45 protein-coding genes, 10 tRNA genes, 3 rRNA genes and 1 other RNA gene (2 of these 59 running past the window's edge) are annotated in these 57,671 nt (G+C 48.0%); 3 read left to right on the top strand and 56 right to left on the bottom strand.

Annotated features, from left to right (window positions below):
* The 44 genes from MHB49_RS00830 to rho all read right to left on the bottom strand — a co-directional run.
* A protein-coding gene (locus MHB49_RS00830) for a tetratricopeptide repeat protein (protein WP_405154669.1) crosses the window boundary here: on the bottom strand, window positions 1-727 show its start. It extends 1,007 nt beyond the left edge of the window; 727 of the gene's 1,734 nt are visible here — the first part of the coding sequence; the start codon lies at window positions 725-727; the stop codon falls past the left edge of the window.
* 191 nt (window positions 728-918) lie between these two features.
* A complete protein-coding gene (locus tag MHB49_RS00825) occupies window positions 919-2,673 on the bottom strand; it encodes a hypothetical protein (RefSeq protein ID WP_405154668.1) in 1,755 nt (584 codons plus the stop codon).
* Between the two features lie 135 nt (window positions 2,674-2,808).
* Complete coding sequence (locus MHB49_RS00820; RefSeq protein ID WP_247900223.1) at window positions 2,809-3,681, bottom strand: carbohydrate ABC transporter permease; 873 nt, start codon at window positions 3,679-3,681, stop codon at window positions 2,809-2,811.
* A gap of 70 nt (window positions 3,682-3,751) precedes the next feature.
* On the bottom strand, window positions 3,752-4,651 hold the full coding sequence (locus tag MHB49_RS00815; protein ID WP_090904972.1) for a sugar ABC transporter permease: 900 nt from the start codon (window positions 4,649-4,651) through the stop codon (window positions 3,752-3,754).
* Between the two features lie 134 nt (window positions 4,652-4,785).
* Complete coding sequence (locus MHB49_RS00810; RefSeq protein ID WP_405154667.1) at window positions 4,786-6,375, bottom strand: extracellular solute-binding protein; 1,590 nt, start codon at window positions 6,373-6,375, stop codon at window positions 4,786-4,788.
* A 443-nt stretch (window positions 6,376-6,818) separates the two neighbouring features.
* Window positions 6,819-9,071: a helix-turn-helix domain-containing protein gene (locus MHB49_RS00805; RefSeq protein WP_405154666.1), complete on the bottom strand. Its 2,253-nt coding sequence runs from the start codon at window positions 9,069-9,071 to the stop codon at window positions 6,819-6,821.
* Between the two features lie 296 nt (window positions 9,072-9,367).
* Window positions 9,368-10,315: a ribose-phosphate pyrophosphokinase gene (locus MHB49_RS00800; protein WP_090904967.1), complete on the bottom strand. Its 948-nt coding sequence runs from the start codon at window positions 10,313-10,315 to the stop codon at window positions 9,368-9,370.
* Window positions 10,316-10,451: 136 nt separating this feature from the next.
* Entirely contained in the window at window positions 10,452-11,276 is an 825-nt protein-coding gene (gene hisJ, locus MHB49_RS00795; protein WP_247900220.1) for a histidinol-phosphatase HisJ, read from the bottom strand.
* Window positions 11,277-11,287: 11 nt separating this feature from the next.
* The gene (gene hisIE / locus MHB49_RS00790) at window positions 11,288-12,016 is read right to left on the bottom strand and encodes a bifunctional phosphoribosyl-AMP cyclohydrolase/phosphoribosyl-ATP diphosphatase HisIE (protein WP_405154665.1); all 729 of its coding nucleotides are present in this window, start codon (window positions 12,014-12,016) and stop codon (window positions 11,288-11,290) included.
* Window positions 12,009-12,770, bottom strand: a complete 762-nt coding sequence (hisF, locus tag MHB49_RS00785) for an imidazole glycerol phosphate synthase subunit HisF (protein WP_405154664.1) — start codon at window positions 12,768-12,770, stop codon at window positions 12,009-12,011. The genes hisIE and hisF overlap by 8 nt, the downstream gene beginning before the upstream one ends.
* A 270-nt stretch (window positions 12,771-13,040) precedes the next feature.
* Complete coding sequence (hisA, locus tag MHB49_RS00780; protein ID WP_405154663.1) at window positions 13,041-13,775, bottom strand: 1-(5-phosphoribosyl)-5-[(5-phosphoribosylamino)methylideneamino]imidazole-4-carboxamide isomerase; 735 nt, start codon at window positions 13,773-13,775, stop codon at window positions 13,041-13,043.
* A 345-nt stretch (window positions 13,776-14,120) separates the two neighbouring features.
* The gene (hisH, locus tag MHB49_RS00775) at window positions 14,121-14,741 is read right to left on the bottom strand and encodes an imidazole glycerol phosphate synthase subunit HisH (protein WP_405154662.1); all 621 of its coding nucleotides are present in this window, start codon (window positions 14,739-14,741) and stop codon (window positions 14,121-14,123) included.
* Between the two features lie 3 nt (window positions 14,742-14,744).
* On the bottom strand, window positions 14,745-15,374 hold the full coding sequence (gene hisB, locus MHB49_RS00770; protein ID WP_405154661.1) for an imidazoleglycerol-phosphate dehydratase HisB: 630 nt from the start codon (window positions 15,372-15,374) through the stop codon (window positions 14,745-14,747).
* Window positions 15,367-16,671, bottom strand: coding sequence for a histidinol dehydrogenase (hisD, locus tag MHB49_RS00765; protein ID WP_405154660.1), 1,305 nt, complete (start codon window positions 16,669-16,671; stop codon window positions 15,367-15,369). The genes hisB and hisD overlap by 8 nt, the downstream gene beginning before the upstream one ends.
* A gap of 140 nt (window positions 16,672-16,811) precedes the next feature.
* Window positions 16,812-17,471, bottom strand: coding sequence for an ATP phosphoribosyltransferase (gene hisG / locus MHB49_RS00760; protein WP_405154659.1), 660 nt, complete (start codon window positions 17,469-17,471; stop codon window positions 16,812-16,814).
* A 1-nt stretch (window position 17,472) separates the two neighbouring features.
* On the bottom strand, window positions 17,473-18,687 hold the full coding sequence (locus tag MHB49_RS00755) for an ATP phosphoribosyltransferase regulatory subunit (protein WP_405154658.1): 1,215 nt from the start codon (window positions 18,685-18,687) through the stop codon (window positions 17,473-17,475).
* A 551-nt stretch (window positions 18,688-19,238) separates the two neighbouring features.
* Window positions 19,239-19,781: an acyltransferase gene (locus MHB49_RS00750; RefSeq protein ID WP_405154657.1), complete on the bottom strand. Its 543-nt coding sequence runs from the start codon at window positions 19,779-19,781 to the stop codon at window positions 19,239-19,241.
* Window positions 19,778-20,428, bottom strand: a complete 651-nt coding sequence (gene ppaX, locus MHB49_RS00745; RefSeq protein WP_405154656.1) for a pyrophosphatase PpaX — start codon at window positions 20,426-20,428, stop codon at window positions 19,778-19,780. Before ppaX ends, MHB49_RS00750 begins: the two co-directional genes overlap by 4 nt.
* 6 nt (window positions 20,429-20,434) lie before the next feature.
* Window positions 20,435-21,472, bottom strand: a complete 1,038-nt coding sequence (gene lgt / locus MHB49_RS00740; RefSeq protein ID WP_405154655.1) for a prolipoprotein diacylglyceryl transferase — start codon at window positions 21,470-21,472, stop codon at window positions 20,435-20,437.
* A 136-nt stretch (window positions 21,473-21,608) separates the two neighbouring features.
* Entirely contained in the window at window positions 21,609-22,547 is a 939-nt protein-coding gene (gene hprK, locus MHB49_RS00735) for an HPr(Ser) kinase/phosphatase (RefSeq protein WP_405154654.1), read from the bottom strand.
* A 263-nt stretch (window positions 22,548-22,810) separates the two neighbouring features.
* Complete coding sequence (locus tag MHB49_RS00730; RefSeq protein ID WP_113054201.1) at window positions 22,811-23,935, bottom strand: ABC transporter ATP-binding protein; 1,125 nt, start codon at window positions 23,933-23,935, stop codon at window positions 22,811-22,813.
* Window positions 23,936-24,038: 103 nt separating this feature from the next.
* Window positions 24,039-25,106: a PucR family transcriptional regulator gene (locus tag MHB49_RS00725; protein WP_405154653.1), complete on the bottom strand. Its 1,068-nt coding sequence runs from the start codon at window positions 25,104-25,106 to the stop codon at window positions 24,039-24,041.
* Between the two features lie 289 nt (window positions 25,107-25,395).
* Window positions 25,396-25,468: transfer RNA gene (locus tag MHB49_RS00720), tRNA-Lys, on the bottom strand.
* A 7-nt stretch (window positions 25,469-25,475) separates the two neighbouring features.
* Window positions 25,476-25,561, bottom strand: a tRNA-Tyr gene (locus MHB49_RS00715).
* Between the two features lie 9 nt (window positions 25,562-25,570).
* Window positions 25,571-25,646 (bottom strand) — tRNA-Phe (locus MHB49_RS00710).
* Window positions 25,647-25,666: 20 nt separating this feature from the next.
* Window positions 25,667-25,744, bottom strand: a tRNA-Asp gene (locus tag MHB49_RS00705).
* Between the two features lie 9 nt (window positions 25,745-25,753).
* Window positions 25,754-25,829 (bottom strand) — tRNA-Thr (locus MHB49_RS00700).
* 5 nt (window positions 25,830-25,834) lie between these two features.
* Window positions 25,835-25,910 (bottom strand) — tRNA-Val (locus MHB49_RS00695).
* A gap of 9 nt (window positions 25,911-25,919) precedes the next feature.
* Window positions 25,920-25,996 (bottom strand) — tRNA-Met (locus MHB49_RS00690).
* Between the two features lie 45 nt (window positions 25,997-26,041).
* Window positions 26,042-26,133: transfer RNA gene (locus tag MHB49_RS00685), tRNA-Ser, on the bottom strand.
* A gap of 85 nt (window positions 26,134-26,218) precedes the next feature.
* Window positions 26,219-29,147: ribosomal RNA gene (locus MHB49_RS00680) — 23S ribosomal RNA — on the bottom strand.
* Window positions 29,148-29,350: 203 nt separating this feature from the next.
* Window positions 29,351-29,426 (bottom strand) — tRNA-Ala (locus tag MHB49_RS00675).
* Window positions 29,427-29,516: 90 nt separating this feature from the next.
* Window positions 29,517-29,593, bottom strand: a tRNA-Ile gene (locus MHB49_RS00670).
* Window positions 29,594-29,630: 37 nt separating this feature from the next.
* Window positions 29,631-29,747 (bottom strand): 5S ribosomal RNA (gene rrf / locus MHB49_RS00665).
* Window positions 29,748-29,853: 106 nt separating this feature from the next.
* Window positions 29,854-31,405: ribosomal RNA gene (locus tag MHB49_RS00660) — 16S ribosomal RNA — on the bottom strand.
* The 16S, 23S and 5S rRNA genes sit together here with 10 tRNA genes alongside, the layout of an rRNA operon.
* A 318-nt stretch (window positions 31,406-31,723) precedes the next feature.
* A complete protein-coding gene (locus MHB49_RS00655; RefSeq protein WP_405154652.1) occupies window positions 31,724-31,993 on the bottom strand; it encodes a pro-sigmaK processing inhibitor BofA family protein in 270 nt (89 codons plus the stop codon).
* Between the two features lie 37 nt (window positions 31,994-32,030).
* Window positions 32,031-32,258, bottom strand: a complete 228-nt coding sequence (locus MHB49_RS00650; protein ID WP_405157014.1) for a DUF2508 family protein — start codon at window positions 32,256-32,258, stop codon at window positions 32,031-32,033.
* Window positions 32,259-32,602: 344 nt separating this feature from the next.
* Complete coding sequence (recR, locus tag MHB49_RS00645; RefSeq protein WP_062329683.1) at window positions 32,603-33,202, bottom strand: recombination mediator RecR; 600 nt, start codon at window positions 33,200-33,202, stop codon at window positions 32,603-32,605.
* A gap of 34 nt (window positions 33,203-33,236) precedes the next feature.
* The gene (locus MHB49_RS00640; RefSeq protein ID WP_024628773.1) at window positions 33,237-33,548 is read right to left on the bottom strand and encodes a YbaB/EbfC family nucleoid-associated protein; all 312 of its coding nucleotides are present in this window, start codon (window positions 33,546-33,548) and stop codon (window positions 33,237-33,239) included.
* 48 nt (window positions 33,549-33,596) lie between these two features.
* Complete coding sequence (dnaX, locus tag MHB49_RS00635; RefSeq protein WP_405154651.1) at window positions 33,597-35,357, bottom strand: DNA polymerase III subunit gamma/tau; 1,761 nt, start codon at window positions 35,355-35,357, stop codon at window positions 33,597-33,599.
* 173 nt (window positions 35,358-35,530) lie between these two features.
* An RNA gene (gene ffs / locus MHB49_RS00630) (signal recognition particle sRNA large type) lies at window positions 35,531-35,798 on the bottom strand.
* A 150-nt stretch (window positions 35,799-35,948) separates the two neighbouring features.
* Complete coding sequence (gene rpmE, locus MHB49_RS00625) at window positions 35,949-36,146, bottom strand: 50S ribosomal protein L31 (protein ID WP_024628775.1); 198 nt, start codon at window positions 36,144-36,146, stop codon at window positions 35,949-35,951.
* Between the two features lie 103 nt (window positions 36,147-36,249).
* Window positions 36,250-37,524, bottom strand: a complete 1,275-nt coding sequence (locus tag MHB49_RS00620; protein ID WP_405154650.1) for a radical SAM protein — start codon at window positions 37,522-37,524, stop codon at window positions 36,250-36,252.
* Window positions 37,525-37,622: 98 nt separating this feature from the next.
* On the bottom strand, window positions 37,623-38,948 hold the full coding sequence (gene rho, locus MHB49_RS00615; RefSeq protein WP_076292185.1) for a transcription termination factor Rho: 1,326 nt from the start codon (window positions 38,946-38,948) through the stop codon (window positions 37,623-37,625).
* 63 nt (window positions 38,949-39,011) lie between these two features.
* Here rho and MHB49_RS00610 point away from each other — a divergent pair, with 63 nt between their 5' ends.
* Window positions 39,012-39,248, top strand: a complete 237-nt coding sequence (locus MHB49_RS00610; RefSeq protein WP_405154649.1) for a hypothetical protein — start codon at window positions 39,012-39,014, stop codon at window positions 39,246-39,248.
* 168 nt (window positions 39,249-39,416) lie between these two features.
* Here the strand turns inward: MHB49_RS00610 and MHB49_RS00605 are convergent, their stop codons facing one another.
* The 5 genes from MHB49_RS00605 to rpoE form a co-directional block, all read right to left on the bottom strand.
* Window positions 39,417-40,670 (bottom strand): UDP-N-acetylglucosamine 1-carboxyvinyltransferase, encoded by a 1,254-nt coding sequence (locus MHB49_RS00605; RefSeq protein WP_405154648.1) that lies wholly within the window; start codon window positions 40,668-40,670, stop codon window positions 39,417-39,419.
* A gap of 149 nt (window positions 40,671-40,819) precedes the next feature.
* Window positions 40,820-41,674 carry a class II fructose-1,6-bisphosphate aldolase gene (fba, locus tag MHB49_RS00600; protein WP_247900202.1) on the bottom strand — a complete coding sequence of 285 codons (855 nt, stop codon included), beginning with the start codon at window positions 41,672-41,674 and terminating at the stop codon, window positions 40,820-40,822.
* 260 nt (window positions 41,675-41,934) lie between these two features.
* The gene (locus MHB49_RS00595; protein WP_024628781.1) at window positions 41,935-42,321 is read right to left on the bottom strand and encodes a response regulator; all 387 of its coding nucleotides are present in this window, start codon (window positions 42,319-42,321) and stop codon (window positions 41,935-41,937) included.
* Window positions 42,322-42,540: 219 nt separating this feature from the next.
* Window positions 42,541-44,145, bottom strand: coding sequence for a CTP synthase (locus tag MHB49_RS00590; RefSeq protein WP_247900201.1), 1,605 nt, complete (start codon window positions 44,143-44,145; stop codon window positions 42,541-42,543).
* Window positions 44,146-44,636: 491 nt separating this feature from the next.
* Window positions 44,637-45,212: a DNA-directed RNA polymerase subunit delta gene (gene rpoE / locus MHB49_RS00585; RefSeq protein WP_405154647.1), complete on the bottom strand. Its 576-nt coding sequence runs from the start codon at window positions 45,210-45,212 to the stop codon at window positions 44,637-44,639.
* 463 nt (window positions 45,213-45,675) lie between these two features.
* Between rpoE and MHB49_RS00580 the strand changes: the two genes are divergently transcribed.
* A complete protein-coding gene (locus tag MHB49_RS00580; RefSeq protein WP_405154646.1) occupies window positions 45,676-46,830 on the top strand; it encodes a S8 family peptidase in 1,155 nt (384 codons plus the stop codon).
* A gap of 245 nt (window positions 46,831-47,075) precedes the next feature.
* On the opposite strand, the gene argS is transcribed toward MHB49_RS00580, so the two are convergent.
* The 7 genes from argS to speE all read right to left on the bottom strand — a co-directional run bounded on the left by argS (window position 47,076) and on the right by speE (window position 55,480).
* On the bottom strand, window positions 47,076-48,755 hold the full coding sequence (gene argS / locus MHB49_RS00575; protein WP_405154645.1) for an arginine--tRNA ligase: 1,680 nt from the start codon (window positions 48,753-48,755) through the stop codon (window positions 47,076-47,078).
* Window positions 48,755-49,177: a DUF1934 domain-containing protein gene (locus MHB49_RS00570; protein WP_247900197.1), complete on the bottom strand. Its 423-nt coding sequence runs from the start codon at window positions 49,175-49,177 to the stop codon at window positions 48,755-48,757. The genes argS and MHB49_RS00570 overlap by 1 nt, the downstream gene beginning before the upstream one ends.
* Window positions 49,178-49,442: 265 nt before the next feature.
* Entirely contained in the window at window positions 49,443-49,724 is a 282-nt protein-coding gene (locus MHB49_RS00565; protein ID WP_405154644.1) for a DUF6171 family protein, read from the bottom strand.
* Window positions 49,725-49,739: 15 nt separating this feature from the next.
* Window positions 49,740-51,221: an alpha-N-arabinofuranosidase gene (locus MHB49_RS00560; protein ID WP_405154643.1), complete on the bottom strand. Its 1,482-nt coding sequence runs from the start codon at window positions 51,219-51,221 to the stop codon at window positions 49,740-49,742.
* Between the two features lie 216 nt (window positions 51,222-51,437).
* Window positions 51,438-52,625, bottom strand: a complete 1,188-nt coding sequence (locus tag MHB49_RS00555; protein ID WP_405154642.1) for a WD40/YVTN/BNR-like repeat-containing protein — start codon at window positions 52,623-52,625, stop codon at window positions 51,438-51,440.
* A gap of 1,142 nt (window positions 52,626-53,767) precedes the next feature.
* A complete protein-coding gene (gene speB / locus MHB49_RS00550; RefSeq protein ID WP_247900193.1) occupies window positions 53,768-54,637 on the bottom strand; it encodes an agmatinase in 870 nt (289 codons plus the stop codon).
* Window positions 54,638-54,652: 15 nt separating this feature from the next.
* A complete protein-coding gene (gene speE / locus MHB49_RS00545; protein WP_247900192.1) occupies window positions 54,653-55,480 on the bottom strand; it encodes a polyamine aminopropyltransferase in 828 nt (275 codons plus the stop codon).
* Between the two features lie 418 nt (window positions 55,481-55,898).
* Between speE and MHB49_RS00540 the strand changes: the two genes are divergently transcribed.
* Window positions 55,899-57,671 carry the 5' portion of a transglycosylase domain-containing protein gene (locus MHB49_RS00540; RefSeq protein ID WP_405154641.1) on the top strand. Its footprint extends 306 nt past the window's final position, so the window shows 1,773 of its 2,079 coding nt (coding positions 1-1,773); it begins with the start codon at window positions 55,899-55,901; the stop codon falls past the right edge of the window.

Genomic DNA, 57,671 nt, shown 5'->3' with positions numbered 1-57,671 from the left:
GCACTTGGTCGACTCGATTCTCGTTCTGATGAAAGATCGCGAGATTACATAGCGCATGCAGATTACCAGGCTCCTGCTCCAGCACCTCGGCAATCGTCTCTTTTGCTTTGGGGAACAGCCCCATATAATAATAGGCAAGCGCCAAGTTGTTGCGAGCAGCCAAATAATCAGGGTAATCGGGTGACATGCCTTCCAGCAGCTCAGCCGCCTGTGCAAACTTCCCTTGTTCCAACAATTCCCGCGCCTGATCGTGCTCAACGACACCTTTACGTGATTTGATCCGGTTCAATTTGGCTGGTCGATCCAGCTCGTAATACAGAAGCTCCATCATCTCTTCGGCTTCCGTCATAAACTGACCTTGGGTATCCTCCTCCAAATACGTAACAAGCGCTTGCTCAGCTTCTTCAAACCGATCCATATTCGCATAATTGTTCGCCATGTAGAAATAACATTCCGTCATGGACGGATCTACCACGTCGAGCACATGTGCAAGAACGGCATTGGAAGCCTCGTAATCCCCCTTCTCTGATAATATACCCGCCATATTACAATGATTCACCGGATTTTCCGGTTCATATTCAACAGCTTTACGAAAATATTTTAATGCCTTGTCGACGTGATTACGGTCCAGCGAGCGGACAGCTCTCTCAAAAAAGAAAGAAGCATCCAAGTGAATCGGTATAACATTGGCAAGGTGTCCCTCAGCCCGCAGTAGCTTGCCCTTCATCTTCCAAGGCACCTCCTCTTTGCTTTCATTCATACTCTCCAGTATACCACATCTTAAGGCCCACTTCTCAAGATGTAGTTTCATGTCGTTTATGCCAAAAATGCGCAAAAAGATGACACTTCTCATCCCTTTCGAATGAAATGTCATCTTTTTGCTTCTTGTACTCTTTCGTATAAAGAGATTCATCAGAATTACAGCTTCAACGCCATGGATGGCGATAGAGTGATATGAACCGTCTTGTGGAAAGGGGTCATAAAGTTAACCAGCACAACCTTACAATTATTAGGCAGCTTTGCTTCACGTACGGTTGCTGCCAAATGCCCCACCTCGCCTCCGGTCAGCTCAATCCAGTCATCTCCACAGGAATAACGCAATGTGCCGCTCTTCCACAGATAATGGCCTTCATCCGTCTCAAGCAATTCCCCCTGGGAAAGCTCGCCCTCGCTTCCGAACACAAAAGACAGCTGCACCATAATCTGCTCTGGCTGATCTCCTGCCAGTTTTAGTGTCCAGCCATTTTCCGTTCGTAGTACTTCCGTCTGTACAAGGAATGTCTGCTCATGGGTGAGCGCTCGACTCTGATGGGGCAACAAATACCACGGACTGATGTCTGTTCTCGCCGTCTCAGGCAGTTGGCTATCCGGAATCGGACCGTAATAGCCTTTCTTCTGTTCGCCCGTCAGGCGGTAACCTGCTGGCAATCGAGACATGTGCTGCATCGGCACATATCCTGGATTAAAATAGGAAGCCAACTGAACGGCCAGCAGACGTACCGCACCATGACGAAGGGCAAAGAATGAAGGCACCTCGGTCATTACAGTCGCACTTGTATTACCGGAACGAATACGTGCTACAGGTGCGCCGAAGTCCGTATGCAACCGGCTGTGTGAGATGCGTCCATGATGTCCTGCCGAATCCATTCGCTGTAAATAGTCCTCCCGCACAAATCGTTCGTTCAGTATGATCTCGTACCGCTCAGGCAGCTGTTCGTGTGTCTTACCTGCCTGCTGCTGAAGCTCAGGCTCCAGCAGCATCCGGACGAGCGCATTGACCGAGCAGACGCCGGGATCTGTTAACATTTCTCCAGCCCAATCGGCCATGCCGGCAAAGATCGGATCACCGTCCAACCGAGCCAAAATGGCATACGGCAAGTAATACGGTGATAAATCATGTACGCTCCCCAAATCCTGGCGACCTGAGTAATCCGTAACCACCTCACCTGTTGGATGTACAAGATACACCATCATACGAAGATTGAGTCTCACCGGGTCCAGCAATTCGGGACGGTTCAACAGCCGTGCCGCATGAATCAGCATGATGTCGCTAACCGCGCTGTAGATTCCGTTGCTTCGTTCCGTCCACTCCCCATCAGGCGTAATATCCATCCCTTCAGCCAGCCATTGCTCTGCACGCTGCACAGCTTCCTCCAAGTCAAACAATTGATGCAGGAAACCGAGCGCCGCGCATAGCACCCAGCGATGATTCGGCGTATGACAGCCTCCAGTCAGCAAGACTGGAACAGTTCGTTCCAGAAACAAGCGCATATTGGCCAGTACAGGCTGCAATGGCTCCCAGTCCTGCTGCTGAAGCAGTTGATATAACTGGGAATATCCCACGACAAGAAATGCGGTATCCGGCGGAGAATGGGAATTGGTCCAACCGGGGGAGATGGAGCCATCTCCATGTTGATTGCGGAGTACGTACTCCGATGCAAGCTGCAGACGATTTAACAGATCTTCATCCCGATAAAAGATCGAATCGGGATTGGCGATTGCCGCTCCCCAGTAACACATATCCGTAGGTGTTCCGGTCGTGTGGTTAACCCAGGCAATGCCTGTAGAGGGATCAATCGTTCCTCCATAATAACGGCTTTCCGGGTCAATTTCCTGTCGGGATATCCCCCTTTGCACTGCTTTGTCATTGCTGTCCACCAGTTGCCTGTACATGTGTATTCCCTCCAAACGAATGCATTTGCCGATGTGCCAACGACCTGCGGTTGCCCTTCCTGATTCGGCCGGAATACAAGCAGATCCTGTACATGGCAGTTCATCTTGCCGACAATATAACAGGTTTCGTATACATCAACCCTTGACTGCCCCAAGCATGGCACCGCTAACAAAATATTTTTGCAGCCATGGATAGACAAGCAGAATCGGTACGGTTGCGAAGACAACAGTGGCGGCCTTGAGACTTTCCGGAGTTAAAGGTGTACGGTTCGCCCCCTCCATCTGTGTAAGCTCGCTAACCATGTTATTCTGTACCATCTGGAAGAGCTTCAGCTGTAGTGGGTACAGCTTCGGATCATTGATGTACATCAGGGAATCCTGAAATCCATTCCATCGTCCAACCGCATAGAAAAGGGCCAAAGTAGCCAGCACAGGCATGGATAAGGGCAAGATGATTTTAAAGAGCGTGTGAATATGTGAGCTACCATCAATCTCTGCCGATTCCTCCAGACTTTCCGGTATGCCCCTGAAGAACGATATCAGGATAATCAGGTTAAACGGACTTACGAGACCCGGCAGAATCAGTGCCCAAACCGAATTGAGCAAGTGCAGGTCACGAATGAGCAAGTACTCGGGAATGATCCCGCCGCTGAAGAACATCGTAATGATGATCACATACATGAAGAGCTTGCGACCTTTCAATTTTTTCTTGGTCAACGGATAAGCCGCAGCGAGCGTGAACATCATGCACAGCACTGTAGTGACGATCGTAAGAAGAGTCGTATAACCCAGTGAATAGATCATCGACTGATCAGAAAACACCTGAATATACGCATCCCAATTGAACCCTTTGGGGAATATGGTCACTTCACCTGATGTAATTGCCCGGTTTGAGCTGAGCGATATCGCAATCGTGTGCAGAAATGGAGCCAGACAGAATATAACAAACAGGGTGATAAAGGAGATATTAACGATATCAAAAATCCGGTTCGAGGTGCGTTCACTCATCTGCGCACAACTCCTTTACTGATGGTCTATACAAATAAGCCGATTGGCGTATCTTTCATTTTTTGAGCATCTACAAAATACCTTCACCGGTTGCCTTCTTCGAAATATAGTTGGAGCCGAGTACGAAGATCAGTCCCACAACAGCCTGGAACAACCCAACAACGGTTGCGAGCGTGTACTGTCCTGATTCAAGACCGACCCTGTATACAAAGGTACTAAGTACATCCGAATATTCACGAACGGCCGTGTTACCGATAATATAAGGACGATCAAAACCGATGCTGACCATATGTCCAAGATTAAGAATAAGTAAGGTGACAATGGTTGGTTTGATACTTGGCAGCGTGATATGCCAGATTCTCTTCAGCCGCGTTGCGCCATCAATCTCAGCCGCTTCAAACAGTTCCCTGTTCACGCCGGTTAATGCGGCCAGATATAAAATGGTTCCCCATCCTGCACTTTGCCAGACACCTGTGAACAGATACGTAACAAGCCAGGGATTTTTCTCTGTCAAAAATGGTATCGGATTTAAGCCTATGCTCTCCAGTACTCCGTTAACCATACCGGATTGATTGCCGAACAATTGGTATACAATCCCCCCGATGATGACCCACGAGATAAAGTGAGGAATGTACAGAATCGTCTGCGATATTTTTTTGAACCACTTAAATCGAACTTCATAGAGCATAATGGCGAGTATGATTGGAGCAGGAAACGAAACGATCAGATCAAGAAAATTCAGCATAAAGGTATTACGTAATGTGGTGTAGAAGTCTCGCATCCCAAATACCTCACGAAACGCATCGAAACCGATCCACTCACTGCCGCTGATACCCTGAAACAGGTTGAAGTCTTTAAAGGCGATCTGCACACCGTACATCGGTCCATAACGAAAAATCAAAAAGTAAATGAGAGGCAAGGAAATCAGTGCGTACAATTGCCAATACCTTTTCAAGTATGTGAAGGTCATGTCGGTTTCCTCCTATCAGCAAAGAAACGGCAGTGCCGCCAACCCGGCGGCACACGTTTCTTTCAAAGTTAAGCAGTTGTATGGGTTATCTGTCGCAAATCATGAAAGAATAAGATGGTTTACTTTGCAGTAAGTTACTTTAAGGCTTCTTCAAGCTCTTTCTTCAGCTCTGTGCCGCCCAGGGACATGAAATCATTCATTTCCCGTTCATATACCGCGTCGAATTCTTCTGGCTTCGCCATCGCTGTTTTAACAATGATGACGTTCAGCTTGTCTTTGAGCGCTGTACTGTACTTCATCTCCGCCTCAATCGGTTTGTCAAAGATGATGGGTCCCACCGTGTCTGTGTTGGCAATATCAATCGACTGTTTTAACAAATCCTGATTGTTTTTCGGAAAGCCCAGAATCCATGCTTTTTCATTCGTTGCCTGATCGCCAATATTTTTACCGTTCGAAATAATCGCTGTATCCCCTGCGTTGAACAAACGATCCTTCGCTTCCTGGGATGCATCGTCCTTCACAACCGGAATGCCATCTACCAGATCATAGTTCTCCCCTTCCACACCGCTGTAGATATCGATCAGGTTGTTGCCGGAGGCCATCCAGTCCAAATATTTAATGGCTTCTACAGAACGTTTGCTGCTCTTCGGAATCATAATATACATTCCGTTTGTTCCGTAGCGGGACTTGATGTGTTTGTTATCTGCATTCGGATTCGTGTATACATCAACCGGCAGTACCTCGCTGCCGTCCACATTTTTGCGCAAGTTATCCAGTGTACCGTCTCCGTAGAACATGGCATCGACATCTTCAGACCAATAACCTACGTTACCATTCTGTATGTCCTTACCTAACTGTGTTTTATCTTCATCCAAACTGAAGTCTTTGCTGATCAGTCCTTCATTGTAGAGCTTGTTCAGAAATTTCATCGAGTCTTTGAAGCCTTCATGCAAAGGCAATTCATAACGTTGGCCATAAGTCAGATCTCCACTTACCGGCTTAATAAACGAATAGATCAGTGTCTCGAACTGAGCCGGTGCAAGCGCCATACCCATTGGGATGTTTTTGCTGCCAAGCCCGCCAGGATCCTTCTCTTTAAACGCTTTCAAAGTGGTATAAAGTTCATCTGTGGTTTTCGGCACCGGCAATCCCAGCTTATCAAGCCAATCCTGACGAATATAAGAGCTATATCTGCCTGTGATTGCACGTTTACCCGGGACGGCGAACTGTTGCCCTTCCACTTGCCCGAATTTCAATGTATCTTCACCCAGGAACTTCTTCAGATTTGGTCCATACTGATCAATCAGTTCACCAACATCCGTCAGTCCGCCCTGCTGGGCATAGCGGTAAAACACGCTGGAGTCATAGACAAAGACAATATCGGGGACATCTGTATTGCTCGCCATCAGGACATTCAGCTTGGTGACTTCCTCTGAACGCTGAACGGGTACAAACTGCACATCAATGTTGTTGGGGTCGCCGAACTTCTCTTGAATCATTTTAGATAGATAGTTGTTCGTAATGGTGTAAGGCGAAGGGCTGTTACCACGATCGAAAATCTCCACCTTTAAGGTAACGCGCTCACCACTGCCTGATGCGCCACCTTCTGCTGATTCTTGATCTGATGCAGACGAGCACCCCGCAAGTAGTGAAACGCCCATTACCATCGTAAGCGCCAAACCCATCCATTTCTTGAGACTCCCCTTGGTTGCTTTTCTTGTCATTTTGTCATCCCCTTTGGCTATGCGTGAATGTTTAAAGCTTGCCCAGAGTATTCCACATCTTTGCGCATCCTTGCAATAAACTCGTTTCGTAAACGCTTACATAAGGATAATAGTTTATCTTCTGTGACGATTTTCGCAGACTGACTATATTCTTCGCTGCTCTGTTAATGCCCGCGGTGCCTGCTGTCGTCGTTACTCAATCGTTCCCCTCTCCGGTTCAACTGTAATCAGATACAATAAACCATTTTCATACACTGCCTATATTCGTAAAAGGGGCAAAAACAGGCATAAATCAGGGGGTTCTTGCATAAGCACAGTCCTCAAGCGGAATTAATGGTTTATACCCACAGCAAAAAGGTGGACTTCTACACGTCTTCTCCTGAGAGAAGTACGCATGAATTCCACCCGATTGCTTGCCATAATGTAACCTCTTAAGTCTGTGTTTACGACTCGTTGTCGCGATGTTCACGTTTCATACGGCGATAGTCTCCAGGTGTAATACCCGCAACCCGTTTGAATACACGTCCCAAGGTAATTCCATTGGCATACCCCACCTTCAGGGCAATGTCCTGCAATGAAAGATCTGTCTTCTGTAGTAGACGTTCCGTTTCCTTCATCCGCAATTCTGTAAGGAAGTCTACAAACTTCATATTGAATTCTGTCTTGAACAAATAGCTCGCATGTTTGCCGGTAATCTGGAATCGATCGCTCAGATGCTTCAGTGAAAGATCAGGATTGGCAAACTGTTCTTCGATATAGTTTTTCATTTCATTGACCATCGCTTTATAGCTCTTGGTTTCCGTTACTGACACATAAGTTCTGAACAGGTCCGTCAGGTCATCAAAAAGAATGTCTTTGACACCTTTAAGTGTCTCCGCTTCTTTTATCAGCATCAACCACTTGTTAATGTTTTCCTCCGATAATTTCTCCTGCAGTTGTTCGGACATGACCGCTACTTCCCGGCTGAGCATCTGCAGCATCGCTTGAATCAAGGAGTGAATCTCATCATCTGGCAGCTTATCACGTTCGAAAGCCGCGAAAATCTCCTCCAGCTGATCACGCCACTGACTGCTCGACATCCGAAACCTTTTAACAAAATCAGCTATCATCTGCAAATAGGTATAGGTATCAAGCAGCTGCTGCTGGTTTTCTCCGTATCCGGCCAGAGCAACATCCCCATCCCTCAGCAATCTGCGGTGCATCACAGTCTCAGCCGCCGCGTATGATTCCCGAATGGCCTTGATGCCCTCTGCGATCGGTCCGATACCGAAACTCAATGATATACGCAGATTCTGCTCAACCCAGGATCGGCATTCCTCTGCAACCAGGCGAATCTGCTCCGTCATATCTGGGCTACTATCTGTGGACAAGAAAAGAATCGCAATCTGATCCGAGCTGACCCATTCCGTCCAGCATTGCATACCCGCATTGCGTGAGAGCTCTTGCAGAACGTTCATTAGCGCAAATTTAAGCGTGTTCTGCTCACCTCTTGTAAACTGTTCCTGGAACCCCTTTTCATAACGGTTGATTTCGCCCACCACAACAGCGAAGCATGACGAAGTATCCATACCAGTTAACGGGGAGAGGTCCTTTAATCGTTCTACCGCATGATCCAGATTTTCTCCATTCAGCAGATCGTTAAACAGTTTGCTGCGCTGCAGCAGCACGTTTTCTCTGCTTTTCTTATCCGAATCCATCATGTGGTTGATCAGATTTTCCAACACACCATCGATTAGTTTCATCTCATCGGTACGAGAGCCTGACTGTTCCAGTGCCCGAATCTGGTGTGCCTCTATCCGGTTCATAATGATTTGAATGGGTTTATAGTTGCGGCGGGTGATATAGATGATATAGACAATCGCAATGATAACTGTCACAATCGCAATGATCACCCACACATAGGAGACCACGGAAACCCAACCATAAAGGTTGCCCTCCTTGATCCCACTGGAGATTGTCCAACCCAATCTTTCCAGCGAAAGGGTGTTCAGCTCTTGTCCTTCTGCCGCACCTTCGCGATCTGAATGCGCATCGTATACAACCTGACCGTCACGGTCAAGAATACGCATGAATGAAAGCTGTCCATTGACCATACTATCAATACTCTGCTCGATGCTGCTCATCTTGATATTAATGACAAGCGCCCCATCAGAGCCGAATGGCAGGGGCATATCCTTATCCACCGTCAATACCCGAATAGGCGTGCGCTGATTAACGCCTGCATCGTATTCCCTGACAGGCTGCCAGCCTGGAGTAAGCGAACCGGACTTGATCCGGTCGATCCATGCCTTGTCTGAAAAGCTGTCTACATCCTTGGAACCGCTCGATGTTAAAACGCTTTCATTTTTCTTGTCATACAAATAAATCGATTGAATCCAAGGGTTGGAATTCGTTAGCTCACGCAAGCTTTGTGCAATGCTATATATGGTCTCTTTGCCCATCTGATGCTGGTTATTAAAATAATACTTATAGGCTTGTTCACTCTGCACTGCTTCCGTCACTGAAAGCTCAATATCCCGGATCGTCCGGTCCAGACTATCCACCAAATAGCTGGAGGAGATGCGGTCTGCTTTCCTTGTTTCTTCCCTGGAGACGTCATTAATGAAAACAAAAGCGATAAAAATGAGTACGGTCATGGTAAGAAAGAAAATAGGAAAATAAGAAAACAGTAAACGATAATACCAAGTCCGGGACAATAGACCCCACTCCTCACTCCACGACACCGTTGTATAATAGCCGTGGTTCTACTGTTCATCACATCAGTTACATCTCTGAAATTGGATTCTCCCATACACGCAGCCATAAAATCAAGTTTAAGTTATTATAGCACATGCCTCCAGGCAGTAAGGCAGGAATCAATTGTCTCCTTCTCCTTAGCTCATCCCGCTCTCTACCCTCATTCATTATCATAAAAACAAAAAACCGTGCTGAGCAGCAAACTACTCAAACACGGCACAGTTAACCCGGATTCGCACAAGTCTGTGCTTCATGATTAAATCCCTGAATCTTTGAAAAGTGTAGCCATAGACCCGCCATCCACAATAATGCGAATAGCACGTGCAAGCATTGGAGCTACCGGCAACACTTTGAAGCATTCAGGATGATCGTCAGGTAGCGCGATGGAGTCTGTGACCACCACCTCGGCTATAGACGGATGATTGAGCTTACTTAACGCTCCATCCGAGAACAGACCATGTGTTGCGCATACATATACGTTTTTGGAGCCTCGCTCCTTCAACCCTTCAACAACATTGAGAATTGTCGTCCCGGTATCAATCAGGTCCTCAATAATGATCGGGGTTCGACCCTCAACATCCCCAATGACGTGCGTAATGATCGATTCGTTGTGACTTGGCCGTTTCTTGATCATAATGGCAAAAGGGGAATCCAGACGATTCGCCAGTTTCTCCGCCATCGATGCTCGTCCCGCATCAGGGGAGACAACCACTGGATTTTCAATCCCTTTACTCAGCAAATAATCACTAATAAGGTCCAATGATGTCATATGGTCCACTGGAATATTGAAGAATCCCTGAATTGCTGCTGCATGCAGATCAATGGTTACTACCCGGTTTGCTCCGGCGGTAGTTAACACATCCGCAACCATCTTGGCTGAAATCGGCTCACGAGGAGCAGACTTGCGTTCTTGACGGGCATATCCGTAGTAGGGGACAATAATATTTACCGTACGGGCAGAAGCCCTTTTGGCAGCATCGATCATGACGAGCAGTTCAACAAACAACTCATTGATCGGATGAGATAATGATTGTACCAGAAACACATCACAGTTGCGGATCGTCTCTTCGTAGTGAACGTATATTTCTCCGCTCTTGAACCGGGACAGTTTGATCTTGCCTAGTTGTACACCCAGCTTGTCGCATACCTGTTCTGCCAGCTTAGGGTTCGATGAACCGGAAAAAATACGTAACGAATGCTGCATAATGCCCTCCCGAGGGTTGAAGTCCCTATATAATCCCTTATTAGTCTAAAAGTGAATGTTCAAAAAAACCGATTTTCAGTACCTTTTGAACTACCTCTAAAAAGGTTATTTCCTACCCTCATTATACTCCACTGCCTTATACATTTAAAGAAAGGAACGAGCGCTGTCGGCCTTCAAAAACAGCTACCTCCGTACAGCCCAGCTCACGCAAGAGCGCCTCGGCTTCTGGCAGGTAATCGCCCAGCTTCAGTGGATCATGTGCATCGGAACCAAGCGTCAGTGGAATCCCCAATTGAATGGCCTCCGTTAACATCCGACGACCAGGGAACATCTCTGCGCAGGGCTTCGATAATCCTGATGCATTAAGCTCCATGGCACAGCCGCTTTTTGCGATAGATTGTAACGCTGCATTTTCCAGGGCTATACGCTCTTCCGTCTGCTCTGGTGCCGGAGTGAAGCCAAAGCGTTTGATGACATCCGTATGACCCATAATATCGTACATTCCCGTCGCTGCTGCTTTGCTCACAGCATCGTAGTACTGACGATAGACTCCCAGTACGTCTTTGCCTTCCCAATGATGGGTCTGGCGAAAATCCGTAATGTCCCATTCACCGAGAAAATGAACCGACCCAATCACATAGTCCCAGGGGTACCTCTCAATAATGGCCCGAATTTCGGTCTCCCAGCCTTCAATATAGTCGCCTTCCAGACCGACACGTACATCGATCTGACCACGATACCGCTCTTTCAGAGAAAAACACTCTTCCACATAACGCGGCAGCTCGTCCATGGGCATTGCCATCTCAGGATAATAGTGAGCAGGGTCTACGTGCAGCAAAGGCATGTGATCCGACAGCCCAATCTGTGACAGCCCAATCTCTACCCCGCGCTGCACATAAGCCTCCAGCTTGCCAACCGCATGACCACACCGCTCATGGTGTGTATGATAGTCTATAAGCACAGGCTCGCCTCCTAATCGCGGCGAGGCCGCTCGTGGCGACGGCTCAGCTCTGACATGATGTCATCCAGCGGCAGCTTGCGTTCTTGCAGCAGAACGAGCAGGTGGTACATCAGGTCACTGACCTCCAGACGAAGCTCGTCATTGTCTTTATTTTTGGCAGCAATGATCGTCTCGGACGCTTCTTCACCGATTTTTTTCAGAATCTTATCCACGCCTTTATCAAACAGATACGTCGTATATGCGCCTTCCGGACGCTCGCGTTCACGCTCTGCAATAACCGATTCCAGTTCAGCCAGTACTTCAAAACGACTATCGGAGCTAGCACTTTCAGCAGTTGCACTAGAACCACCTGAAGTCAGGTCTGCGGAGTGCTCTGGCAAGCCCACGATTTCATTATGGAAACATGTCACCGCTCCGGTATGGCAAGCAGGTCCGTTCGGCTTCACTTCAACCAGCAAGGTGTCACCATCACAATCGTATTTCAAGGAAGTGATTGTCTGCACATTGCCTGAGGTTGCCCCTTTGTGCCACAGCTTTTGGCGCGAGCGTGACCAGAACCACGTTTCACCCGATTCCAGCGACAATTTCAAGGATTCCCGATTCATATAAGCCATCATCAGAACTTGGCGTGTCTCTGCATCCTGCACAATGGCAGGTACCAAACCATCGCTCCAGCGAATGTGTTCTACAACCTGCTCCAAAGATAACTGCTCCTTGATCTCATTGTTTACGTTAGTCACGAATCTCCACCCCTTGCTCTCTCAAATGTTGTTTTAACGCCGGAACGGCGATTTCTTTGTAATGGAATATCGTTGCCGCTAGTCCTGCGTCCGCTTTGCCTGTCGTGAACACATCATAGAAGTGGGATTCCTTACCCGCACCACCCGAGGCGATCACCGGAATACGTACCGATTCGGATACCGCTGCGGTCAGTTTCAGATCGAATCCGTCCTTCGTTCCGTCCGCGTCCATGCTTGTCAGCAGAATTTCACCAGCACCTAAATTTTCTGCCTGTTTAACCCACTCCAACGCCTTGATCCCTGAAGGTTTACGTCCACCATGCGTATACACTTCCCATTCGCCCCAAGCCTCATTATACTTGGCGTCTACTGCAACGACGATACACTGCGAACCAAAGCGGCGTGCTCCGTCTGCAATCAGCTGAGGATTAAGCACAGCTGCCGTATTTACCGCAATCTTGTCCGCTCCTGCACGCAAAATGCGCTTCATATCTTCCACTTTGGAGATTCCCCCACCTACGGTAAAAGGAATGGCGATCTCGCCTGCGGTCTGCCGCACCACTTCTTCCATCGTTTCGCGGCCCTCCACCGAAGCGGAGATATCGAGAAACACCAGTTCGTCCGCACCCTCGCGGTCATACAGCGCCGCCAGCTCCACCGGATCACCCGCATCGCGGAGATTGACAAAGTTAACGCCTTTGACAACCCGGCCGTCCTTCACGTCCAGACAAGGAATGATTCTTTTTGCCAGCATGCTCCTCTTCCTCTCTCCTGATGATCGTATACCTGTATAAGTTCAACTTAGAATATTTACACTAGCCACTCCGATGACAGAACAACCTAACGATCACTGTTATCCCCAGTTTTTTTGATCCTTTTTTTAAAGGGAAAATCCGGGGATAGCGTATGCTTCCGATGCAGCTTTCTTTCAGAAAGCTTTCAGGCGAACGTTTCACTTCTTCAGGTTATTTCTGTCCTCTCCGTTATCGTGCAAATGTTTATTTGAGCCTATATAGGATTGCTATTATTTATTTACCGCACGAACCGCTTCGGACAGATCAATACTGCCAGTATACAGCGCTTTTCCTACGATTGCTCCGCCGACACCATCTTCCGCATGTTTGCTCAAACGAAGCAGATCATCCATGACACTAACTCCCCCGGAAGCAATCACCGTACGGCCACTCGCCTTAGCAAGAGACACGATTGCTTCCACGTTAGGACCCTGCATCATGCCATCACGGGAGATGTCCGTGAAGATAAAGGTTTCTGCACCGAAGGCCGCCAGCTCCTTCGCGAGTACCTCAGCCTGAACTTCCGAGGTTTCAAGCCAGCCACGCGTCGCCACATAGCCGTTACGTGCATCGATACCAATGGCAACTTTGTCGCCATACCGTCCCAGTACTTCTTCTGTAAAAGCACGATCTTCAATCGCAGCTGTTCCGATAATAAGGCGGCTCACGCCGAGACCCAGCAAGCATTCTACATCAGCCACTGTACGAAGACCACCACCGACCTGAACAGGCACGTCCACAGCCGAAGCAATACGCCCGATCAGCTCATCATTCACGGGATGTCCTGCTTTTGCACCGTCCAGATCGACCAGATGAACGTATGTACCACCTTGCTTCTCCCAGGAAAGAGCAACTTGAACCGGGTCATCGTTATATACCGTCTCCTGATTGTAGTCTCCCTGCACCAGTCTTACACATTTGCCGTCCCGGATATCAATTGCCGGATATATGATAAAAGATGACATACAAGGCCTCCTGAATATATTCATATTTGTGCTCTATATAAATTGAAACTAGAGAATATTTACACTTGCCACTCCGATGTCAGAACAACCTTCCGATCGCTGTTATCCCCAGATTTTTTGATTCCCTTTTTCAAAGGGGAAAATCCGGGGATAAAGGCGTAGCGTATGCTTCCGATGCAGCTTTCTTTCAGAAAACTTTTAGCTCCGCTTCTTCAGGTTTTTTCTGTCCTCTCCGCTATCGTGTAAATGTTTAGTTCAATTTATATAGATTAGATTTTATATAAGTTTAGATACGTATTATTTTATAAGGATGAAATTAAAAATTCATATGATCCCGAATTATGATTACGCCTTCGGTCCAGTCAATGCCAGGAAGTTTCCAAGCAGCTTCATACCCAGCTCTCCGCTCTTCTCCGGGTGGAACTGCATACCGAAATTGGAGCCTCTGCCAACAATCGCCGTAACCGGATGTCCATAATCCGTTACTGCCAATAGATCACTCTCTACTTCCGTACGTGCATGGTATGAATGGACAAAATAGACATGACTTGCCTCAAGCCCCGCGAATAGCGGGTTTTCCGGATGCAGGAACTGCAATCGATTCCAGCCCATATGCGGAACCTTTAATTCTCCCGGTGCGAATCGCACGACTTTTCCCGGCAAAATATTCAATCCTTCATGCTCACCATGCTCCTCACTTGAGCTGAACAACAGCTGCATGCCCAGACAGATCCCGAGCAGCGGTGTTGGTCCTGCTGCTGCTTCCTTCACCACAGCATCCAATTCACTGTCTCGCAAGTGAACCATGGCATCGCCAAATGCACCTACACCCGGCAGAATCACACCATCTGCACCAAGAATCGCATCCCGGTCACCTGTGACCAGCGCTTCGTAGCCAAGACGTTCGACCGCTTTGCCGACGCTGTGCAGGTTCCCCATACCGTAATCGACAATTGCAATCGCCATCGTCTACAGCACTCCCTTCGTGGAAGGCACACCTGTTACACGTGGATCAATCGTTGTTGCCTCATCCAGTGCACGTCCCAGTGCTTTGAAGATCGCCTCAATCATGTGGTGTGTATTTTGTCCGTAGTGCACGATAACGTGCAAGGTAATGCGCGCTTCCAGCGCCAGTTTCCACAGGAACTCATGTACCAGCTCGGTCGAGAAGCTGCCCACTTGCTGAGAAGGATATTGTGCACGGTACTCAAAGTGAGGACGGTTGCTGACATCGATGACTACCTGAGCGAGAGCCTCGTCCATCGGTACAAAAACACTCGCATAACGTTTGATGCCCCGTTTGTCTCCCAATGCTTCACGAAGAGTCTGTCCCAGACAGATCCCGATATCCTCCACCGTATGGTGATCATCAATATCAACATCGCCGCGTGCCTGTACGTTCAGGTCGAATTGTCCATGCTTCGTGAACAGATCCAACATATGATTCAGGAAAGGTACGTCTGTTTCAATTTCAGATTGCCCCGTTCCATCTACGGCAAAAGTAAGCTGAATGTCCGTTTCATTTGTTTTGCGATCTACCTCTGCCTGACGTACAGCACCCTTGTTCTGAAGGTCCAAACCATTATTCTGCTTATCCATTATCCGATTCCGCCTTTCCTTCCTGTTCTAGCCGTACAGCGATTGCACGGGCGTGTCCTTCGAGCCCTTCATGCCGGGCCAGCTCTATAATAGCCGCTCCATTTTGAAGCAATGCTTCCTTGCTGTAATAGATCAAACTCGATTTTTTGATAAAATCATCCACGTCCACAGGTGAACTGAATCGGGCTGTGCCGTTTGTCGGAATAATGTGATTCGGTCCCGCAAAATAATCCCCTACCGGCTCCGAGCTATACGGGCCGAGGAAGATCGCTCCGGCATTCTCAATCCGGCCAGCGTAAGCCATGGGCTCCTGCACCATGATCTCCAGATGCTCCGGTGCGAGCCGGTTCACCACGTCGATTCCCTCATCGATGGAATCGACCACAATAATCGCGCCATACTGCTCCACGGAAGCAGCAGCGATATCACGCCGCGGCAGCACGTCCAGCTGCTGCCGCACTTCGGCCTGCACGGCTTCAGCCAGCACGGCCGAGTTCGTGACGAGAATGGCCGATGCCATCTCGTCATGTTCCGCCTGCGACAACAGGTCGGCGGCGACATACACCGGGTTCGCCGTATCATCGGCGAGCACCACAATCTCACTCGGCCCGGCGATACTGTCGATATCGACGGCGCCGTACACCTCGCGCTTCGCGAGCGCCACGTAAATATTGCCCGGTCCACAGATCTTGTCGACCTGGGCAATGCTCTCCGTGCCGTAAGCAAGGGCGGCGATTGCCTGAGCGCCGCCAACCCGATACATCTCGCTCACGCCTGCTTCCGCAGCAGCCACGAGAATGTACGGGTTAATGCCTTCTCCGCCGTTCGTGGACGGCGGCGTCACCAAAACAATCTCCGGCACGCCAGCCACCTGTGCCGGAATCACATTCATCAGCACCGACGAAGGGTACGCTGCTTTGCCGCCAGGTACATACACGCCGACCCGTTTCAGCGGTCGGATTACCTGGCCCAGCAGACTGCCGTCCGGCTGCCAATCCATCCAGGAGTTGCGTTTCTGCTTCTCATGAAACGCACGAATGTTCGCGGCGGCTTGCCGGATCGCCGTCACGAAGGAAGGCTCCACGGCTGCATAAGCCGCCTGCAGCTCTTCCTGCGGCACGCGCAGCTCCGCGGCCGTTAGCTTCGTGCGGTCCAGCTGCTCTGTATATCGCAGCAGTGCCGCATCGCCTTCCCGGCGAATGTCGTTGACAATGCGCCGTACCGTTTCATTTTGCTCCGGTGTACCGTACTCCACTTCCCGCTTCAGATTAAATTCACGTGCAGGTACAATTTTCATTCGTACATCCTCCCTGTCCCTGTAGTGCCTGCCATACTTCTAGTGATAAGCCTGAATTCTATTTTATCCAACGTCCTATTCTACCGACGTCGATCATCATTCATCGATTAGTTACTTCCAATACATCTTGCCTGCTCCACTCACCCTCGGAAAGTTCCTGCCGATACCTCATTCGAGGCTGGAATGACCTGTTGGAGAGCATCGCATAATGCCTGAATCCGCGCGTTCTTCATCCGATAACTTACCCGATTGGCGATAAGGCGGCTCGTGATATCCAGAATCTCCGTCATCTCAACGAGACCATTCTCACGTAATGTCTGACCTGTCTCCACCAGATCGACAATTCGATCAGCCAGACCGATCAGCGGCGCCAGCTCGATGGAACCATTCAGCTTGATCACTTCCACCTGTTGTCCCTGCTCGCGGAAATATTGGGAAGCAATTCTCGGATACTTTGTTGCCACCCGCTGCTGAATGCCAGGAGTCCAGTCCGGTAGTCCAATAACAGACATGCGGCACTGTGCAATTCCCAGGTTCAACAATTCGTACACGTCCCGATTTTCCTCAAGCAGAACATCTTTGCCCACAATGCCGATATCCGCTACCCCATACTCCACATACGTTGGAACATCCACGGGTTTTGCCATGATGAACTCCATCCCGGCTTCCGGCACTTCAATCACCAATTTGCGCGTATCGTCCACATCTACAGGAATATCAAGCCCTGCTTCACGGAACAGTTTGGAGGCTTTCTTATAGATTCGGCCCTTCGGCATGGCTACCTTCAAAATCTCCGACATCTCAGCGTCCCCCTACATTTTTAGATCTGTACGTAATAACCTGCTCTGCCTGGATTGAAGTGCTGCTTACTGGACCATTACCAGTTGTTATACTTGTCTCTGCCCCATCTTTAGGAAGGAGAAACGTTACTACATTTTGACCAATGCTGCGTAGTCTGGCCGCTTCCGTTAGAGCTTCAGCCCGACATTCCGACGTATATTGAATACGTACAGGCTTCTTCTCTTCTATTGTAATTCCATGAACACCATCAATAATCCGGTTCGTTTTGAGGGCAAACCCTGTAGCCGGTAATGAACGGCCAAACTGCTGTAACAGATTGTCATATCGTCCACCGCTGCATACCGGTGATCCGAGCTCTGCCGCATACCCTTCAAACGTCATGCCTGTATAATAGGAGAAATCACCAATCATCGTCAGATCAATCAGCACATGCTCAGATACCCCGTACGCCTCCAACACTTCAAATACCGCACACAGATGTGCAATCGATTGTGCTGCTTCAGTACTCGAACTCAGCTCTGCTGCGTGTGTACATACCTCTTTACCTCCACGCAGACGCAAAATAGCTTCAAGCTGCTCCTTCAGTTTCGGTTCTAGATGCAATGCTTCGATGGATTGGCGATAACCAACATAATCTCGTCCCAGTAATCCTTCTTTTAGCTGTTCCTGTTGTACCAATTGACCCGGGATGACTTCTTCCAGCAATCCGTTCAGGAATCCCATATGACCCATCGCAATTTTGAAAGAAGACACACCTGCTGCCTGCAAAGAAGCAATCGCAAGGGCTACAACTTCTGCATCTGCCTCTGGTGAATCATCACCGACAAGCTCTACACCTGTTTGGAAAAATTCCGCCTCACGTCCTGCCTCCTCTTCAATGGATCGAAACACATTTGCATGATAGGACAGACGCAGCGGAAGCTCCTCATCCTTCAATAGAGAAGAGACCACACGTGCAATCGGAGCTGTCAGATCTGATCTAAGCACCAGCGTAGTCCCGCGACTGTTCAACAATTTAAACAGCTTGCGATCCGATGTAGAACTCGCTACACCTACCGTATCGTAGTATTCAATCGTTGGCGTAATGATTTGACGGTAACCCCAGCGTTCCATGCATTCCAATACATTCCTCTCAATCGTTCGCAGCTTGGTCACCACATGTGGTGTATAGTCACGAAAACCTGTCGGTTTTTCAAAGCCTTTTGGTTTGGACATTGGTATTATTCACCCCGAGTCAGAAATTTAAGATTGGTATACGCTCTATTTCAACAGGATTTATGTAGTGTAAATCCCCATTCTATCTTGTAACCTGAATTCTTATAGTTGCTGCCAAGCAGCCTTGAGAAAGTGTTTCATATGTGTTCATTTATGCTTCAATATAATTAAGTTCCATCTCTTTTCTTTAACATGGTAAAGTGCTAACAAACTAAAGGATATGGGATATGATAACATGAATGGCCATCCATCGTCAACATTAGACCCGTTTGGGATATGGTGTATTACATCCTTCATTTTGATGCCATTGCTGACGAGTAATCTGATTATTTGTATACGAAAAAAGCTGCCATCAGCAGCTTCCTTATTTCGGTCCGTGCAGCTTATTGCTCTACCCTTGACTAAACGAATCCAGGTAATTTGTATCGATTGTTAACCTGCTTTTTTCAAATGTTTCTTTATCTGTTCCCGATATATCCTTGGTCTTTTCACGGAATCATTCGTATTCCTGTTTTTGTTTCACTAAGAGTCCCAGTCTTCTGTGAGTCTTCTTATTCCAATGTTCCAGGATCAGGATCATCAGACTTTATGAACATCTCCTCTGCTGGAGCATTCGAGCTAGACAGATCACGAAGTGGATTCCCCCCAACAAAGGCCCCCGGAGCTACATCCTTATGAACCACCGCTCCTGCAGCTACAACTGCACCGTCTCCAATGGTTACACCCGGGAGGATGGTTGAATTTGCACCGATCAGTACATTTTCACCGATAATAACCTCTCCGAGTCTGTATTCTTTAATCAGATATTCGTGTGCCAGAATCGTGGTATTGTAACCAATCACGGAATTTTCACCCACCGTAATTTTTTCCGGGAAGAACACATCAACCATAACCATCAACCCAAATGCCGTATGTTTACCCACCTTCATGCCCAGCATGCGGCGATAGATCCAGTTCTTGACCGATAGAATCGGGCAGTACCGTGACAACTGAATCCAGATAAAGTTACGCATGCCTTTCCACGGACTCACGGTCTTGTAGATATGCCAAAGTGCGTTATGACCTTCTACGGGATAGCGGGTTACTTTTCTCATGAACGTTCCGTTTCAATCAGCGTAAGCAAGTCCTTCATGTCGTGCAGAATATAATCCGGGTTATAGTCGTTCAATACGGCCTCTCCCTTAAGCGACCAAGCTACGCCCGCCGAAAGAGCACCTGCGTTCTGAGCCGATTGAATATCCACTGGACTGTCACCCACCATCAATGTTTTGGACGGATCTGCACCCAACTCTTCGATTGCTTTCAGGACGGGTTCAGCATGCGGTTTGGGATTGGTTACATCGGTAACCGTCACAATCGACTTCATATATTTCATCAGGTCAAAACGCTCCAGCACCTTGAGAGTGGATGGACGAATTTTCGTTGTGACCACACCCATTACAATTCCTGCCTTATGAAGAGCTTCAACGACCTCAATCACATGAGGAAATGGCTGAACCATCGCATCATGATGAACGTCGTTGTACGCTCGATATCCTTTGACATACTCCGCAACATCCTCTTTCCCAGAGAACGTACGCATCTGATTTTCCAGTGTCCCCCCCATATGCGGGATGATCTGCTCACGTGTCCACGGGGTTGATACTTGCAAATCTTTCATTACATGAAGGAAAGAGTTGATAATTAGCTCATTTGTATCGATTATCGTTCCATCCAGATCAAACAAAACCGTGTCAATCATGCTGCATTACTCCTTTTTCTCTTCAGCTTGCTTTGGATCCTCTTTGGCCGAGACTGTCGTTGCCGTGTCCTCTTTGCTTGCAACCGGGCCTGTATGCACCATATCGTCCGATGATTCTGAAGGAACCTTGGAAGATACAATCGGATCACTGTACCGCACATCTGCCTTGCCTGTCGTTCTTCTCACAACGATGAAGACTATTGCAACAATAATGATGCCAATTGCCAGCAGCTGCGAAATTCTTACATTACCGTAGGCTGGATCAAGATATCCTTGCTCAAAGCCCATAGCTGTCATCGGAGACCATAACCCATTAACCATGGAGGCAACCCATTGCGGAGCCTGGAAACCTAAACTATCAGTACGCAGCGCTTCGATAAAGAAACGGCCGATCGAGTACCAGATAAAATAAGACATGAACAACTCACCAGCACGCAGGAACTTTTGCCGACGCAGTACAAGTAAGATCACCAAACCTACAAGACTCCACAAGGATTCATATAGAAAAGCAGGATGATGGAATACACCTTCCACATTCATCTGATTAACGATAAAGTCTGGCAAATGAAGCTTGTCTCTCAAAAACGATTCTTCTACAGGTCCGCCATAAGCCTCCTGGTTTACAAAGTTACCCCAACGTCCGATCATCTGTCCAACGATCAGTCCAGGTGCACAGATATCGGCCATGCGCCAGAAATTATACCCTTTACGACGGAAGAAAATGACTGCACATATGATTGCACCAATCAGTGCGCCGTATATGGCGATACCACCATTCCATATTTTAAAGACATCCCATAGATTATCCTTATAATCGTCCCATCGAAATGCCACATAATATATGCGGGCACCGATAATGGCAGAAGGCACACCAAGCAGGACCATGTCCATGAATACTTCCTGCGGGATGTTATACCGTTTGCCTTCCCGAATGACGAGCAACAAACCTACAAGTGCCGCTGTACCGAGAATAAGCCCGTACCAGTGAACCTTTAACGCTCCGATGGAGAACGCAATGGGGTTCAACAGTAATAATGTATCCATTCATTCACACTCCTATAAATTCACTTATCTGCATGCATGACCAAACGGGACCTGCTCCAAATCCCGTAAGAAGTAGAGCAGGCCGAACTTGGTCTTTATTTTAAAACGTTTAATTTGTTCCTATATTTCTCTATTCCTAGTCCATGTCTTCCATGTCTTCCGAAATTGTTGCTGTCAGCTTGTTTGTAAATTGCAGCGCAGCATTAAGACCCATTTGCTTAAGACGATAGTTCATCGCGGCAACTTCAATAATTACGGCCAAGTTCCGTCCCGGACGAACAGGAATGGTTACCAGGGGTACATCTGTATCGATGATTCGTGTTGTCTCCTCATCCAGACCGAGGCGATCATACTGCTTATCCTGCTGCCAAGCTTCAAGACGCACTACCAGAGTAATCCGTTTATTATTACGCACAGCCCCTGCGCCAAATAATGTCATCACGTTGATGATCCCGACTCCCCGAATCTCAAGCAGGTGGCGGATGAGCTCTGGTGCTGTTCCGTGCAGCTGGAAGTCTGATGTTTGCCTGATTTCAACTGCATCATCGGCAATCAAACGGTGTCCACGCTTCACCAGTTCAAGTGCCGTTTCACTCTTACCAATACCACTGCTGCCCGTAATCAGCATACCGACTCCATTCACATCACACAGTACGCCATGAATCGTTGCCGTTGGCGCAAGCTTACGCTCCAGGAATCCGGTAATACGGCTCGATAAAATGGTTGTAGCCATGTTGCTGCGAAGCACGGTCAGATTCTGCTCCTCACTGATATCGATTAGTTCCTGTGGTACTTCCAGTCCACGAGTCACCAATATACAAGGCGTTTCTTCCGTGCACAGGCGCTGCATCCGGTCACGACGCTCTGCTTCAGGCAGCATGGAAAAAAAGGCCAGCTCTGTTCTACCAAGCAGCTGCACCCGTTCTTGTGGATGATATTCAAAATAACCGGCCATTTCCAGGCCAGGACGGTTCAAATCGTCTACAGTAATGACTCTCTTCAGTCCGTGAGATCCAGACACAACCTCCAACTGGAACTGTTGTACCAATTCAGATACTTTCACTTTTTTCGCCATTTGTCTCTTCCTTTCAGCATTCGCTGCCCTCTATGTACATCAGCCTTAGCGTCATTCCATTACATTAATAGCGCATTCATGTTGTTTGTTACAGCATCTAACCTTCAAATAATCTTAAATGAATTCCGGGATGAATGCAATCTTGGCTTCACTCACCGATGAGTCAAAAAAGCCCCTTCCAGCAATAACGGAAGGGGCTCTGATTACAATGTATGATTGCGTTAACTGACAGATTCCATCGTTACCGATGAATCCCAGTATTATTAGTCTTGAAGAAGAACGTTTACTTCAGTCTCTTTATCAAAGATATGAACTTTGTTCATGTCAATTGCCATTTTGACTGTGGAACCATCACGAGTGTTGGAACGTCCGTCTACACGTGCGATTGTAGTGTCGTTACCTACACCGCTCAAGTAGAGGAGCATTTCGTGACCCAGGTTCTCTGTTACATCTACGTGTGTAGAGAATACAGAGTTCGGGGAAGCCTCCAGGAATACTGGCTCTTCGTGAATGTCTTCTGGACGAACACCCAGAATCACTTCTTTACCAATGTATCCTCTTGATTTCAGCACTTGTGCTTTACCTTGTGGGATTTCAACGTCCACACCAGGAGCTACGAAATGCAGGCTAGCACCTTGCTCTGCCAATTTACCCGAGATAAAGTTCATTGTCGGGGAACCGATGAAACCAGCTACGAACAGGTTAGCCGGGTGGTTGTAAAGCTCTTCCGGAGAAGCTGCTTGTTGGATGATACCATCCTTCATAACAACGATCCGATCACCCATTGTCATTGCTTCGATTTGGTCATGCGTTACGTAGATAACAGTTGTTTCCAAACGTTTCGCAAGTTTAGTGATCTCAGCACGCATCTGACCACGCAGTTTGGCATCCAAGTTGGAAAGAGGCTCATCCATCAAGAATACTTGTGGATCACGGACGATCGCACGTCCCAGAGCGACACGCTGACGTTGACCACCGGACAAAGCCTTAGGTTTACGCTCAAGCAAATGCTCGATATCCAGAATTTTAGCTGCTTCACGTACACGTTTGTCGATCTCGTCTTTTTTCACTTTACGCAATTTCAAACCAAACGCCATGTTTTGGTATACGCTCATATGCGGATACAAGGCATAGGATTGGAATACCATCGCGATATCGCGGTCTTTAGGAGCAACATCATTCACGACACGGTCGCCGATATAGAGTTTACCTTCAGAAATCTCCTCAAGGCCTGCGATCATACGCAGTGTTGTTGATTTACCACAACCGGACGGACCTACCAGTACCAAAAATTCTTTATCTTTAATGTCCAGGTTAATATCAACTACTGTTGCTTTATCAGAACCCGGGTATTTTTTGAAAATATGCTCTAGACGTACACCAGCCATGATTATTGCCTCCTCAAAGATCATTTTGTAATCGAATACATTTTGTAGTTTTATATTAACCCATTTACATGATAGTTGACTATTCGCAAACTGCACAAAAATATCAAAGCTTTTTCGTCACTTTGTACATAAGCAATAAAAGTCGCACCAGAACAGCACTATCGAAGTTTCTGACATCATATCCGATCTCCTGTTTGATCTTATCCAAACGATATACCAAGGTATTTCGGTGAATGAAGAGCCTCTTCGCCGTCTCGCTGACATTACAATCCAGATTGAAGAAAGTCTCCAGCGTAGCCAGTGTCTCACTATCACTAAACAGCATAGTGCCTTTCCCCGTCTCCTGTATAAAACGAAGACGTTGTTGCACAGGGATGCTATCTACTAAACGTTCGAGGTGCAGATCCCACGGGAGATGGATGTGTTGTGCGACATGGAAAGCCCGGCCCAAGTGAACACTCTCTTGAAGAAGTGCCGTGACAGGAGATAGCTGCTTTGCAGGGATACACGGTAAGGATGCAGACAAATGAAACACACCCGCCCATTCACTGGCAACCAATTCATATAACCCCTGACAAAATGCATTCAGTAAATCCTTTCTGGCTTCTGTCGTATCCTCTTCTGCCTCGCCTGTGACAATCTGTTCATTACCTAGAAACACCCACTCCTGCGCTCCCACAGGAATCAGTATAATCTCTTCACCGAAGTAGCTCTCGAGTAACTTGTTCAATTCCTTGGAACGAATGCGATGAGCATCAGGTGTCTCACATTGCAGCAAAAATGGAATTTTCTCTGTATTCAATTCTCCATCCAATGATAAATGATCCGGAATAGATTCCTGCTGAACACTTTGCTCAATCTGCTTTTGAAGCCATTGTCCCAATTCAGCAAGCTGCTGTTCTCTATCGTTTTCATATATCACGGGCTGTTTTTCATCTACCGGTTCCCTATGACTACTAATGAGAAGCTCGATTAAACGTTGTACTTCCAGCGTAACAGCGTCAACAGAGCACCCCCAATATACGACAGTTCCTTCTTCCTCATTCATTCCGACTTTAAAATATATACGGTCTACTGTACGCCTACTGCTTTCACCCGAAATCAAATCATCCTTCATCTCATGATCACGTGTGAGATCTTCGTCCTCTTTTGTGAAAGTATTACGAACCACTGGAGCAGTTCTATGATGAGTTGAGCCTAATCCATATTGATTCCATTCTTTTATAGTTATCACGGATTCGTCCAATGTAGTGCCTATAATTGCTTCGATTTGTTGTTTTAGATCAGGTATGAGCTTCATATAATGAACGCCACCACTCTGCTTTTTTCTATTATCTTATCATATCTTGCGCAGCATCGCCCTTTTCAGTCCTTATCATGAGTTTTCACATTCGATTTATTTATCCATAACAAAAAAGAGTGAATGATCAAATTAATGATCAATCACTCTTTTCAAAATATGAGTCATGAAGGGCTCGAACCTTCGACACCCTGATTAAAAGTCAGGTGCTCTACCAACTGAGCTAATGACTCAAAAAACTGGTGGAGGATGATGGATTCGAACCACCGAACCCGTACGGGAGCAGATTTACAGTCTGATGCGTTTGGCCACTTCGCTAATCCTCCAGGATTACATGGTGGCTCGGGACGGAATCGAACCGCCGACACGAGGATTTTCAGTCCTCTGCTCTACCGACTGAGCTACCGAGCCTTATTTAATTTTGGTATTAATGGCGGAACCGACGGGATTCGAACCCGCGATCTCCTGCGTGACAGGCAGGCATGTTAGGCCAACTACACCACGGTTCCAGGCATTAATGGTGCCGGCGAGAGGACTTGAACCCCCAACCTACTGATTACAAGTCAGTTGCTCTACCAGTTGAGCTACACCGGCGTATATGGTGGAGGCTGAGGGGATCGAACCCCCGACCCTCTGCTTGTAAGGCAGATGCTCTCCCAGCTGAGCTAAGCCTCCTGGGTAATATGGTAGCGGCGGAGGGGATCGAACCCCCGACCTCACGGGTATGAACCGTACGCTCTAGCCAGCTGAGCTACACCGCCATATTAATAATTGAACTTGATTGCTTGTCCATCTTAAGGTAAAGATGGCGGAGAGAGAGGGATTCGAACCCTCGCACCGCTTACGCAGTCTAACCCCTTAGCAGAGGGTCCCCTTATAGCCACTTGGGTATCTCTCCAAATAGACAATCATGAACAATGCTTACAAGGATTGCTCCCTGAAAACTAGATCCGAAACGAAATCTGCGACTTACAACTTGCATATTGGATAAGCCCTCGACCGATTAGTACTGGTCAGCTCCATGCATTGCTGCACTTCCACCCCCAGCCTATCTACCTCGTCGTCTTCAAGGGGTCTTACATACTGGGAAATCTCATCTTGAGGGGGGCTTCACGCTTAGATGCTTTCAGCGCTTATCCCGTCCGTACATAGCTACCCAGCGGTGCTCCTGGCGGAACAACTGGTACACCAGCGGTACGTCCATCCCGGTCCTCTCGTACTAAGGACAGCTCCTCTCAAATTTCCTACGCCCACGACAGATAGGGACCGAACTGTCTCACGACGTTCTGAACCCAGCTCGCGTACCGCTTTAATGGGCGAACAGCCCAACCCTTGGGACCTACTTCAGCCCCAGGATGCGATGAGCCGACATCGAGGTGCCAAACCTCCCCGTCGATGTGGACTCTTGGGGGAGATAAGCCTGTTATCCCCAGGGTAGCTTTTATCCGTTGAGCGATGGCCCTTCCATGCGGTACCACCGGATCACTAAGCCCGACTTTCGTCCCTGCTCGACTTGTAGGTCTCGCAGTCAAGCTCCCTTATGCCTTTGCACTCTTCGAATGATTTCCAACCATTCTGAGGGAACCTTTGGGCGCCTCCGTTACTCTTTAGGAGGCGACCGCCCCAGTCAAACTGCCCACCTGACACTGTCCCCGCACCGGATTACGGTACCAGGTTAGAACCTAGATACGATCAGGGTGGTATCCCAACGGTGCCTCCACCGAAGCTGGCGCTCCGGCTTCAAAGGCTCCCACCTATCCTGTACAGATCGTACCCAAATTCAATATCAAGCTGCAGTAAAGCTCCATGGGGTCTTTCCGTCTTGTCGCGGGTAACCTGCATCTTCACAGGTATTAAAATTTCACCGGATCTCTCGTTGAGACAGCGCCCAAGTCGTTACGCCATTCGTGCGGGTCAGAATTTACCTGACAAGGAATTTCGCTACCTTAGGACCGTTATAGTTACGGCCGCCGTTTACTGGGGCTTCGGTTCACAGCTTCGGGATTACTCCCTAACCGCTCCCCTTAACCTTCCAGCACCGGGCAGGCGTCAGCCCGTATACTTCGCCTTACGGCTTCGCACAGACCTGTGTTTTTGCTAAACAGTCGCTTGGGCCTTTTCACTGCGGCCCCCTCGTGCTATTCACACTACCGGGGCACCCCTTCTCCCGAAGTTACGGGGTCATTTTGCCGAGTTCCTTAACGAGAGTTCTTCCGCGCGCCTTAGAATTCTCTTCTCGCCTACCTGTGTCGGTTTGCGGTACGGGCACCATCACCTGGCTAGAGGCTTTTCTTGGCAGTGTGAGATCATGACCTTCGCTACTATAATTTTCGCTCCCCATCACAGCCCAGCCTTAACGATGTGCGGATTTGCCTACACATCAGCCTCACTGCTTAGACGGACATCCATCAGTCCGCGTCACTACCCTGCTGCGTCCCCCCATTGCTCATAACGGCTTACGGTGGTACAGGAATTTCGACCTGTTGTCCTTCGACTACGCCTTTCGGCCTCGCCTTAGGTCCCGACTTACCCTGAGCGGACGAGCCTTCCTCAGGAACCCTTAGGCTTTCGGCGGATCAGATTCTCACTGATCTTTTCGTTACTCATACCGGCATTCTCACTTGTATAATGTCCAGCGCTCCTTACGGTACACCTTCAACCCTTATACAACGCTCCCCTACCCCTGATGCAAAGCATCAAGCCATAGCTTCGGTGGTGTGTTTAGCCCCGTTACATTTTCGGCGCAGAGTCACTCGACCAGTGAGCTATTACGCACTCTTTCAATGGTGGCTGCTTCTAAGCCAACATCCTGGTTGTCTGTGCAACTCCACATCCTTTCCCACTTAACACACACTTGGGGACCTTAGCTGATGGTCTGGGCTGTTTCCCTTTTGACAATGGATCTTAGCACTCACTGTCTGACTCCCGGAAGTAAGTCTATGGCATTCGGAGTTTGACTGAGCTTGGTAACCCTTGCGGGCCCCGCACCCAATCAGTGCTCTACCTCCACGACTCTGTTTTCCGAGGCTAGCCCTAAAGCTATTTCGGGGAGAACCAGCTATCTCCGAGTTCGATTGGAATTTCTCCGCTACCCCCACCTCATCCCCGCACTTTTCAACGTGCGTGGGTTCGGGCCTCCAGTGCGTGTTACCGCACCTTCACCCTGGACAGGGGTAGATCACCCGGTTTCGGGTCTACGTCCACGTACTCATTCGCCCTATTCAGACTCGCTTTCGCTGCGGCTCCGGCTCTTCACCTTAACCTTGCACGGGAACGTAACTCGCCGGTTCATTCTACAAAAGGCACGCCATCACCCCTAAAACGGGCTCTGACTTTTTGTAAGCACACGGTTTCAGGTTCTATTTCACTCCCCTTCCGGGGTGCTTTTCACCTTTCCCTCACGGTACTGCTTCACTATCGGTCGCTAGGAAGTATTTAGCCTTGGCAGATGGTCCTGCCGGATTCATACGGGGTTTCACGTGCCCCGCACTACTCGGGATCCGTCTCGGAGAGAGCAGACTTTCAACTACAGGGCTTTTACCTTCTTTGGCGGGCCTTTCCAGACCTCTTCGTTTAACCGGCTCCTTTGTAACTCCATGTGAGACGTCCCACAACCCCAGAGAGCAAGCTCTCTGGTTTGGGCTTCTCCGCGTTCGCTCGCCGCTACTGACGGAATCACTATTGTTTTCTCTTCCTCAGGGTACTTAGATGTTTCAGTTCCCCTGGTATGCCTCTACGTAACCTATGTATTCAGTTACGAGTAACTGGAAATTACCCCAGCTGGGTTTCCCCATTCGGACACCCCCGGATCAAAGCTTGCTTACAGCTCCCCGAGGCACTTTCGTTGTTCGCCACGTCCTTCATCGGCTCCTAGCGCCTAGGCATCCTCCGTGTGCTCTTAGTAGCTTAACCATTACGCTCGTGTTCGAGCTGTCACTTCCCTTGTTTTGGACTATGTCCAAAGCCAAAAGTCGCTCCATTTCGATCACTCGCTCCAGCAATCTACCGTTTTTATTGAAACTTGCTTAACACAAGTTCAGCTAAAAAGGAATGTTCTAATTCGCATATTTCGTTTCGATATCTAGTTTTCAAAGAACAAGCTTGTAAAATCTTGTTGGTGGAGCCAAGCGGGATCGAACCGCTGACCTCCTGCTTGCAAGGCAGGCGCTCTCCCAGCTGAGCTATGGCCCCAAATTTCACCCCAAAAAGTGAAGTTTGCCTACGAAGTCGATTCCGATTACTTTCCGGGGACCCCGCATACAAAATACTTATGAAGTTAAATGGTGGGCCCTGGTGGACTCGAACCACCGGCCTCACCCTTATCAGAGGTGCGCTCTAACCAACTGAGCTAAGGGCCCACATTATATATTATATTGAAACCCGTAATGGGTTTACGCTTGGCGGCGTTCTACTCTCCCAGGACCCTGCGGTCCAAGTACCATCGACGCTGAAGGGCTTAACGGTCGTGTTCGGGATGGGAACGTGTGGAACCCCTTCGCTATCGCCACCAAACGTTTGAGAGTTTGAGCTCTCAAAACTGAGCAACGAGTGAGCAACTAGCCGACCTGGCTAGATTTGATATTTGAATGTTTCCGCTGCGGGAAACGATTCTCCATAGAAAGGAGGTGATCCAGCCGCACCTTCCGATACGGCTACCTTGTTACGACTTCACCCCAATCATCTATCCCACCTTCGGCGGCTGGCTCCTTGCGGTTACCCCACCGACTTCGGGTGTTATAAACTCTCGTGGTGTGACGGGCGGTGTGTACAAGACCCGGGAACGTATTCACCGCGGCATGCTGATCCGCGATTACTAGCAATTCCGACTTCATGCAGGCGAGTTGCAGCCTGCAATCCGAACTGAGACCGGCTTTTTAGGATTAGCTCCACCTCGCGGCTTCGCGGCCCGTTGTACCGGCCATTGTAGTACGTGTGTAGCCCAGGTCATAAGGGGCATGATGATTTGACGTCATCCCCACCTTCCTCCGGTTTGTCACCGGCAGTCACCTTAGAGTGCCCATCCGAAATGCTGGCAACTAAGATCAAGGGTTGCGCTCGTTGCGGGACTTAACCCAACATCTCACGACACGAGCTGACGACAACCATGCACCACCTGTCTCCTCTGTCCCGAAGGAAAGGTACATCTCTGTACCGGTCAGAGGGATGTCAAGACCTGGTAAGGTTCTTCGCGTTGCTTCGAATTAAACCACATACTCCACTGCTTGTGCGGGTCCCCGTCAATTCCTTTGAGTTTCAGTCTTGCGACCGTACTCCCCAGGCGGAGTGCTTAATGTGTTAACTTCGGCACCAAGGGTATCGAAACCCCTAACACCTAGCACTCATCGTTTACGGCGTGGACTACCAGGGTATCTAATCCTGTTTGCTCCCCACGCTTTCGCGCCTCAGCGTCAGTTACAGCCCAGAGAGTCGCCTTCGCCACTGGTGTTCCTCCACATATCTACGCATTTCACCGCTACACGTGGAATTCCACTCTCCTCTTCTGCACTCAAGTCACCCAGTTTCCAGTGCGATCCGGGGTTGAGCCCCGGGATTAAACACCAGACTTAAATGACCGCCTGCGCGCGCTTTACGCCCAATAATTCCGGACAACGCTTGCCCCCTACGTATTACCGCGGCTGCTGGCACGTAGTTAGCCGGGGCTTTCTTCTCAGGTACCGTCACCTTGAGAGCAGTTACTCTCCCAAGCGTTCTTCCCTGGCAACAGAGCTTTACGATCCGAAAACCTTCATCACTCACGCGGCATTGCTCCGTCAGGCTTTCGCCCATTGCGGAAGATTCCCTACTGCTGCCTCCCGTAGGAGTCTGGGCCGTGTCTCAGTCCCAGTGTGGCCGATCACCCTCTCAGGTCGGCTACGCATCGTCGCCTTGGTGAGCCGTTACCCCACCAACTAGCTAATGCGCCGCAGGCCCATCCCCAAGTGACAGATTGCTCCGTCTTTCCAGTTTCCTTCAGGCGAAGAAAACAACTATTCGGTATTAGCTACCGTTTCCGGTAGTTGTCCCAAACTTGAGGGCAGGTTGCCTACGTGTTACTCACCCGTCCGCCGCTAACCATCAGAGAAGCAAGCTTCTCTTCAAGTCCGCTCGACTTGCATGTATTAGGCATGCCGCCAGCGTTCGTCCTGAGCCAGGATCAAACTCTCCAATAAAGTATTGAAAAGAGCGATGAGCTCATTTTGAATCTGACGAGATTAAAAATCTCAATTTATCGATCTTGCAAGCAAGATCGTTACTCACTCGTTGTTCAGTTTTCAAAGATCAAACTTGATGTTTTTTCTCGTTTTTTCGTCACCATTTTCTCTCAGCGGCGACTTTTATAATATACCATACTTCGTTTGTTTCAGTCAAGCTTTTTTTGAAATTCTTTTTTCGAGTTCTTATCGAACCCTTGAATTTCGTCAAAAGCATTTAACCAAGCAAGCAAAGCAACGAGATATAATGTACCATATAAACATTCCAGGAGTCAACTACCCAAACAAAGAAATTTTTAAACCTAATAACAATCCAACACCCGGCAATCCCAGAATGCTTACAGTGCCTATAGTGGCAGGGTTCAGTGGAATGTAAGTTCCGGTGATCCACCCTGAATAATTAACGACATATATCCCCACCGCAGCCAAGACTAGATGGATCCCGAATGAGGTAAAGAAGGATAGTCCAATTCGTTTTCTAAACAATATGATTACCAACCCCAGTAAAGACACAACAAGCACAATACCCAATATAAGACTCCTCATACCCAACACCCCCAACAAATGAATATCACACCGCTAACTACACACCCATTCCCCGATCACCAACAACTGCTCTTTTAACCCCAATACGCTTAGCACGCTTCAAGTGAATCTGATATTTACGCTCTGCAGCCTCCAACACATAGATCGCATAATCGATCTCATCTTGCCCCTGCGCCTCTTCAAACTGTCTAACCGCCCGTTCCCACTCCGCCTTGGCTTTCTGTATATCTGAATAAATCTGCTCCTCTTCCATCTCCTTTAGCATTCTTTCACGCTTCTCCATTGATCTTCCTGCATTTCTCCATGTAAACATCAGTACTCCCCCTCTCCTGATCAATACAGCACATTCTCATACATATCAGCGAAGGGACAAACTTAGAACTGAACCGATTCATTTTATGAATCGTTAATTTGATATCACGCAATTCTTTGCATCTACACATATATCCGTAGAAATGAGAGATTTCACATGTAACCCGTGTTAAAACGAGTAAAAAAACAAAAAAAAGAGAGCCTAAAGGGCTCTCCAAGTAATCGAAATTTATCTATGTCTTTGCTTAAGAAAATAAATCATTATATATGCACACTCTCATTAAGCAGCGCTCAAAGCTATCTCATTTCCCTGCGCCCTTCCAGCGCTTTGGAAAGAGTCACTTCATCCGCATACTCCAGGTCGCCTCCAACAGGCAATCCATGGGCAATCCGAGTCACCGAGATCTCAAACGGACGGACCAAACGGGAAATATACATCGCCGTGGCCTCACCTTCGATATTCGGATTTGTAGCCAGAATCAGTTCTTTAACTCGTTCATCGCTCAAACGGGTCAAAAGTTCCTTCAGACGGATATCATCCGGACCTATTCCCTCCATAGGAGAGATTGCGCCCTGCAGCACATGATAGTATCCATCAAATTCCTTGGTACGCTCCATAGCCACCAAATCTTTGGAATCCTGAACTACACAGATTACCGAGACATCCCTGGACTTATCCTGACAGATCCGACACGGGTCAGTATCCGTAATATTACAACACACCGAACAGTAATGAAGATTCCGCTTCACACTGACGAGTGCTTTGGCAAAATCAATAACGTCATCTTCCTTCATGTTAAGCACATGAAAAGCTAGTCGCGCTGCAGTCTTGGGGCCAACACCCGGCAAACGGGTGAAGGCGTCAATCAGCTTCGCTATCGGTTCGGGATAATACAATCGATTGCGTCTCCTTTGATAGGATCAATTTAAATTAAAATAATCCCGGAATTTTCATGCCACCTGTGAATTTACCCATATCCTGGTTCGCAATTTCATCTGCTTTGGTCATTGCGTCATTGACTGCTGTCATAACCAAATCCTGCAGCATTTCTACATCTTCTGGATCAACCGCTTCTGGCTTGATAGTGATAGCCAGCAATTTCTTGTGTCCGTTAACTTCAGCTGTTACAACACCGCCACCGGAAGTGCCTTGGACTGTTTTGTCCGCCAACTCCTCCTGTGCTTTCAGCATTTGCTCCTGCATTTTCTTCACTTGTTTCATCATTTGGTTCATGTTGTTCATGATTATTCATCTCCTTTGGTATAGTTATCGCGCCAGGCGCATGTATATCTATTCTTTGATTACCACAAGATCCTCACCAAAGAGCTGGATGGCTTCATCAATCCAAGGCTGCTTGTTGCCTGAACCGCCGTCTTCATGCTCAGGTTCAAGCTTAAAGTCCTCCTTTGGCGTTTCAGCAGCTCCTTCCATCGCTCCGGTCCAATCTTTGAGCATCATCGTCACCAGGCGCGCTGAACGTCCAAGCTGTTCAGACAGCACCCGTTCAATCACTTCACGATTAGCCTGCTTCTCCGTAGTTTCACGATGGATGTTGTTCTTAAACGCCACCAGAACATTATCTTCCAGCACCGATACCGGTTCTCCATCCATAAACCAGGCGTGAACAGTTACTTTCTCTTCTTTTACACGCTGCAGGATCTGCCCCCACTTCTTGCTGACTTCCACAAACTCAGGAGATCCCTTACGCGCAACATACTGATCCAGCTGTGCAGGTAACTTCGCTGGAGAATTGCCTCTCGATACCGGGGCTCTTGTTGCCGGACGTGAAGGAGCACTTGATGCAGCCTCCCCACCAGACAAACCACCCTTAAGCGCGCGATCCAGCTTTTTCTCCAGTTCAGCAAGCTGCTGCTTCAGTCGGTTGATCTCCCCACCATCCGCTGGCGCGGATGCAACAGGTGCAGCGCCGACCGAACCCGTCACCTGAACGGATGACGCCCCTTGAGCAGGAATACTGCAAAGTTTAAGAAGAGCTACTTCAAACAGCGTCTGCGGCTGTACTGCATATTTCATCTCACTCTGGTACCTGTTAAGGGTATCAATCATCTGGAACAGCTGTTCCTTGGTGAATGATTCTGCCATATCACGGAACGACTCGGGATTAAGCACCCGATCCGTCAGTTTATCTGCATCCGGCACCATCTTAATCATAAGCAAATCACGGAAATAATAAAGCAAATTTTCCATGCACTTGTCTGCACTCTTACCTTCATGCATGAACCCTTCGATCATTTGCAAAATATGACCTACATCGCCTTTGAGCAGAGAAGCAGCCAACTTTGCAAACTGTTCGGAAGGAATACCTCCAGTCATATCCATAACCTGTTGATAGGTTACCCTTCCATCTGTAAAGGAAGAGATCTGATCCAGGACACTAAGTGCGTCCCTCATCCCTCCGTCAGACAAGCGGGCGATATACTGGAGCGCATCCTGATCGGCTTCCATGCCTTCCTGTTCACAAATCAGCGTAAGTCGCGCTGTCTGTTCTTCCAGGGACACCCGGCGAAAATCAAATCGCTGACAGCGAGAAATAATCGTCGCTGGAAGACGATGGGGTTCTGTTGTTGCCAAAATAAACATCACATGGGGCGGAGGCTCTTCCAATGTTTTGAGCAGCGCATTGAATGCCTCTGTCGTCAGCATGTGCACTTCGTCAATAATATACACTTTCTGCCGGACTTCAGTCGGGGCGTATTTCACCTTTTCCCGAAGATCGCGGATTTCTTCAACGCCACGATTGGATGCGGCATCAATTTCTTGCACATCCATCACAGCGCCAGTCGTAATCCTGCGGCAAGCTTCACACTCGTTACAAGGCTCAGGCGCAGGCCCGCGCTCGCAGTTTACAGCTTTGGCCAAAATCTTGGCGGCACTTGTCTTCCCTGTTCCTCTGGGCCCGCTAAACAAGTAGGCATGGGAAGTCCGCTGTTCACGAATCGCGTTCTGCAAGGTCTGAATAATATGCTGTTGTCCCACCATATCTTGAAACGACTGGGGACGCCAAGCCCGGTATAACGCGATATGCTCCATGATGCGTTACCTTCCTTCCACTTCGCATTCGAGTCCTTTGTCGTTCCCCCATTATACTATATTCCAGGGTGAATCCAAACTTTATCTGGCTCATCATGCTTGGTTTTTTTAAACATATCAAAAAGACCTCTGCATACATACAACTGCAAAGGTCTCTACATTTAAAGGGTAAGCCGTGCACCTGCTATCGATAATTGCGATCCAAGTGGCACCCCTTAACAACAGCTCGGGCTAGGCGACCCTCCGGCACAAGAGTGATCTCACTTATGGCTGCTTCCTTCCGGACCTGACCAGGTTCATGAGTACTCATTGCGGAGGACCCAACCGTCAACACCACGTTAAGGGACCAAACCTCACATCGACAAAACCTCTAGCAGGAATTCAACCTCGCTATAGCGGATTGCGAGTTACAGGGCACCGCTACCTCCCCATCTAGCACGGTAAGAAATAGTATAACGTAAGGTAGTCCAAATTGCAACCAGGGGGAATTTGGATGTATATTAACTCACATAAAAACATATAAAAACCCCTGCCGAAACGGCAGAGGCGATTTGGATGTAATAGTCAGACAATCCCAGAGGAATTACTGAATTAGATTCCGTATTTTTTCTTGAAACGATCAACACGGCCGCCGGCATCGATAAACTTCTGTTTACCGGTGAAGAACGGGTGGCACGCGGAGCAAATCTCTACACGAAGTCCGTCTTTAACCGAACCAGTCTCAAAAGTATTCCCGCAAGCGCAAGATACTTGACCAATCGTGTATTTAGGATGAATTGCTGCTTTCATTACCTTTCACCTCTTTCCGCCCTGAGCCTCAAGCGGACCCAGAGTAAATGGCACAACATCGAAGATTATAACACGGCCTTATGCCGGTTGCAATCCATTATTATCAGGAGGTGATTAGGCGTTTCGGACGTGCCATTCCAGCTGGGGGAACGTGCGTAAAGGAGCCGATAACGACATCAGGCAGCTCTTCCTCAAAAATCTCAATCATTTGCTTCATCCCCAAAATATCACCTTGGGCTGGAGGAATCAATTCCAGATAGCTCTCCGGGTCTATATTAAGATTACGCATTTGAATCAGACGCAAATCGGTTCTGCGCGCAAACTCAATCATCGCTTCAATCTCTTCCTCACGATCCGTCACTCCCGGGAAGATCAAATAGTTGATTGACGTATATACACCCTGGGAAGCAGCGTATTTCATCGATTTTTCTACATTGGCCAGTGTATATCCACGAGGTTTGTAGTAAGCATTATAGTGGTCATCCAATGCACTGATCGTACTTACACGCATTAGATCAAGCCCTGCATCAACAATGCCTCTGATATGGTCATTCAAACCGGCATTGGTGTTAATGTTGATATATCCCATGTCGGTTATGGAGCGTACTTCACGAATGGCTTCAATAATCAACTTGGCTTGCGTGGAAGGCTCCCCTTCGCAACCTTGACCAAAGCTGATAATCGATTCCGGCGTCTTCAAGTGCTCCAGCATGACTTCAACGATTTCGTCCACACGCGGACGGAAATTCATCCGGGTCTGCGGGGAAACGAAGCCACTGTCATCCGGTTGCTCCGAAATACATCCGAAACAGCCTGCGTTGCAGGAATACGATACCGGAACGCCGCCTTCCCAACGATTCAGGAAGGTGTTGGACGAAGTCAGGCATTCATACCCGAGCGCACAGTTGGACAGATGGGTATAGAGACGGTTTTCGGGATATTGCTTCGTTAAACGTTTAACACCCGCGTGCACGTCATCCCGGTCACAGTTCAGCGGATTCCATTGATCCGGGTGATCCGACATCCGGGCCGTGACGTAAAACTGACCATCTTTCCAAACAACAGCCGAGTAACCGAACAAAGGCAGTTTGTACTCCTTATCCGTCTTCACATAACCTGGAAGACACAATCGAGTGAATCCTTGCGGAAGCAAAGCCCCAACCGCTTGTGTATCACTAGGCATTGGCAGCATCTCGCCAGTATCCGGGTCCATACCAATCGGCCGTGTACTCGGCAGTCCAACCAGCGTTGCACCTTCCGGTAAAGGAATCAGTTCATCCTCCATAATTTCGACGATCATATCTCCACTGCGGGCAAGCCCGTACAGGGATGGATGATCAAATACATTACCTTTTTCATCTGCGTATACTAAATACATGATGTTCTCCTCACATCTAATGGGTTAAACCAAACGACGGGTATATTGTTAATCCAGCAGCAAGGCTGCAAAATTCGTGTTAAATCAACGACGTCATGCTAGGTAGTTGTACCGGACGCCGCAGTCTGTCTTGGCGAGCGCCGAGTCGTAGTCGATCCGGAGTTGCTGGTCGGACTGCTGCCAGCTGTATCAAATGCCGCCAGGAACTCAGCATTCGTTTTGCTATTACGCAGTTTCTTCAAGAAGCCTTCGACAAAGTCGTGGGAATCGTTCATGTTTTTACGAATTGCCCAGATTGTATCCAGTTCTTCTTTGCTCAGCAATACTTCCTCGCGGCGTGTACCGGAACGACGAATGTCGATAGCCGGGAAAATACGACGCTCTGCCAGCTTACGATCCAGATGAAGCTCCATATTGCCCGTACCTTTAAATTCTTCATAAATGATATCATCCATACGTGATCCCGTATCAATCAACGCTGTAGCCAGGATCGTCAGGCTTCCGCCTTCTTCCACATTCCGTGCAGAACCGAAGAAACGTTTCGGACGATGGAATGCTGCTGGGTCAATACCACCACTAAGTGTCCGTCCGGACGGTGGGATGACCAGGTTGTATGCACGAGCAAGACGCGTAATGCTATCCAGCAAAATAACGACATCTTTTTTCGCTTCAACCAGACGGAGCGCACGTTCAAGTACCAATTCCGCAACTTTGATATGGTTCTCTGGCAGCTCATCGAACGTTGAAGCCACAACTTCCCCTTTAACCGAACGCGACATATCCGTAACTTCTTCCGGACGTTCATCAATCAACAGAACAAATAGTTCAATTTCCGGGTTGTTGGTTGAGATGCTGTTGGCGATTTCTTTGAGGAGAAGTGTTTTACCCGCTTTGGGAGGTGCTACGATCAATCCGCGCTGTCCCAGACCTACCGGGGCGAGCACATCCATAATGCGTGTGGACAAATGGTTGGGGGATGTTTCGAGAACCAGTTTCTTCTGCGGGTACAATGGGGTTAATGCCGGGAAGTGAAGTCTTTCCGCAGCCGCCGATGGATTCTCACCATTCACAGCGTTGACTTGCAGCAAACCGAAGTATCGCTCGTTTTCTTTAGGAGTTCTACACTTACCTGATACGAGGTCACCGGTTCTTAGGTCAAACTTGCGAATCTGTGAGGCTGAGATGTAGATGTCTTCCGTACTTGGCAGGTAATTGATCGGACGAAGGAATCCGTAGCCTTCAGGTAGAATTTCGAGCACACCCTGCATGAACATCAATCCACTCTGTTCAGCTTGTGCACGTAATATAGCGAAGATCAATTCTTTCTTTTTTAAAGTGCCGTAGTAGGGAATTTGATATTTTTTGGCCAGTTTGTAGAGGTCCGTTAGTTTCATTTCTTCCAAATCGGAAATTTGTAGATCCATATAATAACCACCTATTCAATTAATAAGTCCGTGAAATGGATAGTTTCGCTTGATGTTCCGGCTATGAGATCAGCATTGTTCTGCATTTCTCTTCTGTCCATTGTACGGAATGTAACCGTTATAATGCAAATACTTGTCTTTGAGTGTAAGTTTCCGGGCGGGATAGCCATCTTTCGGCAAGATCCGCTAGTGAGTGAACGAATACATGAGGCGTTCGATCCGGGCAGACCGGCTATGGAGCGCAGTTCAAACAAAACCGGGGGTTGGGGAAAAGGAAATGATGTTCTTACAGCCATATGAAGTCTGACTCAAAAAAAGACCCTCCGGTAAAGGGAAACAGAAACATTTCATCTTATCCCGGAGAGACTGAGAACTCTATTAAAACAGGTTTACCCAATTACTGAAAGGATATGCAGTTCCGGCAAAATAATCACTTAAATGCCGTAAAACTCGCCTTGCAATAAAGAATTAATCGGTTTCTCGCCACACATCTGCACCTAATAGACGCAGATTGGTTACTAGATGATCGTACCCACGATCTATAAACTCAACACCCGTCACTTCAGTCACACCTTCACTAACGGTGAGGCCTGCGATCACCAGCGCTGCACCAGCGCGAAGATCGGATGCTTTTACCTTGGCCGCATTCAAAGCACTGCCTTCAATAATAGCTGAGCGCCCTTCCACACGAATCTTTGCACCCATGCGCACTAACTCAGGAACATGCTTAAAACGGTTGCTATATACAAAGTCGCTCAGGACACTCACACCCGTTGCCTGTGTCAATACACTGGTCATCGGGGACTGTAGATCCGTTGGAAAACCAGGATAAACGAGCGCCTTAACGTCTACATGATTGTAATTCGGCTTGCCGATGACACGAATACTTTCGTCCAGCTCTTCAATGCCAACGCCCATTTCCAGCAGCTTTGCCGTCAAAGCCTCCAGATGTTTGGGAATAACATTGTCTATCAGAACGTCGCCCCGCGTCGCAGCCGCAGCGATCATATACGTGCCTGCTTGTATACGGTCTGGAATGATGGAATGACGGCAACCCTTAAGCTCCGACACACCTTCAATACGAATTGTTTCAGTACCTGCACCCTTGATACTGGCACCCATTGAATTCAGAAGTGTTGCTACATCTATAATCTCAGGCTCTTTAGCCGCGTTTTCGATAATTGTAGAGCCTTTGGCACGAGTAGCCGCCAGCATGATGTTAATGGTTGCACCTACACTGCTTACATCAAGATAAATCTTTGCTCCACGCAGCTCTTTGGCATGCAAATGAATGGAGCCATGTTCGTTCGTTACAGTTGCGCCAAGCGCTTCAAACCCTTTGATGTGTTGATCAATCGGACGAGGCTCGAAGTTGCAGCCTCCGGGTAAACCAATGGTTGCTTCTTTAAAACGCCCAAGCAGTGCTCCCATCATATAATACGAAGCACGAAGCTTCTTCACGGGACCATTCGGCATGGGAATGGATTTGATCTCGGAAGGATCGATCTTCATCTGACTGCCTTCCCAGTGTACATGAGCTCCGAGTTCCTCCAAAATTTCTGCATAAACTGCCACGTCACTTAAAAGCGGCAGGTTGTCCAGCACGACTTCAGACTCGGCAAGCAATGCTGCAGGAATAAGCGCGATGGCGCTGTTTTTGGCGCCGCTTATAGTTACAGTTCCCTGTAACGGACGTCCGCCACTAATCATTAATTTTTCCATAAAGCTTAATGTCCCCCTACGTGTTTTGCAGCCGGTTAACGGCAATACGTGCTGTTAGCTTACGATGTAGAAATAAGGCGTGAAAATGGAAAGACACCGGCTAGGCGGTGTTCTTTCCACTTTCACAGTATGGAACTGGTAAAGACAACTTACGCTTTGTTGTTAGAACCAAACTCGCGAATTTTACCTTTAACGGTTTCTTTGATTGCATCACGGCCTGGTACGATGAATGTACGTGGATCGTAAGCATCTGGTTTAGCTGCAAGCACTTCGCGAACCACTTTGGAGAATGCAATTTGGTTCTCAGTGTTCACGTTAATTTTGGAAGTTCCCAGGGAAATGGCTTTGTCGATATCATGTTTAGGGATACCCGTACCACCGTGCAGTACCAGTGGAACGTTAACTGCATCGCGAACTTCTTCCATTTCTTTAAAGCCCAGGTTAGGCTCGCCATGGTAAGGACCGTGTACAGAACCAAGAGCTGGAGCCAATGTGTCGATACCTGTTTCCTTAACGATACGTACACACTCGTTCAGGTCAGCGTACATGATGCCACCGATAACGTCGTCTTCTTGTCCACCAACAGTACCTACTTCGGCTTCTACAGAAACGCCTTTAGCGTGTGCATATTCAACAACTTTTTTAGTCATTTCGATGTTTTCATCGATGGAGTGATGGGAACCGTCGATCATTACGGATGTAAATCCAGCATCGATCGCTTCTTTACACTTATCAAAGCTGGAACCGTGGTCCAGGTGAATTGCAACTGGAACGGAGATTTTCATGTCGTGAATGAGTCCTTCTACCATTTTAACTACTGTGTAGAAACCGCTCATATGACGAGCTGCGCCTTCGGATACGCCCAGGATTACTGGGGATTTCTCTTCTTCAGCAGCAGCAAGAATCGCTTGAGTCCACTCAAGGTTATTGATGTTGTATTGACCAACTGCATATTTTCCTTCGAGTGCTTTGTTCAACATGTCTGTCATAGATACTAATGGCATGGTTTCAATCCTCCTAGGGGTGTTGGGTTGTGTCTATGGTTTTTAGCCGAAATCACATACGGGCTTATTATACCACATCCCATGTCAAATACTAAACAAGCATTTGCAAAAATGCTGTGCTTTGCAGCACAGTTTTCATAGACACAGCATGGCGACGTCCCCATTTCCAATATTCCCCTGACGCCTTACTGAAATACCCTCTATGTTTACTCGCAAACTCTCACAGCTTCACACGCAAAAAAATCCTGTGTCCACAGGATTCAGCTGCACTTATTCGCAGTATCATTTCGAAGCTGCATATTGACTGCCACGCGCATTTCATCGATATCGAACGGTTTCGTGAAGTGCATGAGCGCTCCAAGATCGGTAGCTTCCTTGATCATGTCCAGTTCACCATAAGCCGTCATCATGATGACTTTGATATCCGGATCAATTTCCTTAATATGTTTCAGAATTTCCAGGCCATCCATGCCAGGAATCTTCATATCAAGCAGCACAAGATCAGGTTTGTCATTATTTACTATCTCCAGGGCGATCTTCCCGTTAGGCGCTTGGAACGTATTATATCCTTCGCTGCTGAACACTTCCATTAACAGGATTCGAATACCATTCTGGTCATCGACAATCAAAACTTTTTTATTTTCCACTGATTAACCTCCTAGAATTAGGAAAGCATGTACTTCTGAATCTGGATAACAATCCCATAGTCGTCATGATAAGTATTCTACCTCACCCATTGAAATCCTGCTTACATCCCAAAAAGCAAAAAACCATTTTCATCAACTTTTTATGTAATAAAAAAAAGGATGCCCCGGCAATTTTTCAATCGCCAGGAACATCCAATTATACAGTTTCTTGAATAGTCATTACTTTTTAGAGCTCTCCAGAGAAGCTTTGACAAACTCACGGAACAACGGCTGTGGACGGTTCGGACGGGAAGTGAATTCCGGATGGAATTGTACCGCCAGGAACCATGGGTGTTCCGGAAGCTCCACGATCTCAACCAAACGTCCATCCGGGGATGTACCCGAGATAACCAGACCGGCTTTTTCGATCGCTTCACGGTATTCATTATTGAACTCGTACCGGTGACGGTGTCTCTCATAGACCAGTTCATCATCATAACAGGACATCGCCAGGGAACCTTCTTGAAGCTTACAAGGATACAGCCCCAGACGCATTGTACCACCCAGGTTTTCGATATCTTTTTGTTCAGGCAGCAGATCGATCACCGGGAACTCCGTAGCTGGATTGATCTCGGAGCTGTTCGCCCCAGTCAGACCAACGATGGAACGTGCATATTCGATAACAGAAACCTGCATACCCAAGCAAATACCGAAGAACGGAATTTGTTTCTCACGAGCATAACGAATTGCAGATACTTTACCTTCAATACCCCGATCACCAAATCCGCCTGGTACCAGGATTCCGCCTACACCGTGCAGCAGATCGCCCACATTCTCATCGGTGATATCTTCAGAGTGAATCCAGCGGATCTTCACATCAGCATTGGATGCGAATCCTGCATGAGACAAGGATTCAACAACACTCAAATAAGCATCATGCAAAGCTACATATTTACCTACAATGGCAATCTCCACGGTATGCTGCAGCTTGTTGATCCGGTCAACCAACCCTTCCCACTCGCTCATATCCGGTGCAGGAGTAGTCAGCTTCAGGTGGTTTACCACGATCTCGTCCAAACCTTCTTCGCGCAGGTTCAAAGGCACTTGGTACAATGTGTCTGCATCACGACATTCCACCACGGCGTTTTCATCAATGTCACAGAAGAGAGCGATTTTTGCTTTCATGTCTTTGGACAGCTCATACTCTGTACGGCAAACAATGACGTTTGGCTGAATACCGATGCTGCGCAATTCCTTCACGCTATGCTGAGTTGGTTTGGTTTTCACTTCACCTGCAGCCTTGATGTAAGGAATAAGTGTTACATGGATGTACATGACGTTGTCACGACCTACATCACTCTTGATTTGGCGAATAGCTTCCAGGAAAGGCAAGCTCTCGATGTCACCCACCGTACCGCCGATCTCCGTAATTACAACATCCGAACCCGCTTCACGTCCTGCGCGGAATACGCGCTCTTTGATCTCGTTCGTGATGTGTGGAATGACTTGTACCGTTCCGCCCAGATATTCCCCACGCCGCTCTTTGCTGATGACCGAGGAGTATACTTTACCAGTCGTGACGTTGCTGTTTTTGGAGAGGTTAATGTCAATAAAACGTTCGTAGTGACCAAGGTCAAGATCCGTTTCCGCGCCATCATCCGTTACAAAAACCTCACCATGCTGATAAGGACTCATTGTTCCCGGGTCGATATTGATGTATGGATCAAATTTTTGAATGGTTACCTTCAACCCTCTGTTTTTCAGCAATCTGCCCAGCGAGGCAGCCGTTATCCCTTTGCCCAGGGAGGACACAACTCCGCCCGTCACGAAAATATACTTTGTCACTGTTATTACCCTCCTAATATAAGTACAGAAATTCAGGCGATATATGGTATTATCGTAACCCGTTTCCCAGGTAATCATCGTTAAAAAGAGCAATGGCAGAAATTCCCTGCATCTGCGAACTGCTCTTTCATGCGAAGACCGTGTGTAAACAACGTTGCTCTACAGCGTAGAATGGTGCAAACCTTCCGAAAGCCAACTTCCGAGCCTGTCCCCAAATGAGATCATTGAATCAATGATTTTTGTCTTTTGAATATACAAAAATAGACCACGGATTGTTGGCCGGGAGCATGCGGAATTCAAATCATTTTGCAAAATTCTGCCTCTAAAAATACAAAAAAAGTACTCCCGCAGGACGGGGCACTTTTTATAAAAAACATAAATATTTTGTCGCTCATTCATAAGCCCATGCAATAGTTTACCCGTTACCCCGTCTGCTGTCAAGGCTGACTATCCGGGGAAAACGGGTAAAATATCGACATCAAAAATGACGGTTACTTATCGGAATCGTCGTCAAATTCATCCTCGTCTTCGGACTCTTCTTCATCGTCTTCATCGAGGTCTTCATCTTCCAAATCGTCATCTTCAACCAGAACTTCTTCATCGCCATCTTCTTCATCAAAGATGTCGTCTTCGTCATCATCATCGTCGTCATCATCGTCATCCTGATCATCGTCAGAATTATCGAAGTCTTCGTCGCTGTTGTAGCTGTCTTCCTCTTCGCCGAAGTCTTCGTCTTCCAGATCATCGTCTTCATCGTTGATGATGCGCGGACGCTTCGCACCCGTCATGGTATCTTCCGATCCAGCTACAGGATACCAGCGCTTCAAGCCCCATAGACTTGTACCGACGCAAGCAAAACGGCCATCGATATTAATCTCGGTATATAGCTGGGCGATAAACTCGTTGATTTCTTCATCAGTCATTCCGCGCTGTTTAGCTACCTCATTCATCAAATCACGGTAGTAATACGGCGTATTAGCCGCTTTCAGCACCATAAAGGCGAGGTCCACCAAAGGAATCTCTCTTACCTTTTCTTTATCAATCTTCAAATTGAGCGAGGTACTCACTGACAGACACTTCCTCTCACACATAATTCACTTTATATCCCTACGAACTGGAACGTTACGTATAACATATCCATTAACAAACCTAAGTAAAACCTATTTAGCGTTAAAAAGCAAGTTTTTATGTATCGATGCCTTCTAATTCCAAAATGCGACTTATACAAGCAATATATATAGACCATAGAAGACATCTAACTCGCGGGCCTATCGCCTTCCGGTAAAAAAAAGCGTCATCATATAAAAAAGACGGAGTCCCCTCCGCCTTCTGACTGTATACCCTTGAAGGATTGCTCCTCACCAGGGTCCCCGCAAGAGCCCTCTAGCCCTCCATCCATCATATGTCCCTGCGCCCGTTTTGACACGAAGAGAACGTGTTTTTGTAAAAAAAGGGCATGTTCCCCATGCGGCGGGATCAACGCATTCATAGAATACCTCAGCATGTTCATCCCGAAGGGGGCTGCCCATTATGGACTATACTGGTTTTCTACATCAATTGGTTGAAGGAATACAACGTCCTAAACCAGAACAGGGGCGGCGGTACATGATCCAGTTCGCCAAACCGAAGCAATATGAGGCCTGCCTTGTAGAACTGTCGCGGATGCGGAATGAATTTACTGATCTTGGTGTGGTACGATCCTCCCGGCTAGCCCGCTCTATTATCGCTCCGGTGCATGACCCAGAAGCATTATCTCGATACAGCGATGAGATTACGGTAGAAGAAGATATCCCCATCTCCCTTCATGCCACCGCGCTTCACAGTAAACCAAGCAGTGCTCAGGGCATACCTTGGGGTGTAAAACAGATTCGCGCTCCCAAAGTATGGTCCGTATCCACGGGACACCGAATCAAAATTGGCGTAATTGACACAGGTGCCGATTATCAACACCCGGATCTTCGCTATTCGCTGGCACGTGGAATCAATCTGTTAAACCGCAGTCTGCTTCCTCATGATGATAACGGTCATGGCACCCACATTGCCGGTACCATTGCCGCTGCCAATAGTACCGCAGGGATGATCGGTGTAGCTCCTCGCTCCCTGATCTATCCGGTGAAGGCATTCGACCATAATGGTTCGGCCTTCGTTTCAGACATTGTACTTGGCATCGATTGGTGTGTGCGCAATCGGGTCGATATTATCAATATGAGCTTTGGCATGAAAACACGTAGCAAAGCATTGCTTGATGTTGTGAATCGCGCTTACCAGGCCGGGATTGTCATTGTTGCTTCCTCCGGAAATGACGGCAAACGTCGCAGCATTGATTATCCAGCACGTTATCCGCAAACGATATCAGTCGGGGCAACCGACAAGAACCGGCGAATTGCCTCGTTCAGTAACCGAGGTGCCTACGTCGATGTATATGCGCCCGGGGACAAAATTGTCTCATGCTGGGTGCAGGGCAAACACCATGAGATGAGCGGCACCTCCATGGCCACGTCGCATGTCAGCGGCGCCATAGCACTCTTGCTTGCGAAGCATCCCGGCCTGTCGCCAGCCGAGATCAAAACGCTCGTGAAGCGCGCGACCGTTCCGCTGCGCGCACGCAAGACCACCACCGCGAAGAGCAAAATACGCGGTGGCGAGATTGACGCCCTCAAGCTAATGCAGGAGGGCAGAGGGTAAAGAGCGCTGCCTGCCGCAGGGAGCCGTGCCGTGAAGCATCGCTAGGCACAGCAATGCCGCGCGATGTGATGCTTCACGGTAGTTGCACATGGCGGTAGGCAGCGCTCGCCTTGAGTGCCTCGCGGCCGTGTGAACCTCGGCGCGGGCACAGCAAAAAGTCTCCATGTCCACGCTGCATTGCAGGCGTGGTGCATGGAGACTTTTTGCCAAAGCCGCAGGGCGGTGGTACACCGCTAGGGCTTGAATTACATTTTGTCCGGTGCGGATACGCCCACCAGACGAAGCGCTGTTGCGATGACGGTGCGTACAGCACCGATCAGCGCCAGACGCGCCTGGGTTTGTCCCGCGTCTTCCGTAATGACGCGCTCTGCACGATAGTAACTGTGGAACAGAGATGCCAGCTCATATACATAACGAACAATACGATGCGGCGCATATCCCGTAGCAGCAGTCGCGATTTCTTCAGGCAGTTCACCCATTTTGCGAAGAAGGTCATATTCATGTTCCGTTGTCAGTTTTGAAAGGTCAATCTCTGCCAATGGCAGCAGCTCAATGCCTTGTTCCTCTGCCTGACGGTATACGCTGCATACACGAGCGTGAGCGTATTGTACATAGAATACAGGATTTTCATTGGACGTCGAAATTGCGAGGTCCATGTCGAAGTCCAGATGAGAGTCCATGCTGCGCATGGTAAAGAAGTAACGAATGGCATCAATGCCTACTTCGTCCATCAGATCTTCCATCGTTACCGCCTTGCCTGTACGCTTGGACATCTTCACTTTTTCGCCGTTCTGGAACAAGCTCACCATCTGTGCAATCAGCACGACCAATTTCTCAGGATCGTTGCCCAGTGCCTGCATGGCCGCTTTCATCCGTGGAATATAACCGTGGTGGTCCGCTCCCCAAATGTTAATCATTGTGTCGTATCCACGCGCATATTTATCACGGTGATAAGCAATGTCAGGCGTGAGGTACGTGTACGTACCGTCATTTTTGATCAGAACACGCTCTTTATCGTCACCATACTGCATGGTTTTCAACCAGGTCGCTCCGTCTTGTTCATAGATTTCATTACGATCACGCAATTCGTCAAGCACACGCAGCACTTCTCCGTTATCATACAGTGAAGTTTCGCTGAACCAGATGTCGAAATTGACACGGAAGCGATTCAAGTCACGTTTGATCTTGTCCAGTTCTTTCTCCAAACCAAAGTCGCGGAAATAAGCTGCACGGTCACCTGGATGCATGGACAGCAAAGAATCGCCTTTCTCGGCCACTAACTCCTTGGCAAACCCTTTGATATCTTCACCATGATAGCCATCTTCCGGCATCTCTGCATCTTGGCCCAGTTCCTGCAAATAACGAGCTTCAATGGAGCGAGCCAGGTTAAACACCTGGTTACCGGCGTCATTAATATAGTATTCACGCGTAACATCATATCCGGCGTAATCGAGGATGTTGCAAAGGGCATCACCGACAGCCGCTCCACGCGCATGTCCCAGATGCAGACTGCCTGTCGGGTTGGCACTGACAAACTCCATCTCAACCTTGCGCCCTTCACCGACATTGATTCTTCCATAATTCTCACCCTGCTCATGTACAAGCCCCAGCACAGGATACAGATAACTCTTGTCCAACTTAAAGTTAATAAATCCTGGTCCGGCAATCTCTGCTTTCTCGATTCCAGCTTCAGTCAGATTGAGATTGGCAATAATCTCTTCTGCGATCTGACGCGGATTACGCTTGGCCATCTTGGTCAGTTGCATCGCCGCATTGGTCGCCAGGTCGCCGTGTGTTTTCTCCCGTGGTACTTCAAGGGTGATGGTTGGCAGATCCTCCCGCGCAACAATGCCGGCAGTCACAATGGCATTGCCGATGGCTGTACTTACCCGTTCGTTAATCGTATCTAATGGATTACGTGTCATTAAATTGGTTCCTCCTGTATATGCAAACTAATCGCGAAATGTCCGGATTCTTCGTCAAAGCGGTAAAAGTCGTAGCTCCACGCTGCGCGTGCGCTCAATCCCTGAATGGAAAGTTCCAGCTCCTGTGTATGCGTGGACAAGGCAAACGACATATACGGCGAGCGGTAAAAACCAGGAAGCTTGCGGTTTAATTCAAACGTTTGCTCCGATTCCACCTCGCCGTGACGTATAATCTTGATGGATTGTCCGCCCAGCTTCAATGTTGTTCGGGTAATACCGCCCTCTGGTCCAGCCTGTGGCTCTTCATAACGAACATAGAGCACAGACCCTTTCAATACGGCTTCACCCTGCATTTCCTGCAGTACATCTTCACCTTCATAACGGCTGTGCAGCCGGATCTGTACCGGTCGCATGTTCGACATGAATGTTAACCTCCATTATATTCGAGGCGACGCAAAATCAGGCACGGCCGGTGAGAACAGCCCTTCCTGTATTGTTGTGCCGCTATACGCGCTCATATTTCCGGATAGCTCGCTATCCTACACTCTACTGTATAACTATATCCAGTTCACCCGCTCAATTCAAATCCAAATTCAGAGTTTTTACCTATCAACGCCAAAAAAAGCAGAGCCACACCTGTAAAGTGCAGCTCTGCTTTGCTTCATTAATAAAGAAATATCTTCTGGATCAGGTCCATCGCGGCTCATATGGAAACGGACAGGTCGACTCTGTCAGCTTGGCCCGCACCTGAACGAGACAGCCACAATAGCGGCAGGTCGTACCGTATTGTAAACCCGGACAATCAGAGCAGATGGATAAACGCCGCTCATATTGGGCATCCTCGACGGCCGGACGTGAGCGTGAGGCCAACTCCACGAGTCGGGCCATTTTTGCTTCACTAATCTTCACGTCATACTGATCATTACAACCCTTGCATGGTTCACGTTTCCCAGCACTTCTACTCTGCACGGATGAATCCATCGATCAAGCCTTTATAGCGACCACACCGACCGAGGCTGGAGGCAGTACAAAGCGGAGTTTGTTATTTTCGAGTGTGATACCCTTCCAGTCCGCAGGTTGAACCTGATCCGGCTGTTCAAATGTGTTGAATGCACTATAATCTGCGTGATGCAGAATTCGTCCTGATACAGCAGAAGTGTCCGTTGATTCAATCTGACAGACCACTTCAAGTTCATCCGTATGACTAAGGTTGCACGCAGTCACATGAATAACGCCATCATTGTTGCGAGAAGCCGACAAACTTAGTTGCGGAATGCTCTCTTCCCCGAACGTGTATCCAGGGCTCTCGTAGTTCAGTTCCAACCGCTGCGCATCCATATGCACCTGATACATATCAAACACATGATATGTAGGCGTAAGCAGCATCTTCTCGCCTTCTGTCAAAACCAAAGCCTGAAGAACATTAACGATCTGTGCCAGATTGGCCATGTGCACCCTTTTATTGTGTTGATTGAAAATATTCAGGTTGATCCCTGCAAGTACAGCATCACGCATCGTATTTTGTTGATACAGGAACCCTGGATTCGTACCCGGTTCAACGTTATACCATGTTCCCCACTCATCCACGATGATACCAACTCTGCCCTCAGGATCATATTTGTCCATAATCTCGGAGTGCTTCACAAGTAACTCTTCCATATATAGCGTCTTTTTCAAAGTGGTGAACCATTCGGCTTCTCCGAAACCAGTAGCCGGACCTTTATCTGCCCACTCACCTGTTGGAATGGTGTAATAATGCAGGCTGATTCCATCCATAAAACGACCGGCTTCCCGCATTAACACCTCCATCCAGTGATAGTTGTTGTCATTGGGGCCACAGGCAATTTTATAAATCTCATTACCGGAATAATTGCGTACATATGTAGCATAACGACGATACTCATCTGCGTAGTATTCCGGTCGCATATTTCCGCCGCAGCCCCAGTTCTCATTCCCCACACCAAAGTATTTCAGCTTCCACGGTTCTTCACGGCCGTTGCTCTTCCGCCAGTTCGCCATCGGGGATTCGCCGTCAAACGTGATGTATTCCACCCATTCCTGCATCTCTTGCACTGTACCGCTTCCCAGGTTGCCACTGATATATGGCTCCGTACCAAGCAGCTCACATAATCTCAAGAATTCATGCGTGCCAAAATGATTGTTCTCTTCTACCCCGCCCCAGTGCGTATTGATCATGCGGGCGCGTTCACTTTTTGGACCTACGCCATCTTTCCAGTGATATTCGTCTGCAAAACAACCTCCAGGCCAGCGAAGTACGGGAATATGGAGTTTTTGCAGTGCAGAAAGCACATCATTTCGAATGCCTTCCGTATTGGGTATAGGTGAATCCTCTCCCACCCATATGCCCTCATAAATACAGCGTCCCAAATGCTCGGAGAAATGACCGTATATATTGCGATTTATTAATCCTTGTTCAGAATCCGCCTTTAAAATAACATTAACCATAATTCCAACCTCCTCAAATGTCTTGTTATCGCTTACAATAACGTGTTTCTGAAGAGGATTCAACCGTTTTTATTTAAGCCAAAACAAGCCCTTTCCAGCTCCATTTGTCCGGAAAAGACTTGTTAGTTTGGGTTGGCCTTAGTAGGCCAAACAAGTTAAGATTTATACACTTTTAGATTGAAATTGCCTTAAAATTATTCCAAGCCATAACGCCATTTACTCGTTTTCAGCGGGCAACAATATTTTTTGCTTCCATGTTGTTCCACCGTCTGTCGTCTCATATATCGCAGGAGAGTTGTCGCTTGTTACAACAAGCCAACCTGTTTTGGCAGAAGGGAACGAAATGCGGGAGCTATAACCCGGATCTTTCAGGTCAATATTTTTCCACGTGGAACCTGCATCATAAGAACGTCCAATGCCCACCTTGCCCGCGGCCGGTGATCCTGCGGAGAGATAAGCCGTCTGATTACCGATCAACGCCATGTTTCCGGGATGACCCCCTGGGTCTGCGGGACCTTTTCCATTCCCTGTGCTGCTTGCACCCGGAGCCGGGCCACCACCAGCTGTGGATTGAGCGAAGACCTGTCTCCAGTTTTTGCCTTCATTCCCGCTCGCGTAGAGAGAATACGACTGCTGCGACATTCCTGCATCACCATACAGAAGGGCCCATACCTGTTTGCCACTTGCGTATAGGTCTCCACCACTCCAGGTTGTTGAGGCGACCTTCAGCGATTGCGTCCAGTTCTTGCCGCCGTTACTTGTCTGCATGATTCGGTAACCCGAACCAGGAGCCACGACAATGGCATAACCTTGCTTCTCTGTCGTGAACACAGCTCCGCGTGTATTGGCAGGTGTAGAGATTCGATTCCATGTTTCACCGCCATCCTTAGTCAAATAGGCTCCATTATAGGTGTATCCAAAGCCTTCGTTTTTATTGCGAAAATCAATACGTTTAAATTGTATCCCTTTAGTATCCATTCGTGTCCAGTGCGCGCCACCATCCGTTGAGCGGATGACATATGTCGTTGGAGAATTCTTGACCTGTGCCAAAGCAAATCCATTCACATTATTCGGGAAATCAAGTTGTGTGAACTGCCATTGGCCTGTATAGATGGACTGCCAAGTGCAGCCTGAATTGGATGTACCAATGAGAAATCCTTCACCAGCAGCCCGTCCGGTTGTATTGTTTAGAAAGTCGATATCCGTAAATTGCAGTCGTTGGCCTTCCACACCACTGCCCTTTTTCAACGCAGCTGTTAATCCATGATCTCCACTTCCACACGTTGGAGAGGATGCGGCGTTAGCGCCGGGTAGAGTATGTACCGGTCCCAGTCCCCAAGCCAATGTTACCGATAGTGCGAGTGCGCCAATCCGTTTCCATGTCGTTCTGCTCTTTGTTGTCATTGTGACACCTCCTTCTATGTTTTTACCCCATTTTGCAGGATTTAACGTAACAATTTGTTTATCGCGCATGACATTATTGCAATAAAAAAACCATTCATGCCCACATTTTTTATCTCATGGGAATGAGTGGTTCATCATTAATCTCTACTTAGGGTTGTTCTAAATGGGATAGGTCTTAACAGCAATAATCACAAAAGTGATACCTAAAACAAGGCAAAGGACAAAATGCAATTTATTGTATTTTAGTGCCTTGATGCTAAAGGCTACATATAGCATGGCAAGATTAGTCAGTATTAACGTTAAATTGAGGAACAAAGTCATTGTTAATATAAGATTGATGGTAAATATCATAAGTACCGCTATAAACCACTTGGGATACATACTCAATTGAGCCCGGATTGCATGCATAACAAAAGCCCCTTTCCCCTATTTCCATATTATATATAAATATCAAGATAGAGTCATCCCAAATACGTGTTTCCGCTTAAAGCAGGAGTGGTATCATATATACAACAAATGGTAGAGGTACGAGAACGTACGTGCTATAATTGATGTTATGGACTTTGAATAACGGTGGATGTTTTCTTGATCACGGCGCAGCTTCCCGAAAGGGGGTGACGTCGATGGTCAAACTTGTGGCGTTGCTTGATGTAATCCGATGGATTGCTGCGATCCTCAGTCTAGTGCTGAGTATCCGAAAGCTTTACCGTTGGTTGCGCAAAAAGTTCCGTAGCAAGCGAAAACCCACCTCATAAGGTTGACAGCCTGACGGTGGGTTTCGCTTGAATAGCAATATTTAATTCTTGCACGCCGTGGCAGTCCACAGCCTTTTCGGGTCCTAAGAGTCTTTACCGTTCCCGCGGTGAAGGCTCTCTTTTTTAGTATATGGTTGAACCCAATCCCCATATACTTCACGAATGTAATATATCAATTAATATATTACTGTACTTATGTAGTCAGTATAGCACAGCTCTGGACAGAAGTTAAATTAAGTTAAGTTAATTTCGTTGTTCCGCTCGGTAGAGCAGTTTCGGATCAAGCAGGAATAGATAAAACACGGATGAAGCATCAAAAATAAAAAAAACGCCCCCTCCTACGCAGGCTTCAACCTGGCGCAGACAGAGGACGATGTTATTTTGCAATTACTTCACAAATCCAAGCAGCATTTCACGAATCATCTTCGCAGCTACAATTTGTGTTTGTTCCGTAGGATCGTAAATCGGCGCTACTTCTACCAAGTCACAACCGACCACATTTACATCTGAACCTGCGATCATATGAATGGCTTCAAGCAGTTCCTTGGACGTAATACCGCCCGCTTCTGCAGTTCCTGTACCCGGAGCCGCAGACGGATCAAGCACGTCGATATCGATTGTCACGTATACCGGACGGTTACCCATTTTCGGAAGAGCTTCCTTCATTGGAGCTGCCACTTCAAACGGATAGAAGTTAATGTTCTCCCGTCCGAATTGGAACTCTTCACGGGAACCGGAACGAATTCCGAACTGATAAATATTTTTGCCGCCCATCAGTTCAGCCGCTTTACGTACTGGCGTCGAGTGAGACAATGGCTCACCTTCATAGTTTTCACGAAGGTCGGCGTGTGCATCAATATGAATCAGGATAAGATCCGGATATTTTTTGTACATTTGCTGAATGACAGGCCAAGTGACGAGGTGTTCCCCGCCAAGACCAATCGGGAATTTGCCATCAGCCAGCAGGCCGCTGATATATTCTCCGATGACTTCGAGACTGCGTCCTGCGTTACCGAAAGGCAAAAGCAGATCTCCAGCGTCAAAGTAAGTCATATCCACAATGCTTTTATCCAGGTAAGGGCTGTACTCTTCAAGTCCAACCGACGCCTGACGGATATGGGAAGGACCAAAACGGGACCCTGGACGGAAGCTGACGGTGTAATCCATCGGCATACCATAAATGACCGCTTTGGAGTTCTCATAATCCTCTGAACTGCAAATAAACACGTTACCTGAATAAGCTTGATCCAACTTCATCTAATTATTTCCTCCTTATTTCGTAAGGTCTTCCACGAATTTAGGAAGAACAAACGCCGCTTTGTGCAGACGTGGAGAGTAATATTTCGTATCCATCTCTGGAATCTGCGTCTCATCCACCTCAAGCGGATTATGTTTTTTGCTGCCCATTGTAAAAGTCCACAGACCGCTTGGGTACGTAGGGATATTACAGCCGTACACATGTACGATCGGGAAGATTTCTTTAACGTCTTTGTTTACCTTTTGGATGAGATCCGCTTTGAACCACGGGTTGTCCGTTTGAGCAACGAAGATCCCATCTTCTTTCAGCGCTTCATAGATGCCCTGGTAGAAACCGCGTTCAAACAGCGGAGCAGCCGGACCAACAGGCTCTGTGGAGTCAACGATGATTACATCGTATTCATTTTTATGTTCTATAATATGCATGTAGCCATCGTTCACCAGTACTTCAACGTTAGGCTCGTCCAACTTACCGGCGATTTCAGGCAGATACTTTTTGGAATATTCGATCACTTTCCCATCGATTTCGACGAGAACTGCTTTTTCAACAGCATTGTGTTTAATGACTTCACGGATCACTCCGCCGTCACCGCCACCAACGACCAGCACCTTTTTCGGATTCGGGTGTGTGTTCAGCGCAGGGTGAGCTGCCATTTCGTGATATACAAACTCGTCTTTCACTGTTGTCATCACCATACCGTCAAGCAGCAACATATTACCGAATTCCTCGGTCTCTACCATAGCCAGATCTTGAAAATCCGTCTTTTCGCTTACATAAGTCTGCTTAATCTTTGCGGTGATTCCGAATGCGGGGGTCTGTTTCTCCGTAAACCATAATTCCATAATCTCTACCTTCTTTCCGTAAAGTTAATGATCAGCCATACCTGACAAAGCGCGGATGCGCTGTCGGCTCGCTCAAGCACGTCCAGCGTTCGGCGCCATACAGCGTTATGGTTTCTGGCTGCGGGAAAGGTCCGCGGTTCACTTCATTATATAGATTAAATTGACCAGAGCGTACTTAGCGTCTGACTGATCAAAGAATCAAATCACTGACAACGGGTATTGTTCGGCCTTCCTTGCCTATTGTATGTTGTGCCGAACTGTATCTTTTCATTACCCTTTTGCATTATACGCGATTGACGTTTATACTGCAAAACGGTTTTTTTCTGCAAAAAACTATAATTTAAACCGTTAAACGGGCGGATTGAATATCCGTGTCACTGAATTCCCATACTGGAAAGAAAAGAAAGGAGCCCGTCCCATGACTCAATCAAGCCAAAAGACCCGCAAACGCGGGTTCCGCATATGGAAAGTCATCAAAAGCCTGACTCTGCTCGCTGTTCTCGGCCTTATCGTCATGGCAGCAGGACTGGTTTACCTATACGCCACCAGCTTGCCGCTGGCTGACTCCGATCGCAATTCGAGACTGCTGGACAGCCAGGGCGAAGTCATTGCCACATTCTCGGCAGGCGGCAAAGACTCGGTGCCTGTGCAGTTGGGAGATATCTCACCTGATTTGGTCAACGCTACACTCGCTGTAGAGGACCGCAAGTTCTATGATCATGTCGGCTTCGACATCCGAGGGATGGGACGGGCCGTGCTCGTAAACCTGGAACATATGCAGATGTCTCAGGGCGCAAGTACCCTGACCCAACAGCTCGCACGCAACTTATATTTGTCCCATGAAAAGACATGGACCCGAAAGGCCAAGGAAGCCATGTATACGGCCCAGTTGGAGATGAAGTACACCAAAGATGAACTTCTGCAGATGTACCTGAATGAGATTTATTATGGTCATGGCGCCTACGGGATCGAAGCTGCATCACGCATGTATTTTGGCAAATCGGCCAAACAGTTGACGCTCGCAGAAAGTGCCATGCTTGCAGGAATTCCAAAGGGTCCGACCTATTATTCTCCATATAATCATATGAAGAACGCCAAGGATCGGCAGAAGGTTGTATTAAACGCCATGGCGGACATTGGCAAAATTACGCAAGTGGAAGCCGACAAGGCTTATGAGGAAATGCTCTCGTTCAAGCCCGAAAGTGAACGCAAAACTGTGGAAAGTGCACCCTATTTTCGCGATTACATCCGGAATCTGGCGATCAAGGAGCTGGGAATCAGCGAAGCGATGCTGGATCATGGAGGCTTGAATATATACACCACGCTGGATCTGCGTGTACAAAAAGCGGCAGAAGACGCCGTAGCCAAAGGCATGGACGCCAAAAGCGAGCTCGAAACCGCGCTGGTATCGATCGATCCCCGTACCGGATACATCAAAGCGATGGTGGGCGGCAAAAATTATCGCACCAATCAGATTAACCATGTACTGGCGACTACACGCCAGCCGGGATCTGCTTTTAAACCGATTATGTATCTGGCTGCCCTGGAATCGAAACAGCTCACCAGTGCGTCCATGTTTAAAAGCGAGCCGACCCTGTTTCATTATGACAATGATCGCAAGACCTATAAACCCGGCAACTTCGGGGATAAGTATTTAGGTGAGATTGATCTGAGACAGGCGATCGCCGCTTCGGACAACATCTACGCGGTCAATACAATTATGCAGATTGGACCTGAACAAGTGGTGAAGATGGCCAAGAATCTAGGGATTACGAGCAACCTGAGCCCGGTACCTTCTCTTGCACTCGGCACCTCACCTGTTAGTCCATTGGAGATGGCTTCAGCATTCTCCGCGATCGCCGCAGGAGGGCAGAGGACACCTCCTGTAGCCATTCTGCAGGTGACAGATGCCGCAGGACGAGTCATCTATGAGGCGCCTCAGACCAAGGCTGAGAGGGTCGTCGAACCCGCTGCCGCTTATGTATTAACGCGATTGATGGAAAGTGTGTTTGAGAATGGCGGAACGGGCAATAGGGTATCCGCAACGATAAAACGGCCTGTCGCCGGCAAAACGGGGACAACGAATACGGACGCTTGGTTAGTCGGCTTCACTCCAGAGCTATCAACGGCCGTCTGGGTCGGTTACGATCAAGGCAAAGCCATTTCTACATCTGATGGACGCCGTGCGGCA

The organism is Paenibacillus sp. FSL K6-0108 (assembly GCF_045040695.1).
Taxonomy (GTDB): Bacteria; Bacillota; Bacilli; order Paenibacillales; family Paenibacillaceae; genus Paenibacillus; species Paenibacillus pabuli_B.
The sequence above is the reverse complement of the archived record's forward strand: the minus strand, read 5'-3'. Positions and strand labels throughout refer to the sequence as shown.

Bases quoted from the DNA above. Each gene is read 5' to 3' on its own strand.
- MHB49_RS00825 (WP_405154668.1), bottom strand. From the start codon at position 2,673: ATGTACAGGCAACTGGTGGACAGCAATGACAAAGCAGTGCAAAGGGGG.
- MHB49_RS00820 (WP_247900223.1), bottom strand. From the start codon at position 3,681: ATGAGTGAACGCACCTCGAACCGGATTTTTGATATCGTTAATATCTCC.
- MHB49_RS00815 (WP_090904972.1), bottom strand. From the start codon at position 4,651: ATGACCTTCACATACTTGAAAAGGTATTGGCAATTGTACGCACTGATT.
- MHB49_RS00810 (WP_405154667.1), bottom strand. From the start codon at position 6,375: ATGACAAGAAAAGCAACCAAGGGGAGTCTCAAGAAATGGATGGGTTTG.
- MHB49_RS00800 (WP_090904967.1), bottom strand. From the start codon at position 10,315: ATGCAGCATTCGTTACGTATTTTTTCCGGTTCATCGAACCCTAAGCTG.
- hisF (WP_405154664.1), bottom strand. From the start codon at position 12,770: ATGCTGGCAAAAAGAATCATTCCTTGTCTGGACGTGAAGGACGGCCGG.
- hisA (WP_405154663.1), bottom strand. From the start codon at position 13,775: ATGTCATCTTTTATCATATATCCGGCAATTGATATCCGGGACGGCAAA.
- hisH (WP_405154662.1), bottom strand. From the start codon at position 14,741: ATGGCGATTGCAATTGTCGATTACGGTATGGGGAACCTGCACAGCGTC.
- hisB (WP_405154661.1), bottom strand. From the start codon at position 15,374: ATGGATAAGCAGAATAATGGTTTGGACCTTCAGAACAAGGGTGCTGTA.
- hisD (WP_405154660.1), bottom strand. From the start codon at position 16,671: ATGAAAATTGTACCTGCACGTGAATTTAATCTGAAGCGGGAAGTGGAG.
- hisG (WP_405154659.1), bottom strand. From the start codon at position 17,471: ATGTCGGAGATTTTGAAGGTAGCCATGCCGAAGGGCCGAATCTATAAG.
- MHB49_RS00755 (WP_405154658.1), bottom strand. From the start codon at position 18,687: ATGTCCAAACCAAAAGGCTTTGAAAAACCGACAGGTTTTCGTGACTAT.
- MHB49_RS00750 (WP_405154657.1), bottom strand. From the start codon at position 19,781: ATGAGAAAAGTAACCCGCTATCCCGTAGAAGGTCATAACGCACTTTGG.
- ppaX (WP_405154656.1), bottom strand. From the start codon at position 20,428: ATGATTGACACGGTTTTGTTTGATCTGGATGGAACGATAATCGATACA.
- lgt (WP_405154655.1), bottom strand. From the start codon at position 21,472: ATGGATACATTATTACTGTTGAACCCCATTGCGTTCTCCATCGGAGCG.
- hprK (WP_405154654.1), bottom strand. From the start codon at position 22,547: ATGGCGAAAAAAGTGAAAGTATCTGAATTGGTACAACAGTTCCAGTTG.
- MHB49_RS00730 (WP_113054201.1), bottom strand. From the start codon at position 23,935: ATGGCTGGTGTACGTCTAGAGCATATTTTCAAAAAATACCCGGGTTCT.
- MHB49_RS00655 (WP_405154652.1), bottom strand. From the start codon at position 31,993: ATGAGGAGTCTTATATTGGGTATTGTGCTTGTTGTGTCTTTACTGGGG.
- MHB49_RS00650 (WP_405157014.1), bottom strand. From the start codon at position 32,258: ATGCTAAAGGAGATGGAAGAGGAGCAGATTTATTCAGATATACAGAAA.
- MHB49_RS00640 (WP_024628773.1), bottom strand. From the start codon at position 33,548: ATGAACAACATGAACCAAATGATGAAACAAGTGAAGAAAATGCAGGAG.
- dnaX (WP_405154651.1), bottom strand. From the start codon at position 35,357: ATGGAGCATATCGCGTTATACCGGGCTTGGCGTCCCCAGTCGTTTCAA.
- rpmE (WP_024628775.1), bottom strand. From the start codon at position 36,146: ATGAAAGCAGCAATTCATCCTAAATACACGATTGGTCAAGTATCTTGC.
- MHB49_RS00620 (WP_405154650.1), bottom strand. From the start codon at position 37,524: ATGTATTTAGTATACGCAGATGAAAAAGGTAATGTATTTGATCATCCA.
- rho (WP_076292185.1), bottom strand. From the start codon at position 38,948: ATGGATCTACAAATTTCCGATTTGGAAGAAATGAAACTAACGGACCTC.
- MHB49_RS00610 (WP_405154649.1), top strand. From the start codon at position 39,012: ATGAGATCAGCATTGTTCTGCATTTCTCTTCTGTCCATTGTACGGAAT.
- MHB49_RS00605 (WP_405154648.1), bottom strand. From the start codon at position 40,670: ATGGAAAAATTAATGATTAGTGGCGGACGTCCGTTACAGGGAACTGTA.
- fba (WP_247900202.1), bottom strand. From the start codon at position 41,674: ATGCCATTAGTATCTATGACAGACATGTTGAACAAAGCACTCGAAGGA.
- MHB49_RS00580 (WP_405154646.1), top strand. From the start codon at position 45,676: ATGGACTATACTGGTTTTCTACATCAATTGGTTGAAGGAATACAACGT.
- argS (WP_405154645.1), bottom strand. From the start codon at position 48,755: ATGACACGTAATCCATTAGATACGATTAACGAACGGGTAAGTACAGCC.
- MHB49_RS00570 (WP_247900197.1), bottom strand. From the start codon at position 49,177: ATGTCGAACATGCGACCGGTACAGATCCGGCTGCACAGCCGTTATGAA.
- MHB49_RS00560 (WP_405154643.1), bottom strand. From the start codon at position 51,221: ATGGTTAATGTTATTTTAAAGGCGGATTCTGAACAAGGATTAATAAAT.
- MHB49_RS00555 (WP_405154642.1), bottom strand. From the start codon at position 52,625: ATGACAACAAAGAGCAGAACGACATGGAAACGGATTGGCGCACTCGCA.
- speB (WP_247900193.1), bottom strand. From the start codon at position 54,637: ATGAAGTTGGATCAAGCTTATTCAGGTAACGTGTTTATTTGCAGTTCA.
- speE (WP_247900192.1), bottom strand. From the start codon at position 55,480: ATGGAATTATGGTTTACGGAGAAACAGACCCCCGCATTCGGAATCACC.